54 protein-coding genes (2 of these 54 only partly in view) are annotated in these 55480 nt (G+C 63.0%); 21 read left to right on the top strand and 33 right to left on the bottom strand.

Annotated features, from left to right (window positions below; genetic code table 11):
• Together ftsH and CR103_RS04845 are read right to left on the bottom strand one after the other, a co-directional pair.
• Positions 1-1741, bottom strand: the 5' portion of a protein-coding gene (gene ftsH / locus CR103_RS04850) for an ATP-dependent zinc metalloprotease FtsH (RefSeq protein WP_099914873.1). Its footprint begins 149 nt before the window's first position; only the first 1741 of its 1890 coding nucleotides appear in the window; it begins with the start codon at positions 1739-1741; its stop codon lies beyond the left edge, outside the window.
• Between the two features lie 192 nt (positions 1742-1933).
• Positions 1934-2620, bottom strand: coding sequence for an RlmE family RNA methyltransferase (locus tag CR103_RS04845; RefSeq protein ID WP_099914872.1), 687 nt, complete (start codon positions 2618-2620; stop codon positions 1934-1936).
• A gap of 40 nt (positions 2621-2660) precedes the next feature.
• Here CR103_RS04845 and CR103_RS04840 point away from each other — a divergent pair, with 40 nt between their 5' ends.
• Positions 2661-3134: a YhbY family RNA-binding protein gene (locus tag CR103_RS04840; RefSeq protein WP_099914871.1), complete on the top strand. Its 474-nt coding sequence runs from the start codon at positions 2661-2663 to the stop codon at positions 3132-3134.
• Positions 3135-3226: 92 nt separating this feature from the next.
• Here CR103_RS04840 and CR103_RS04835 read toward each other — a convergent pair whose 3' ends face one another.
• The 4 genes from CR103_RS04835 to carA all read right to left on the bottom strand — a co-directional run bounded on the left by CR103_RS04835 (position 3227) and on the right by carA (position 8693).
• Positions 3227-3670, bottom strand: coding sequence for a DUF4149 domain-containing protein (locus CR103_RS04835; RefSeq protein WP_099914870.1), 444 nt, complete (start codon positions 3668-3670; stop codon positions 3227-3229).
• Positions 3670-4149, bottom strand: coding sequence for a transcription elongation factor GreA (gene greA / locus CR103_RS04830; protein ID WP_099914869.1), 480 nt, complete (start codon positions 4147-4149; stop codon positions 3670-3672). Before greA ends, CR103_RS04835 begins: the two co-directional genes overlap by 1 nt.
• A 132-nt stretch (positions 4150-4281) precedes the next feature.
• The gene (carB, locus tag CR103_RS04825; protein WP_099914868.1) at positions 4282-7512 is read right to left on the bottom strand and encodes a carbamoyl-phosphate synthase large subunit; all 3231 of its coding nucleotides are present in this window, start codon (positions 7510-7512) and stop codon (positions 4282-4284) included.
• Positions 7512-8693 carry a glutamine-hydrolyzing carbamoyl-phosphate synthase small subunit gene (carA, locus tag CR103_RS04820; RefSeq protein WP_099914867.1) on the bottom strand — a complete coding sequence of 394 codons (1182 nt, stop codon included), beginning with the start codon at positions 8691-8693 and terminating at the stop codon, positions 7512-7514. The genes carB and carA overlap by 1 nt, the downstream gene beginning before the upstream one ends.
• Before the next feature lie 287 nt (positions 8694-8980).
• Here carA and CR103_RS04815 point away from each other — a divergent pair, with 287 nt between their 5' ends.
• Entirely contained in the window at positions 8981-9394 is a 414-nt protein-coding gene (locus CR103_RS04815) for a hypothetical protein (RefSeq protein WP_099914866.1), read from the top strand.
• Positions 9395-9475: 81 nt separating this feature from the next.
• Here the strand turns inward: CR103_RS04815 and CR103_RS04810 are convergent, their stop codons facing one another.
• Both CR103_RS04810 and CR103_RS04805 read right to left on the bottom strand, forming a co-directional pair.
• Positions 9476-9883, bottom strand: a complete 408-nt coding sequence (locus CR103_RS04810) for a heme-binding protein (protein ID WP_099914865.1) — start codon at positions 9881-9883, stop codon at positions 9476-9478.
• Between the two features lie 25 nt (positions 9884-9908).
• A complete protein-coding gene (locus tag CR103_RS04805) occupies positions 9909-10823 on the bottom strand; it encodes a patatin-like phospholipase family protein (protein ID WP_099914864.1) in 915 nt (304 codons plus the stop codon).
• Positions 10824-11135: 312 nt separating this feature from the next.
• Here CR103_RS04805 and CR103_RS04800 point away from each other — a divergent pair, with 312 nt between their 5' ends.
• A complete protein-coding gene (locus tag CR103_RS04800; RefSeq protein WP_099914863.1) occupies positions 11136-12647 on the top strand; it encodes a CYTH and CHAD domain-containing protein in 1512 nt (503 codons plus the stop codon).
• 249 nt (positions 12648-12896) lie between these two features.
• On the opposite strand, the gene phoR is transcribed toward CR103_RS04800, so the two are convergent.
• The 7 genes from phoR to pstS form a co-directional block, all read right to left on the bottom strand.
• A complete protein-coding gene (gene phoR / locus CR103_RS04795; RefSeq protein ID WP_099914862.1) occupies positions 12897-14186 on the bottom strand; it encodes a phosphate regulon sensor histidine kinase PhoR in 1290 nt (429 codons plus the stop codon).
• A 33-nt stretch (positions 14187-14219) separates the two neighbouring features.
• Positions 14220-14909 (bottom strand): response regulator, encoded by a 690-nt coding sequence (locus tag CR103_RS04790; RefSeq protein ID WP_099914861.1) that lies wholly within the window; start codon positions 14907-14909, stop codon positions 14220-14222.
• 7 nt (positions 14910-14916) lie between these two features.
• The gene (gene phoU / locus CR103_RS04785) at positions 14917-15612 is read right to left on the bottom strand and encodes a phosphate signaling complex protein PhoU (RefSeq protein WP_099914860.1); all 696 of its coding nucleotides are present in this window, start codon (positions 15610-15612) and stop codon (positions 14917-14919) included.
• Positions 15613-15659: 47 nt separating this feature from the next.
• Positions 15660-16457, bottom strand: coding sequence for a phosphate ABC transporter ATP-binding protein PstB (gene pstB / locus CR103_RS04780; protein ID WP_099914859.1), 798 nt, complete (start codon positions 16455-16457; stop codon positions 15660-15662).
• Between the two features lie 31 nt (positions 16458-16488).
• The gene (gene pstA / locus CR103_RS04775; RefSeq protein WP_099914858.1) at positions 16489-17361 is read right to left on the bottom strand and encodes a phosphate ABC transporter permease PstA; all 873 of its coding nucleotides are present in this window, start codon (positions 17359-17361) and stop codon (positions 16489-16491) included.
• A complete protein-coding gene (gene pstC / locus CR103_RS04770; protein ID WP_370659419.1) occupies positions 17358-18359 on the bottom strand; it encodes a phosphate ABC transporter permease subunit PstC in 1002 nt (333 codons plus the stop codon). Before pstC ends, pstA begins: the two co-directional genes overlap by 4 nt.
• A gap of 75 nt (positions 18360-18434) precedes the next feature.
• Positions 18435-19478 (bottom strand): phosphate ABC transporter substrate-binding protein PstS, encoded by a 1044-nt coding sequence (pstS, locus tag CR103_RS04765; RefSeq protein ID WP_099914856.1) that lies wholly within the window; start codon positions 19476-19478, stop codon positions 18435-18437.
• Positions 19479-19706: 228 nt separating this feature from the next.
• Between pstS and ppk1 the strand changes: the two genes are divergently transcribed.
• The gene (ppk1, locus tag CR103_RS04760; RefSeq protein WP_099914855.1) at positions 19707-21788 is read left to right on the top strand and encodes a polyphosphate kinase 1; all 2082 of its coding nucleotides are present in this window, start codon (positions 19707-19709) and stop codon (positions 21786-21788) included.
• A 20-nt stretch (positions 21789-21808) separates the two neighbouring features.
• A complete protein-coding gene (locus CR103_RS04755; protein ID WP_099914854.1) occupies positions 21809-22267 on the top strand; it encodes a SixA phosphatase family protein in 459 nt (152 codons plus the stop codon).
• A gap of 342 nt (positions 22268-22609) precedes the next feature.
• Here the strand turns inward: CR103_RS04755 and radA are convergent, their stop codons facing one another.
• A complete protein-coding gene (radA, locus tag CR103_RS04750) occupies positions 22610-23986 on the bottom strand; it encodes a DNA repair protein RadA (RefSeq protein ID WP_099914853.1) in 1377 nt (458 codons plus the stop codon).
• 60 nt (positions 23987-24046) lie between these two features.
• Positions 24047-25153: an alanine racemase gene (gene alr, locus CR103_RS04745; protein ID WP_099914852.1), complete on the bottom strand. Its 1107-nt coding sequence runs from the start codon at positions 25151-25153 to the stop codon at positions 24047-24049.
• Positions 25154-25282: 129 nt separating this feature from the next.
• Here alr and lplT point away from each other — a divergent pair, with 129 nt between their 5' ends.
• On the top strand, positions 25283-26545 hold the full coding sequence (lplT, locus tag CR103_RS04740) for a lysophospholipid transporter LplT (RefSeq protein WP_099914851.1): 1263 nt from the start codon (positions 25283-25285) through the stop codon (positions 26543-26545).
• A 71-nt stretch (positions 26546-26616) separates the two neighbouring features.
• Here the strand turns inward: lplT and CR103_RS04735 are convergent, their stop codons facing one another.
• The 4 genes from CR103_RS04735 to tsaB all read right to left on the bottom strand — a co-directional run bounded on the left by CR103_RS04735 (position 26617) and on the right by tsaB (position 29675).
• Positions 26617-27588: a DUF1853 family protein gene (locus CR103_RS04735; protein WP_099914850.1), complete on the bottom strand. Its 972-nt coding sequence runs from the start codon at positions 27586-27588 to the stop codon at positions 26617-26619.
• Entirely contained in the window at positions 27572-28402 is an 831-nt protein-coding gene (locus tag CR103_RS04730; RefSeq protein ID WP_099914849.1) for a uracil-DNA glycosylase, read from the bottom strand. The genes CR103_RS04735 and CR103_RS04730 overlap by 17 nt, the downstream gene beginning before the upstream one ends.
• Positions 28399-28836, bottom strand: coding sequence for a ribosomal protein S18-alanine N-acetyltransferase (rimI, locus tag CR103_RS04725; RefSeq protein WP_099914848.1), 438 nt, complete (start codon positions 28834-28836; stop codon positions 28399-28401). The genes CR103_RS04730 and rimI overlap by 4 nt, the downstream gene beginning before the upstream one ends.
• A gap of 110 nt (positions 28837-28946) precedes the next feature.
• On the bottom strand, positions 28947-29675 hold the full coding sequence (gene tsaB, locus CR103_RS04720) for a tRNA (adenosine(37)-N6)-threonylcarbamoyltransferase complex dimerization subunit type 1 TsaB (RefSeq protein WP_099914847.1): 729 nt from the start codon (positions 29673-29675) through the stop codon (positions 28947-28949).
• Positions 29676-29766: 91 nt separating this feature from the next.
• Between tsaB and CR103_RS04715 the strand changes: the two genes are divergently transcribed.
• The gene (locus CR103_RS04715; protein ID WP_099914894.1) at positions 29767-30195 is read left to right on the top strand and encodes a thioredoxin family protein; all 429 of its coding nucleotides are present in this window, start codon (positions 29767-29769) and stop codon (positions 30193-30195) included.
• 53 nt (positions 30196-30248) lie between these two features.
• Here CR103_RS04715 and CR103_RS04710 read toward each other — a convergent pair whose 3' ends face one another.
• The 5 genes from CR103_RS04710 to CR103_RS04690 all read right to left on the bottom strand — a co-directional run bounded on the left by CR103_RS04710 (position 30249) and on the right by CR103_RS04690 (position 35887).
• Entirely contained in the window at positions 30249-30443 is a 195-nt protein-coding gene (locus CR103_RS04710; protein WP_143752515.1) for a hypothetical protein, read from the bottom strand.
• 67 nt (positions 30444-30510) lie between these two features.
• Positions 30511-31104 carry a hypothetical protein gene (locus tag CR103_RS04705; protein WP_099914845.1) on the bottom strand — a complete coding sequence of 198 codons (594 nt, stop codon included), beginning with the start codon at positions 31102-31104 and terminating at the stop codon, positions 30511-30513.
• The gene (locus CR103_RS04700) at positions 31101-34244 is read right to left on the bottom strand and encodes an EAL domain-containing protein (RefSeq protein WP_099914844.1); all 3144 of its coding nucleotides are present in this window, start codon (positions 34242-34244) and stop codon (positions 31101-31103) included. The genes CR103_RS04705 and CR103_RS04700 overlap by 4 nt, the downstream gene beginning before the upstream one ends.
• Positions 34245-34456: 212 nt before the next feature.
• A complete protein-coding gene (gene map / locus CR103_RS04695) occupies positions 34457-35266 on the bottom strand; it encodes a type I methionyl aminopeptidase (RefSeq protein ID WP_099914843.1) in 810 nt (269 codons plus the stop codon).
• 9 nt (positions 35267-35275) lie between these two features.
• Positions 35276-35887: a TetR/AcrR family transcriptional regulator gene (locus tag CR103_RS04690; RefSeq protein ID WP_099914842.1), complete on the bottom strand. Its 612-nt coding sequence runs from the start codon at positions 35885-35887 to the stop codon at positions 35276-35278.
• Between the two features lie 154 nt (positions 35888-36041).
• On the opposite strand from CR103_RS04690, the gene CR103_RS04685 reads away from it, so the two are divergent.
• Positions 36042-36548: a DUF1993 domain-containing protein gene (locus CR103_RS04685; RefSeq protein WP_099914841.1), complete on the top strand. Its 507-nt coding sequence runs from the start codon at positions 36042-36044 to the stop codon at positions 36546-36548.
• 20 nt (positions 36549-36568) lie between these two features.
• Here the strand turns inward: CR103_RS04685 and CR103_RS04680 are convergent, their stop codons facing one another.
• The gene (locus tag CR103_RS04680) at positions 36569-36769 is read right to left on the bottom strand and encodes a DUF1289 domain-containing protein (protein ID WP_099914840.1); all 201 of its coding nucleotides are present in this window, start codon (positions 36767-36769) and stop codon (positions 36569-36571) included.
• 7 nt (positions 36770-36776) lie between these two features.
• On the bottom strand, positions 36777-37346 hold the full coding sequence (locus CR103_RS04675) for a DUF1415 domain-containing protein (protein ID WP_099914839.1): 570 nt from the start codon (positions 37344-37346) through the stop codon (positions 36777-36779).
• Positions 37347-37882: 536 nt separating this feature from the next.
• On the opposite strand from CR103_RS04675, the gene CR103_RS04670 reads away from it, so the two are divergent.
• The 3 genes from CR103_RS04670 to CR103_RS04660 all read left to right on the top strand — a co-directional run bounded on the left by CR103_RS04670 (position 37883) and on the right by CR103_RS04660 (position 41919).
• Positions 37883-39268 carry a transglycosylase SLT domain-containing protein gene (locus CR103_RS04670; RefSeq protein WP_180279274.1) on the top strand — a complete coding sequence of 462 codons (1386 nt, stop codon included), beginning with the start codon at positions 37883-37885 and terminating at the stop codon, positions 39266-39268.
• A gap of 392 nt (positions 39269-39660) precedes the next feature.
• Complete coding sequence (locus CR103_RS04665) at positions 39661-41061, top strand: DEAD/DEAH box helicase (protein ID WP_099914838.1); 1401 nt, start codon at positions 39661-39663, stop codon at positions 41059-41061.
• A 147-nt stretch (positions 41062-41208) separates the two neighbouring features.
• Positions 41209-41919: a hypothetical protein gene (locus tag CR103_RS04660; RefSeq protein WP_099914837.1), complete on the top strand. Its 711-nt coding sequence runs from the start codon at positions 41209-41211 to the stop codon at positions 41917-41919.
• Between the two features lie 199 nt (positions 41920-42118).
• On the opposite strand, the gene CR103_RS04655 is transcribed toward CR103_RS04660, so the two are convergent.
• On the bottom strand, positions 42119-42349 hold the full coding sequence (locus CR103_RS04655; RefSeq protein WP_099914892.1) for a hypothetical protein: 231 nt from the start codon (positions 42347-42349) through the stop codon (positions 42119-42121).
• Between the two features lie 155 nt (positions 42350-42504).
• Positions 42505-43707 (bottom strand): selenoneine synthase SenA, encoded by a 1203-nt coding sequence (gene senA / locus CR103_RS04650; RefSeq protein ID WP_229442790.1) that lies wholly within the window; start codon positions 43705-43707, stop codon positions 42505-42507.
• A 34-nt stretch (positions 43708-43741) separates the two neighbouring features.
• Here senA and senB point away from each other — a divergent pair, with 34 nt between their 5' ends.
• The 8 genes from senB (at position 43742) to leuA (ending at position 51698) form a co-directional block, all read left to right on the top strand.
• Positions 43742-44767, top strand: coding sequence for a selenoneine biosynthesis selenosugar synthase SenB (gene senB, locus CR103_RS04645; RefSeq protein WP_099914836.1), 1026 nt, complete (start codon positions 43742-43744; stop codon positions 44765-44767).
• On the top strand, positions 44764-45822 hold the full coding sequence (gene selD / locus CR103_RS04640) for a selenide, water dikinase SelD (RefSeq protein WP_099914835.1): 1059 nt from the start codon (positions 44764-44766) through the stop codon (positions 45820-45822). The genes senB and selD overlap by 4 nt, the downstream gene beginning before the upstream one ends.
• Before the next feature lie 163 nt (positions 45823-45985).
• Entirely contained in the window at positions 45986-46306 is a 321-nt protein-coding gene (locus tag CR103_RS04635) for an ArsR/SmtB family transcription factor (protein WP_099914834.1), read from the top strand.
• Positions 46303-46782, top strand: a complete 480-nt coding sequence (locus tag CR103_RS04630; protein WP_099914833.1) for an arsenate reductase ArsC — start codon at positions 46303-46305, stop codon at positions 46780-46782. The genes CR103_RS04635 and CR103_RS04630 overlap by 4 nt, the downstream gene beginning before the upstream one ends.
• A complete protein-coding gene (locus CR103_RS04625; RefSeq protein ID WP_099914832.1) occupies positions 46779-47507 on the top strand; it encodes an aquaporin in 729 nt (242 codons plus the stop codon). Before CR103_RS04630 ends, CR103_RS04625 begins: the two co-directional genes overlap by 4 nt.
• Complete coding sequence (gene arsH / locus CR103_RS04620) at positions 47504-48259, top strand: arsenical resistance protein ArsH (protein ID WP_229442771.1); 756 nt, start codon at positions 47504-47506, stop codon at positions 48257-48259. The genes CR103_RS04625 and arsH overlap by 4 nt, the downstream gene beginning before the upstream one ends.
• A gap of 218 nt (positions 48260-48477) precedes the next feature.
• A complete protein-coding gene (gene trpS, locus CR103_RS04615) occupies positions 48478-49485 on the top strand; it encodes a tryptophan--tRNA ligase (RefSeq protein ID WP_099914889.1) in 1008 nt (335 codons plus the stop codon).
• A 521-nt stretch (positions 49486-50006) separates the two neighbouring features.
• Entirely contained in the window at positions 50007-51698 is a 1692-nt protein-coding gene (gene leuA / locus CR103_RS04610) for a 2-isopropylmalate synthase (protein WP_099914831.1), read from the top strand.
• 58 nt (positions 51699-51756) lie between these two features.
• Here leuA and CR103_RS04605 read toward each other — a convergent pair whose 3' ends face one another.
• Complete coding sequence (locus CR103_RS04605) at positions 51757-52113, bottom strand: sterol desaturase family protein (RefSeq protein WP_099914830.1); 357 nt, start codon at positions 52111-52113, stop codon at positions 51757-51759.
• 169 nt (positions 52114-52282) lie between these two features.
• Here CR103_RS04605 and CR103_RS04600 point away from each other — a divergent pair, with 169 nt between their 5' ends.
• A complete protein-coding gene (locus CR103_RS04600; protein WP_099914888.1) occupies positions 52283-53209 on the top strand; it encodes an ABC transporter ATP-binding protein in 927 nt (308 codons plus the stop codon).
• Positions 53206-53967 (top strand): ABC transporter permease, encoded by a 762-nt coding sequence (locus CR103_RS04595; RefSeq protein WP_099914829.1) that lies wholly within the window; start codon positions 53206-53208, stop codon positions 53965-53967. Before CR103_RS04600 ends, CR103_RS04595 begins: the two co-directional genes overlap by 4 nt.
• Positions 53968-54169: 202 nt before the next feature.
• Here the strand turns inward: CR103_RS04595 and CR103_RS04590 are convergent, their stop codons facing one another.
• Together CR103_RS04590 and CR103_RS04585 are read right to left on the bottom strand one after the other, a co-directional pair.
• Complete coding sequence (locus tag CR103_RS04590; protein WP_099914828.1) at positions 54170-54757, bottom strand: M23 family metallopeptidase; 588 nt, start codon at positions 54755-54757, stop codon at positions 54170-54172.
• Positions 54758-55209: 452 nt separating this feature from the next.
• On the bottom strand, positions 55210-55480 hold the 3' portion of the coding sequence (locus CR103_RS04585; protein WP_099914827.1) for a haloacid dehalogenase type II. The gene runs 404 nt beyond the window's last position; the window shows 271 of its 675 coding nt (coding positions 405-675); the start codon falls outside the window, past its right edge; its stop codon occupies positions 55210-55212.

Here is a 55480-nt window from a genome sequence, read left to right as displayed (position 1 = left end):
AGTCGAGCAGCGCGCGGGTCATGGCTTCGACCTTGTCGCGGTTTTCTTCAAGCAGGCGGCGCGACAGCGCGTACTGGGTGTCGAGGATGTTGCGGATTTCAGCATCGACTTTTTGCTGGGTCGCCTCGGAAATCGTCTTGGTAGCGCCGCCGAAGAAACCGTCATTTTCGCTGTCTTCGTAGACCATCACGCCCATGCTGTCGGACATGCCGAAACGCGTCACCATCGAGCGCGCCAGCTTGGTGGCCCGCGAGAAGTCATTCGACGCGCCGGTCGACATCTGGCCGACGAAGATTTCTTCGGCAATACGGCCGCCAAACAGGATCGAGATTTCTTCCAGCATCTTGTCCTTGTAACCGGACAAGGCGTCGTGTTCCGGCAACTGCCACGTCAGGCCGAGCGCATAGCCGCGCGGCATGATGGTGACCTTGTGAACCGGATCAGCCTTCGGCAACAGCTTGGCGATCACGGCGTGGCCGGACTCGTGGTACGCCGTGTTGCGGCGCTCTTCCTCGCGGATGATCATCGACTTGCGCTCAGGACCCATGTAGATCTTGTCCTTGGCGTCTTCGAAATCGATCATCTCGACCAGGCGCTTGCTGCGACGGGCGGCGAACAGGGCCGCTTCGTTGACCAGGTTGGCCAAGTCCGCGCCGGAAAAGCCCGGGGTGCCGCGGGCCAGGATGTCGGCCTTGACGTCGGTGCCGATCGGCACTTTGCGCATGTGGACGTTGAGGATCTGCTCGCGGCCACGGATGTCCGGCAAGCCGACCGTGACCTGGCGGTCGAAACGGCCCGGACGCAAAAGTGCTTTGTCGAGCACGTCGGCGCGGTTGGTGGCGGCGACAACGATGACGCCGGAGTTGGCTTCAAAACCATCCATTTCAACCAGCAGCTGGTTCAACGTCTGTTCGCGCTCGTCGTTGCCGCCGCCCATGCCGGCGCCGCGATGACGGCCGACCGCGTCGATCTCATCGATGAAGATGATACATGGCGAATGCTTTTTGGCGTTCTCGAACATGTCGCGCACCCGGCTGGCGCCGACGCCGACGAACATTTCGACGAAATCGGAACCGGAAATCGAGAAGAACGGCACTTTGGCTTCGCCGGCGATGGCGCGCGCCAACAGCGTTTTACCGGTACCCGGAGGGCCGACCATCAGCACGCCGCGCGGAATGCGTCCGCCCAGCTTCTGGAACTTGGTCGGGTCCTTGAGGAAGTCGACGACCTCGTTGACTTCTTCCTTCGCTTCGTCGCAACCGGCGACGTCGGCGAAAGTGACGGTGTTGCTGGATTCATCCATCATGCGCGCCTTCGATTTGCCGAAGGAGAAAGCGCCGCCCTTGCCGCCGCCTTGCATCTGGCGCATGAAGAAGACCCATACGCCGATCAGCAGCAACATCGGGAACCACGAAATGAACACTTGTTGCAGGAACGATGGCTCTTCAGGCGGCTTGATGTCGAAGCGCACGCCGTTGTTGACCAGGTCGCTGACCAGGCCTTTGTCGAGCGCGGTCGCGGTGGAGCGCACCTTGGTGTCGTCGGTGCGTACGGCAGTGATATTGATGCCTTCGATGACGACGTCCTTGATGCGATTCGACTTGACGTCGTCGAGCAGCTCGGAATAGGTAATGGTCTTGGCACCCGCAGCGACGCTATGGTTGTCGAACTGTTTGAACAGCATGAACAACAACAGTGCGACGACCACCCAGATGGCGGATTTGGAAAACATATTATTCACGAAAACTCCTCCGATGCTGGCGCATCTTTTACCGAATATAGGACACCGATTTTACTCGCATTAAGCAGGCCTTGCTAAGTACAACCTGCCGGCTTGCCAAAAAACCACTGTAATTCATCTTGCGCGGCCGATTTCGCCGTCAAATTTTGCCGGGACAAAGTCCCATACCCTGTCGATGTGCGGCTGATTGGGTCAAATATCAAGAGACGTTTCATCTTCTTCGACAGCATTTCGCACGCCCGGGTTCTTCAAACCCCGCCCGAGCAGGAATATCTCGGACGATTTGTCGCGACTGGCCTTCGGCTTGACCTGTTTGACGGTCTTGAATTCGGCCCGAAACTTCTCGACCACCTGGCTAAATCCCATGTCTTTGAAGCATTTAACCAATAGCGCACCACTCGGCTTCATGTGAAGTTGAGAGAACTCGATTGCCAAATCGATCAGATGCTCCATGCGCGCGGAGTCCGCCGTCGGGATACCCGACAGGTTTGGCGCCATGTCCGACAACACTACATCGGCCTTGCGCCCCTCGAGGATGACGTCGAGCTGGCGCAGCGCCTTGGCCTCGCGGAAGTCGCCGAGGATGAAATGAACGTCGGCCACCGGGTCCATCGGCAGCATGTCGAGGCCGATGATGGTGCCGGTGATGCCGCCGCCCTCCTTGCCCGACATTTTCTTGCGCACGTACTGACTCCAGCTGCCAGGCGTACTGCCGAGGTCGACAACAACCTGGCCTTGCTTGATCAGCTTTTCGCTTTCGTCGATTTCCTTGAGCTTATAGGCCGCGCGTGCACGATAACCCTCTTTCTGCGCCAGTTTGACGTAGGGGTCGTTGATGTGGTCGTGCAACCAGTTTTTGTTTAATTTGTTCTTTGCCATTCGCGTAGAATACTGCTTTTAAAGGATTATCTAAAATATTATGCAAAAACTTACACCCGTCGAGCGCAGCGCACTGCGCGCTGAAGCCCATGCGCTCAAGCCGGTCGTCATTATCGGCGAAGCGGGGCTGACCGTGTCGGTGATGAAGGAAATTTCCGCCAGCCTGGACTCGCATGGCCTGATCAAGGTGCGCGTGGCCGGCGACGACCGCGATGCCCGCGTCGCCATGTACGCACAGATCTGCGAAGAACTGAAAGCCCACCCGGTGCAACAGATCGGCAAGCTGCTGGTCGTCTACCGCCCGAAAGTCGACGTGATCAAGGAACGCAGCAGCAAGTCCGGCAAGGGCATGCGCGAAGTTACCATCGTCAAGGCCAGCGCCTCCGGCACCAAGCGCCCGAGCGTCACCAAGGTCATGATCAAGGGCAATGAACGCGTGACCGAAGGCGGCACCATCAAGCGCGCCAAGCCGCGTCAGTCGAGCCCGAAGAAAGGCGCTTTGGGTAGCAAGTAAGTTACGTGGCACGTCGTCCCCGCTTTCGCGGGGACGACGTTGGCTTTTTGTGGCGTGGCTCGGAAGATGTGACTCCGGCGACGGGCTCAAGTCTAACGCATCTTCACCAACAACGCCCCACCCAGCACGCTCTCCACCAGATACACCATCTGCGACACCCCATGCAGGATGCCGAACCGGCGCCCTTCCGGCGTGCCGCCAAGTCCCGCCGCGCCGGCCGCTTCCTTCAGGCTCGCCATCGCCGGCTGCAAGCCGACGTAGATCACCAGCGCACACGCCAGCATCGCCACGATCATCAGGCTCAGCGTGCGCTTTTGCGCCGGCTCGATCTTTGACAACTTCACCAGCGCATACAAGATGATGGCGCAGCCAATCGACAGCCAGGCTTGGCTGCGCAGCAGGAAGCCGACCATGGTCCCGGCCTGGACGTTGTCGTTCAGGTTCAGAAACAAGGTTGGCGCCACTACATAGCCGATCGTCCACAGGCTGCCGGCCCATAGCGCGGCAACCAGGAGGCGAAGCCGGGTGGCCAGCATCAGATGTATTTGACTTCGAGGATTTCGTATTCGCGCGGGCCGGACGGCGCCTGCACTTCAACGACGTCGCCGGCGTATTTGCCGATCAGCGCGCGGGCAATCGGCGAGGTCACCGATACCTTGTTGAGTTTCAAATCGGCTTCATCGAGGCCGACAATTTGATACGTCACTTTCTGGCCGTTGTCGAGGTCTTCGAGGTCGACGGTGGCGGCAAACACCACCCGTCCTTCGGCGTCGAGCGTGACCGGGTCGATGACCTGGGCGGCGCCCAGCTTGCCTTCGAGTTCGGCGATGCGTCCTTCGACGAAGGCCTGGCGTTCCTTGGCGGCGTCGTACTCGGCGTTCTCGGACAGGTCGCCGTGCGAGCGCGCTTCGGCGATGGCATCGATGACGATCCGGCGTTCCTTGGTTTTCAGCTGGTGCAGCTCGGCCTTGAGGAGTTCGGCGCCGTATTTGGTCAGTGGAACGGATGAATTCATGGTTTCCTGCTTCTGTGCTGTGTTGAAGGCGATGTGAATAGTTACACCAAAAGTGAAAACCACAGAGGCGCGCAACGTATGGGTTGCGCGAACTCTGTGGTCAAGAGGTACGGCGTAGTGCTAAGTCTAACCCTAGTTTAAGGTTTTATGCAGCCCTTGTAAATCATACACGCGCAGCTCGTCGAGATGGCGCATGCCTTCGACCGCCGCTTCGGCGCCCGCGATCGTGGTATAGGTTACCACGCGCGCGGCCAGCGCCGAAATACGGATCGCGCGCGAATCGGTAATTGCACTGCGCTTTTCCTCGACCGTGTTGACCACCATCGTGATCTCGTGGTTCTTGATCATGTCGACGATGTGCGGCCGGCCCTCGATCACCTTGTTCACCGCCGACACCGGGATGCCGGCAGCGGCAATCACCGCCGCCGTGCCCTTGGTGGCGGCCAGCGAAAAGCCCAGCTGGACCAGGTCGCGGGCAACTGCCACCGTGCGCGGCTTGTCGGACGCCTTCACCGACAGGAACACCTTGCCCGACTTCGGCAGCTTGATGCCGGCACCCAGTTGCGACTTGACGAACGCTTCGCCGAACGTCATGCCGACGCCCATCACTTCGCCGGTCGACTTCATTTCCGGCCCGAGGATGGTGTCGACGCCCGGGAATTTCACGAACGGGAACACCGCTTCCTTGACGGAAAAGAACGGCGGAATCACTTCCTTGGTCACGCCCTGCATCGCCAGCGTCTGGCCGACCATGCAGCGGGCGGCGATCTTTGCCAGTTGCAGCCCGGTCGCTTTCGACACGAACGGCACCGTGCGCGAGGCCCGCGGATTGACTTCGAGGACGAATACGGTGTCGACCATGAGGCCGTCGACTTCCTGCTTCTGGATCGCGAACTGCACGTTCATCAGGCCGATGACGTTCAGGCCCTTGGCCATCAGCGAGGTCTGGCGCTTCATTTCATCGATGGTGTCGGGCGACAGCGAATACGGCGGCAGCGAACAGGCCGAGTCGCCCGAGTGCACCCCGGCCTGCTCGATGTGCTCCATCACGCCGCCAATGAAAGTGGTCTCGCCGTCCGAGATGCAGTCGACGTCGCACTCGATGGCGTCGTTGAGGAAGCGGTCGAGCAGCACCGGCGAATCGTGCGACACCTTCATGGCGTCGCGCATGTAGCGCTCGAGGTCGCGCTGGTCGTGGACGATTTCCATCGCCCGCCCGCCCAATACGTAAGATGGGCGCACTACCAGCGGGTAGCCGATTTCGACCGCCAGGCGCAGCGCGTCCGCTTCGGTGCGCGCGGTGCGGTTCGGCGGCTGGCGCAGGCCCAGTTTGTGCAGCAGCTGCTGGAAACGCTCGCGGTCTTCGGCGGCGTCGATCATGTCGGGCGAAGTGCCGATGATCGGCACGCCGTTTTTTTCGAGGTCGAGGGCGAGCTTCAACGGCGTCTGGCCGCCATACTGCACGATCACGCCGACCGGCTTTTCGATGGCGACGATTTCCAGCACGTCCTCCAAAGTCAGCGATTCGAAGTACAGCCGGTCGGACGTGTCGTAGTCGGTCGAGACGGTCTCGGGATTACAGTTGACCATGATGGTTTCATAGCCGTCCTCGCGCAGCGCCAGCGCCGCGTGCACGCAGCAGTAGTCGAATTCGATGCCCTGGCCGATGCGGTTCGGACCGCCGCCCAGCACCATGATTTTTTTCCTGTCGGTCGGATTGCTCTCGCACTCCTCGTCGTAGGTCGAATACATGTAGGCGGTGTCGGTCGAAAATTCGGCGGCGCAGGTGTCGACCCGCTTGTAGACCGGGCGGATGCCCATCGCATGGCGCCGTTCGCGCACTTCGGTGTCGGTCACGTGCAGCAGGAACGCCAGGCGGCGGTCCGAAAAACCTTTTTGCTTGAGCTTGTAGAGCAGCGGCTTGTCGAGGGCGTCGAGGCTCTGGTGGTCGAGCCACAGTTCGATGTCGACGATTTCCTTGATCTGCACCAGGAACCACGGATCGATATGGGTCAGCGCGTGCACTTCTTCGAGCGTAAAACCCTGGGCAAACGCGTCGCCGACGTACCAGATGCGGTCCGGGCCAGGCTCGCCCAGCTCTTCTTCGATCTTCTCGCGGTCGCGCGTCTTTTCGTTGAGGCCGTCGACGCCTACCTCCAGGCCGCGCAGCGCCTTCTGGAACGACTCCTGGAAGGTGCGCCCGATCGCCATCACCTCGCCCACCGATTTCATTTGCGTGGTGAGGTGGTGGTCGGCGGCGGGAAATTTTTCAAACGTGAAGCGCGGGATCTTGACGACGACGTAATCGATCGACGGCTCGAACGAGGCCGGCGTGGCGCCGCCGGTGATCTCGTTGCGCAATTCGTCGAGCGTGTAGCCGACCGCCAGCTTGGCCGCCACTTTGGCGATCGGAAAGCCGGTCGCTTTCGAGGCCAGGGCCGACGAGCGCGACACGCGCGGATTCATCTCGATGACGATCATGCGGCCGTCCTCGGGATTGATGGCGAACTGCACGTTCGAGCCGCCGGTGTCGACGCCGATCTCGCGCAGCACCGCGATCGAGGCGTTGCGCATGATCTGGTATTCCTTGTCCGTCAAGGTCTGCGCCGGCGCCACCGTGATCGAGTCGCCCGTGTGCACGCCCATCGGGTCGAGGTTCTCGATCGAGCAGATGATGATGCAGTTGTCGGCGCTGTCGCGCACCACTTCCATCTCGTACTCTTTCCAGCCAATCAGGGATTCTTCGATCAGCAGCTCGGTGGTCGGCGACGCTTCCAGGCCGCGCTTGCAGATCGACTCGAATTCTTCTTCGTTGTAGGCGATGCCGCCGCCGGTGCCGCCCATCGTGAACGACGGCCGGATGACGGTCGGAAAACCCATCTCGCGCTGCACCACCCACGATTCTTCCATGTTGTGGGCGACGCCCGAACGCGCCGAACCCAAGCCGATTTTCGTCATCGCCTGCTTGAACTTGGAGCGGTCTTCGGCCTTGTCGATCGCTTCCGGCGAAGCGCCGATCAGTTCGACGTTGTATTTTGCCAACACGCCGTTGTTGTGCAGGTCGAGTGCGCAATTGAGCGCGGTCTGGCCGCCCATCGTCGGCAGGATGGCGTCGGGACGTTCCTTGGCGATGATGCGCTCGACGACCTTCCAGGTGATCGGCTCGATGTAAGTGACGTCGGCCGTTTCCGGGTCGGTCATGATGGTGGCCGGATTGCTGTTGACGAGGATGACCTTGTAGCCTTCTTCGCGCAGCGCCTTGCAAGCCTGGGCGCCGGAGTAATCGAATTCGACCGCCTGGCCGATGATGATCGGGCCTGCGCCGATGATCAGGATGGTTTGGATGTCACTACGCTTTGGCATTAATTCTTCTCCTGCATTTTGGTATTCTCCGCCGCTTGCATCAGATCGATGAAGCGGTCAAACAGGTAAGCGACGTCAGTCGGCCCGGGCGAGGCTTCAGGGTGGCCCTGGAAGCAGAACGCCGGTTTGTCAAGGCGCGCAAAACCCTGCAGCGAACCGTCGAACAGCGAAACGTGGGTCACGCGGCAATTGCCTGGCAAGGTCGCCGCATCGACGGCGAAACCGTGGTTCTGCGAGGTGATCATCACCTTCTTCGAATCGAGGTCCTGCACCGGGTGGTTGGCGCCGTGGTGGCCGAATTTCATTTTCATGGTCTTGGCGCCGGAAGCTAACGCCATGATCTGATGGCCGAGGCAGATGCCGAAGGTCGGGATGCCGCGCTCGATCAGCTCGCGCGTGGCGGCGATGGCGTAGTCACATGGCTCCGGGTCGCCCGGGCCATTGGCTAAAAAGATGCCGTCGGGATTGAGCGCGAGCGCGTCCAGCGCGCTGGCCTGGGCCGGCAGCACGGTGATCCTGCAGCCGCGCTGGGCGAGCATGCGCAAGATGTTGCGCTTGACGCCATAATCAAAAGCGACGACGTGGAACTTCGGCGCCGCCTGCTTGCCGTAGCCCCCGCCCAGCACCCACTCCGATTCGGCCCACTCGTAGGCGGTCTTGGTCGACACCACTTTTGCCAGGTCCATGCCGGCCAGGCCAGGAAACGAGCGCGCCAGTTCGAGCGCCTGGGCGGCGAGCGGCTCGATGCCCTGGGTGCCGGTCAGGATGGCGCCGCTCTGGGCGCCCTTCTCGCGCAGCAAGCGCGTCAGCTTGCGGGTATCGATGCCGGCGATGGCGACGACGTTCTCGGCCTTCAGGTAGTCGGCCAGCGACTGGGTCGAGCGGAAATTCGATGCCATCAAAGGCAGGTCGCGAATGATCAGGCCGGCCGCATGCACCTTCGACGCCTCGACGTCCTCGAGGTTGATGCCGTAGTTGCCGATGTGGGGATACGTCAGCGTAACGATCTGGCGCGCGTAACTGGGGTCGGTGAGGATTTCCTGATAGCCTGTCATGGCGGTGTTGAACACCACCTCGCCGGTCGTATGACCGGCAGCGCCTATCGAAATGCCTTTAAAGATCGTTCCGTCGGCAAGTGCCAGGATGGCTGGAACGGAAGGGCCAGAAAAAAATGGCGGCAAGGGCAACTCCTGATAAAGTTACCGTAGCTGCGCCACGTCAGACTGACGACCACAATTCACCGGGCTGCATATGCCGGGGTGGCCGTCTGGGGAATGATGGGATAGTGGGTAGTCGCTACGGTATATGTGTGAATGGCTAAACCTCCGAATTATAGCGCAAACAGGCTCGCCCGGCAATGCCTGGCCCGGATAATGCTGACGCCATGACCGAAAGCGGTCATTGTTAATACATCGCGGCAAATTGACCATTGCCTGCATTTACCAACCTCAGAAGAAAGTTGATTACCATGGCCATCTTTGGACCAGACACCCCGATGGAGCGGCCCGATGCGGGCGGGCGGGCGGCCCTGTTCGCGCCGAACCCGCAAGCCGACGAAGCGCTAGTGGCCGCCTTCAACAACGGTTCGGGCATCACCGGCTTCGGCAATCACGACGGTACGCTGACCGTTTATTTTGAAAACAACCGGTTCCGCGACGCCGGCCTGACAACATGGGCGAGCAAGGTATTCAAGGCCTATGGCCGAATGGTCGAGCGCATGCCAACCGTCAACAAGCTGGTGTGCGACGCCGCCAACCTCGAACACATCGGTTTTATTCAAGGCACCGAAATCCTGGTGCGCGACATGCAGAATCTGGAGGCGTGGCTCAAGCGCAGCGGTGCCGCCGACTCGATGCCGGAACAGGCGGAGATCCGGGGGTAATCCGTGCTTGATGCGCTGCAAGTATGCCAGCGAATGCGGCGACCGAATTACCAGGCAGCGTCACCGCCCTCCTCCAACGACTTACATCGTCAGCGCCGCAATTCCCGCCCTCGCAACCTGCGCATCTTCGGCCGACTTCACGCCCGACACGCCGACCGCGCCGACCACGTGGCCGTCGACGATGATCGGCACGCCGCCTTCGAGCATGCCGTCGAGGTTCGGCGCGCCCAGGAAGGACATGCGGCCGTTGTTGATCATCTCTTCATAGATGCGCGACTCGCGCCGCCCCAGGGCCGCGGTCCTGGCCTTGGCCGGCGCGATGTACGACGAGATCGGCGCGACGCCGTCGAGGCGCTGCAGCCACATCAGGTGGCCGCCGTCGTCGACGACCGCAATCACCACCGCCCATTGGTTGGCGAGCGCTTCCGCCTCGGCGGCGGCAGCAATTTTTTTGACGTCTTCCAGCGTCAGCATGGGTTTGGTTTGCATGATGTTGTTCCTTGATTGTTAAAAATTAGGGTTGTTGCATGGTTTTGAGCTTGGCCTTGAGCTGCGGCATAAGCTTTGCCGCGGCCTGCTCGCCCGCCAGGATCGCCAGGTTGCGGCCGTTGAAGTCGTTGGAGCCCATTGTCGCCAGACTTGGGGCGATGACCACGTCGGCGTCCTTGAGTTCGTAATGGTTCAGGCGCTGGCCCATGATGCTGAAGGTCTGCATCAGCACTTCGAGCGAGCTGAGCGTGGCCTGCGCATCGGTCTGCGTCGAAATATTTACCGCGATGATGAAATCGGCGCCCATTTCGCGCGCGAAGCGTACCGGCACCGGCGCCACCAAGCCGCCGTCGACGTAGGTATGGGTGCCGATCCTCACCGGCTGAAACACGCCCGGCACCGACGACGACGCCCGTACTGCCTGGCCGGTATTGCCGCGCTGGAAAAGAATCGGCTGGCCGCTGTTGAGATCGGTCGCAACGGCGCCGAACGCAATCTTCAGCTTTTCGATCGGCACGTTGCGCACTGCCTTGTTGACGTAATTCTGCAGCGCCTCGCCCTTGAGCACGCCGGACACCTTGCCAAACAGCGGCAGCGCCCAGTCAGAGATGGTGGCTTCGTCCATGTCCATTGCAACCCGCTGCAGCGCGAAGCCGTTGTTGCCGGCCGCGTACAGCGCGCCGACCACGCTGCCGGCGCTGGTGCCGACCACGATGTCCGGATAAATCCCTTGCGCCTCGAGCGCCTTGATCACGCCGATGTGGGCGAAGCCGCGCGCGGCGCCGCCGCCGAGCGCCAGGCCGATCTTGATTTTGCGCGCCGGCGCGGCGACGGCCGCAGTTGCGGCAAGCGGCCCGTTTGGTAGCACCGGCGCGCTGCCGCGGCAGCCGGCCAGCAGCAAGGCGCCGAATGCGATGAGGGAAATGCGTCGTAAATACATGGGTCGGTGTGAATATCGATGAGGCTGCGATTGTAACTTGTTCGAAGGCAGCGAGCGAAACAATGGAAGCCTTATTACTAAATATGCGCGCAAATACGGTGCTTGGGCGTCCCTGCCTTGCCAGAGATAAGCAGTAAAGGTAGGTCAGCTTAGCGCCGTTTGTCCGCCGGAATCGAACCAGTGCCAACGGCCCAGTGCGATATAGTTAATGCCTCCTTGACGGAAAAACACGCTCGCTGCCATCGACTTTACTGTCGACAACTCCAAGCGCGACAACGCGCGTTCTCATGCATTCAAAACAAAAGGATAAGTATGGAAACTGAACTAAAGCTCAGCATTGCCCAGCCCGACCTGTCGCGCATACGCCAACATCCACTGCTGCTCGACCACGCGCGCGCGGTTCCAACTGAGCACCGCTTGACCGACACCTACTACGACACGCCGAAATTGGAACTGTGGCGCAACGGGGTAAGCCTGCGTGTCCGGGAGGAAGGACACACCTGGATCCAGAAAGTGAAAACCGCTTCCGCCAGCTCTGCAACACTTCACGAGCGCGACGAGTGGGAATCGTCCTTGCCCTCAGGACAGCCTCAGCCGGTAGAAATCGCCCGCCAAATAAAATCGGAAAAGATCGCCAGGCTGCTCCGTGCGGCAAGCGTGTCGAAAGCGCTTCGTCCGGTGTTCAAAAACGCGACGCGGCGCACGATCTGGAACCTGGAGCTGCCTGACGGACAGCTCGTCGAGTGTGCGCTGGATACCGGAAAAATCGATTGCAAGGGCCAGACTGTCGCCATCGGCGAGTTGGAGCTTGAGCTAAAAAAAGGCAACCCGACCCAGTTGTTCGAGCTTGCACTGGCCTTGCACGAGGACATTCCGCTGCAGATTGCCAACGACAGCAAGGCGGCGCGCGGCTATGCCCTGCTCGAAAAGCAAGCGCCGGAGCCTGTCAAGGCGATCCCCGTGCGTTTAATGCGCAAAATGACCCTCGAAGACGCATTTCAGTGCATCGGGCTGAACTGCCTGCAACAAATGGAGGCGAACGTCCCAGGCGTGCTCATGCAAAGCGTGGAAAGCCTGCATCAGATGCGGGTCGGCCTGCGCCGCTTGCGCGCGCTACTCGATATGTTCAGCGAGTTGGCGCCCTTGCCGTCCCAGGTGCGCGAAGGGGTCGATTGGCTGGCCGGAGAACTCGGGGCAACCAGGGACTGGGACGTACTGGCCGATTCAACGCTGGGCAGCATTACCAACTTCGATTCCGGCGAACTGCGGGAACTGGCGGAGGCAAAGGCACGCGATCTCCACCAGGCGCTGCTGGTTTCGCTACGCGATCCACGCTACACCCAGGTAGTGTTGCAACTGAACGGATGGCTGCGCGGGCGCCACTGGCGCAGGGTCACCAACTTCGCCGAAAATTCGCCACTCGCCAGTCGCGCCAGCGACGCCATGACGCCCTTGCTGCACAAGGCACAGCGGCGGCTTCGCAAGCGCATCGACACCCTCGACCAGGCCGATGCGGCCGGGCGGCATCGCATACGCATCGCCGCCAAGAAAGCGCGCTATGCGGTTGAATTTTTCTCAAGCCTGCTGCCGCGCGGGCAAGTGAAGCAGTATGTATCAAGCCTGTCTGGCCTGCAGGACCAGCTCGGCACGCTGAACGATATGGAAGTGGCGAGCCGGCTGCTGTCGGAGCTGGAAGGGAGCGGCGCGTCAAGGGCGGCGCCGTTCGCGCTGGGCTATCTCAACGCGGCTGCCGAGGCGAGCATTCCGCACTTGACAAAATCGTTGCGCGTAGCGCGCCGGTTGAAAACGCCGATTGACAAGTAAAGGGGTGCATATGTATCAGTCGCATCAAGACCGGCGCGCTGTGAGCAGGGAAAACCCCTGCGGTTGCGCACATCGCGACGTCATCAGGCGAGCACTTCGCATTCGGGCGGCCATTGGTACCATCGGCGCGCTGGAATTTTTATCCTCCCGGGGTGTCAGCCATGAAGTCAGCCGGCGGGTGTTGGCCGGGTGACACATCCGCATGAAAGACTCCCGGTTCAATAGGTGCGCTCGCGGCCCTGTCGCCGATCACGGCCCCGGAAAGGTCACGATAAAACTGCTGCCCTTGCCTGCCTCGGACGTGATGGTCAGCGTGGCACGGTGGCGCAGCAGTACGTGCTTGACGATGGCCAGGCCCAGCCCGGTACCCTGGGTCTCGCGCGAGCGGCTCTTGTCGACGCGGTAGAAGCGTTCGGTCAGGCGCGCGATGTGATGCTGGTCGATGCCGATGCCGGTGTCGCTGACGACGAACTGCGGTCCGGTCGATTTACCGTCCCCGCCCTGCCAGCCGATGTGAACCGTGCCGCCGGACGGCGTGTAGCGCACCGCGTTCGACGCCAGGTTGCCGAAGGCGCTGCGCAATTCTTCAAGGCTGCCCACGATATCGGGCCCGTCGACGCTGGCGGTGACGCTGTGCCGTCCGCCCGACAAGGCGCGCGCCTCCTGCAGCACTTCCTCGACCAGCGCGGCGACCCGTACCGGTTCGGGGCGCAGCGGGTAATCGACCGATTCGAGCCGCGACAACGTCAGCATGTCCTCGATCAGGCGCTGCATGCGGCGCCCCTGCTCGGTCATCAAGGACAGGTGGGCCTGGCGGCTGACCGGGTCGAGGTCGGGCGTGCTGGAGGCGATTTCGAGGAAGCCGACAATGACGGTGAGCGGCGTGCGCAGTTCGTGCGAAGCGTTGGCGATGAAGTCGCGCCGCATCTCTTCGATTCGCGCGCTCTCGGTGGCGTCGTGGGTGACCAGGATCTGGCGCCGGTTCTCGAACGGGATGATCTGGCAGATCAGCTTGCGGTCGCGCAGTCGCAACGTCAGCGGTTTTTCGTAACGGCCGAGAATGATGTAGTCGATGAAGTCAGGATGGCGCACCAGGTTGGTGACGCGCATGCCGTGGTCGCGCTCGAGCGTGAGGCCGAGGTGGCGTTCGGCAGCCGGGTTGCACCACTCGAGGAACAAAACGTCGTCCATGATGGCGACGCCGTCCGGCAGCAAGTGCATGGCCTGGCGAAAACGCGCCAGCCACTCGGTCAGCTCGCCCTTGCTGCGTTCGTCGTCGCGGCGCAGCCGGTACAGCCGCGAAAACACGTCAGTCCAGGCGCCCCACCCGTCCGGCAGCTTGGCATTTTGCAAGTCGTCCAGCCAGGTGCTCAACTGGCTCAGGTAAGACAGTTGCAGGTACAGCTGGCCGAGCACCAGCAGCAGGGCGACGGCCAGGCCGGCGATCGGGCCCGAGATCCACCAGCAAACGGCGGCGGTGACGAACAGGAAGGCCAGGCGCAACAGCGCCGGGATCCAGAACAGCAGTTTGGGATTCATTGTCGGAGACGGTTTCGGCGTTGTATTTCTGTTCTATTTTTCCGACAGCATATACCCAACGCTGCGCACGGTCTTGATTAGCCCTTCCGCCTGCTTGAGCGCCTTGCGCAGGCGCAGCACGTGAACGTCGACGGTACGCTCTTCGATGACGGCGTGATTGCCCCATACCTTGTCGAGCAGTTGGCTGCGCGAAAACACCCGCTCCGGATGCGCCATCAGGAACTTGAGCAGCTTGAATTCGGCGTGGCCGATGTCGATGCGCTGGCCGTCGATGGCGACGCTGTTGCTGGCCGGATCGAGCACCACCGCGCCGGCGGTCAGCGCCGCCTCGGCCAGGTCCGGGTTATTGCGCCGTAACAGCGCCCTGGCGCGCGCCAGCAGTTCGCGCGGCGAAAACGGCTTGGTGACGTAGTCGTCGGCGCCGTGGTTCAAGCCGGCGATCTTGTCTTCTTCCATGCTCTTGGCAGTCAGCATGATGACCGGGATCGCCTGGAAATTGCGGTCGGCGCGGATGCGCGCCAGCAGGCGCAGCCCGGTCTGGTCGGGCAGCATCCAGTCGAGCAGGATCAGTTGCGGCGCGCGCCGGCCAAGAAATTCCCAGGCCTCGGCCGCGCTTTGCACCGAGGCCACTTGCCAGGCCGCTTCGCGCAGCGAAAAATTAATCAGCTCGATGATGGCCGGCTCGTCTTCGACGATCAGGACGGTGATTTTCTCGGTCGCCATCGGTGCCCTACTGAACTGCTGGCGCTGACGGACGGGTATGCCGAATGTCCTTGCCTTCGACGACGTAGATGACGTATTCGGCGATGTTCTTGGCATGGTCGCCGATCCGTTCGATCGCTTTTGCCACCCACAAGGTGTCGAGCGCCGCCGAGATGGTGCGCGGGTCTTCCATCATGAAGGTGATCAGGTTGCGCATGATGAAACCAAATTCGCGGTCGATGATGGCGTCGCGCGCAATCAGCGCCAGTGCCTGCTTGCCGTCGAGACGGGCGAACGCATCGAGGGCGTCGTGAAGCATGTCGGACGTCTCGCCGGCGATGGTGCGCACCGTCTCGAAATGGTTGACCGTCACCATGCCGCGCGAGTGCAGGCTCTTCGACATGCGCGCGATCTTGGCGGCCTCGTCGCCGATGCGCTCGAGGTCGGTGATTACCTTGATGGTGGCCATCACGGTACGCAAGTCGTTGGCGGTCGGCTGACGCCGCACGATCAGGTGGCTGCAGGCGTCGTCGAGCGACACTTCGAGCTGGTTGACGGCGTCGTCTTCGGCGATCACGCGCTCGGCGGCCTCGACGTTGCCGACCCGGAAACAGGTCATCGCATCGGTGAACTGGGTCTCGACGATGCCGCCCATCAGCAGCACCTTGGAGCGGATCGCCTCAAGATCGTGGTCGTATTGTTTGGATGAATGCTCGCCTATCATGCTGCTCTCCGTCTTGTTATGTCTGGTACAACCTGGATCAGCCAGGATCAGCCAAAGCGGCCGGTAATATAGTCCTGCGTTTCTTTGCGCGCGGGATTCATGAAAATCTGGTCGGTTTCGCCGAATTCAACCAGTTCGCCCAGGTACATGTACGCAGTGTAATCCGAACAACGCGCTGCCTGCTGCATGTTGTGGGTGACGATGGTGATCGTGTAATCCTGCTTCAGCTCGCTGATCAGCTCTTCCACCTTGGCCGTCGAGATCGGGTCGAGCGCCGAAGTCGGCTCGTCTAACAGCAGCACGTCCGGCTTGACCGCCACGCAGCGCGCGATGCACAGGCGCTGCTGCTGGCCGCCCGACAGCGACAGTCCGCTCTTGCCCAGCTTGTCCTTGACCTCGCCCCACAGCGCCGCCTTCTTCAAGGCCCACTCGACCCGTTCGTCCATCTCCCCTTTCGACAGGTTCTCGTACAGCCTGATGCCAAAGGCGATGTTGTCGTACACCGACATCGGGAACGGGGTCGGTTTCTGGAACACCATGCCGACCTTGGCGCGCAGCATGTTGACGTCCTGGCCGGGATCGAGGATGTTCTGGCCGCGGTACATGATCGAGCCTTCGGCCCGCTGGCCGGGATAGAGATCGTACATCCGGTTCAAGGTGCGCAGCAGGGTCGATTTGCCGCAGCCGGAAGGGCCGATGAAGGCCGTAACCTGCTTTTCGTGGATGTCGAGGTTGACATTCATCAGGCTCTGGGTTTTTCCGTAGAAAAAATCCAGCTTCGTAATTTCAATGGTCTTGGCGCGCGCGCTCACGGTTGGAATCGGGCTTGGCATTGGCAATGGCATAAGATGGCTTTCGAGCTTTCGTGCGGTCGGCTTAATTTGGCGTTTTCTGGCTGAACACGGTGCGCGACAGAATATTGAGCAGCAAGACGCTGAAGGTGACGATCAGGGCGCCGCCCCAGGCCAGGTCGCGCCAGTTGTCGTACGGGCTCATGGCAAAATTGTAGATCACCACCGGCAGGTTGCCCAGCGGCGCATTCATGTTGGTACTAAAGAACGGATTGTTGAGCGCGGTAAACAGCAGTGGCGCGGTCTCGCCCGCAATGCGGGCCAGCGACAGCAGCACGCCGGTGATGACGCCGGCTTTGACCGCGCGCAGGCGCACCAGGGTCGCCACTTTCCAGCGCGGGGCGCCCAGCGCGAACGCCGCTTCGAGCAGGCTGTTGGGCACCAGGCGCAGCATGTTGTCGGTGGTGCGCACCACCACCGGCACGGCGATCAGCGACAATGCGATGGTGCCGGCCCAACCGGAAAAATGGTTGACATTGGCGACGTACAAAGCATAGACGAACAGGCCGATGACGATCGACGGCGCCGATAGCATGATGTCGGTGACGAAGCGGGTGACTTGGGCAAACTTGTTGCTCGCGCCGTATTCGGCCAAGTAGACGCCGGCCAGGATACCGATCGGGGTACTGATGGCAGTCGACAACCCGACCATCATCAGGCTGCCGACGATGGCGTTGCGCAAGCCGCCGCCATCGCTGCCGGGCGCCGGCGTATCCTGGGTGAAAATCGCCGCCGACAGGCCGCCAAAGCCCTTGTCCAGCAAGGTCCACAGGATCCAGGACAGCACGGCCAGGCCGATCGACATCGCCAGCACCGACAGCGCAATGCCGATGCGGTGGCTGCGCAGGCGCTTGAGATAAACCGGATTGCGTGCCGGGTTGCGTGGATGCGCGCTCATTTGACACCCTCCTTGCGGGACATTCCGGCCAGCATTAGCTTGGCGGCGGACAATACAATAAAAGTGATCGCGAACAGGATCAGCGCCAGCGCGAACAGCGCCGACTGGTGCAGCGGGTGGGCGGCTTCGGCGAATTCGTTGGCCAAGGTCGAGGAAATCGAATTTCCCGCCGAGAATAGCGACCACGACAAGGTATTGGCGTTGCCGATGACAAAGGTCACTGCCATGGTTTCGCCGAGTGCGCGTCCAAGGCCCAGCATGACGCCGCCGACCACGCCGGTCTTGGTGTAGGGCAGCACGATCTTGCGCACCACTTCCCACTTGGTGCAGCCGAGGCCGTAAGCCGATTCCTTCAGCACGGGCGGCACGATTTCGAACACGTCGCGCATCACCGAGGAAATGAACGGGATGATCATCACCGCCAGGATCAGGCCGGCGGTGAGGACGCCGATGCCCATCATGGGGCCCGAGAACAGCTTGCCGATGACCGGCAGGTGGCCCAGCGTGGCCTTGAGCACCGGCTGGACGTAATCGGCGAAGATCGGCGCGAACACGAACAGGCCCCACATGCCGTAAATGATCGACGGCACGCCGGCCAACAGTTCGACGGCGGTGCCCATCGGCCGGCGCAGCCAGACCGGGCAGATTTCGGTAAGGAACAAGGCAATGCCGAAGCTGACCGGGAAGGCGATCAGCAAGGCGATGAAAGAAGTGACCAGGGTGCCGGTGATGGCGATCAGCGCGCCATACTCGTTGTTGACCGGATCCCACTCGACGCTGGTGATGAAGCCGGGTCCGAATTCGCGGAAGGCCGGCGTGGCGCCCATGATCAGCGAGACGATAATGCCCACCAACACCAGCAGCACCGATAGTGCGAACCCCATCGTCACCTTGTGAAAAACGAAATCCTGGATGCGCTGCATGCGCATCGTGGAATGCATCGCTGCGTGGCGCTTGACGATTTCCGACGTTAACTCAGGCGACAACTTCGGCGCCATCGCGTCGGCCATCGCCGCTGGTGGGTTTGCACTCATGAACAGTTCTTTACAGTGAAGTAAGGTGAAATACGGTACTTACCAGATCGGCTTGCCGGCGGCGTCTTTCAGGTCTGCCTTCCAGCCGGCCTCGACCAACTTGATGACGTTCGCCGGCATCGGCACGTAGTCCAGTTCGGCCGCGGTGGCGGTGCCGTTCTTGTAAGCCCATTCGAAAAATTTCAGCACTTCCTTGCCCTTGACGCCATCCGCCTGGGTTTTGTGCATCAGGATGTAAGAGGCGCCGGTGATCGGCCAGGCCGCTTTGCCGGCCTGGTCGGTCAGCACCACGCCGAAACCGGGGGTCTTGGCCCAGTCGGCGTTGGCGGCGGCGGCCTTGAAGGTCTCGTCGTCCGGCTGGACGAACACGCCGTCGCGGTTTTTCAGCTGGGCGTGCGCCATCTTGTTCTTCTTGGCGAAGGCCCACTCGACGTAGCCGATCGCGCCCTTGATGCGCTGGACGTTGGCGGCGACGCCCTCGTTGCCCTTGCCGCCAACGCCAAGCACCCACTTGACGGCAGTGCCGGCGCCGATCTTGGCCTTGAAGTCAGCACTCGTCTTCGACAGGTAATCGGTGAACAGGAACGACGTGCCGGAGCCGTCGGCGCGGTGGACAACGGTAATTTCATCGTCGGACAGCTTGACGCCCGGGTTCAGCGCGGCGATCTGGGGATCGTTCCACTTGGTGATCTTGCCGAGGTAGATGTCGGCGACGACAGGACCCGTCAACTTCATCTGACCAGGGGTAAGGCCCGGCATGTTGACCACCAACACCACGCCACCCATGATTGCCGGGAACTGCACCAGGCCGTCGGCGGCCAGCTCTTCGGCTTTCAACGGCATGTCGGAGGCGCCGAAATCGACGGTTTTGGCCTTGATCTGCTTGATGCCGGCGCCCGAACCGACCGACTGGTAATTCAGGCCGTTGCCGGTGGTTTTCTTGTACATCTCGGCCCACTTGGCGTAAATCGGGTAGGGAAACGTTGCGCCCGCGCCGGTCATGTCGGCCGCCATTGCGCCGGTCGTTGTCAGGATGGCGGAGCTACCGATGATCATCGAGGCCAGCAGTTGTTTGATGCGCATATCGAGTCCTTAAAAGTGGTGAGGTGTCAATGCTGCGCAGTCTATCCGCCAAATGTGACACGTTTATGACATCAACGACATTTGAAAAGTGGTTGCAAATTGCGGAGCATAATACTCCAAGCGAACCGGTTGCGTATGGCAGATTGCAAAGTAGTGTCACGCCGATGTCATATTTTCCAAATAGAATGAGCGCGTATTATGATAACAACTTTCAATCTCTGAATGACAATGAAAACTGTTGCGTTGAACGCGGAATCGCCTAAGGCTGCCGTTTTCCTGGACCGTGAACTGTCCCAGCTGATGTTTAACCGGCGCGTGCTGGCGCAGGCCGAGGACAAGCGCATCCCGCTGCTCGAGCGCTTGCGCTACCTGTGCATCGTCAGCAACAACCTCGATGAATTCTTCGAGGTGCGGGTCGCCAGCCTGCTGGCCCAGGGCGCGCTGAACAACGATCCGGCGCTCGACGCCACGCTGGAGCGCATCAGCGGCGAATGCCATGCGCTGGTCATGCAGCAGTACGCCATTCTCAACACCGAAGTGCTGCCGCAGTTGCGCGCCCGCGGCGTGCACCTGGTGCGCCACAACGACCGCAACGAGGCCCAGCGCGCCTGGGTCAAGGCGTATTTCGAAAGCGCGGTGCGCCCGCTGCTCACACCGATCGGACTCGACCCGGCCCACCCGTTCCCGCAGGTGATCAACAAGAGCCTTAATTTCATCGTGTCGCTGTCGGGCAAGGATGCGTTCGGGCGCGGCACCGCGATCGCCATCGTCAAGGCGCCGCGCGTGCTGCCGCGCGTGATCCGTCTTCCCAACGAGCTGAGCAAGGGAGGCGGCACCTCGTTCTGCCTGCTGTCGTCGGTGATCCACGCCCATATCGAAGACATGTTCACCGGGCGCGACGTGATCGCCTATTCACAGTTCCGGGTGACGCGCGACAGCGACCTGTGGGTCGACGAGGATGAAGTGAAGAACCTGCGCCAGGCGCTCAAGGGCGAATTGCAGGGACGCCAGTTCGGCACCTCGGTGCGGCTCGAAGTGGCGAAAAATTGCCCGCCCGAGCTGTCGCAGTTTTTGCTCGACCAGTTCAGCCTGGCCCCAAACCGGCTATACGCGGTCGACGGGCCGGTCAACCTGGTGCGCCTGGCCGAACTGATCGACGAAGTCCAGCAGCCGCCGCTGCGTTTCGAGCCGTTCATCGCCGGCATGCCGGCAAAAACCGCCAACCTGGGCATCTTCGAGCAGATGCACAAGCACGACATCCTGCTGCACCATCCGTTCCAGTCGTTCCAGACCGTGATCGATTTCATCTGCGTGGCCGCGTCCGACCCGCAGGTGGTGGCGATCAAGCAGACCATCTACCGCACCGGCATGAATTCGGGCTTGATGGAAGCGTTGATCACAGCGGCGCGCTCGGGCAAGGAAGTGACGGTGATCGTCGAACTGATGGCGCGCTTCGACGAGGAAGCGAACATCAACTGGGCCGACAAGCTGGAGCAGGCCGGCGCCCAGGTGGTGTATGGCATAGTCGGCCTCAAGACCCACGCCAAGCTGGCGCTGGTGATCCGGCGCGAGGTCGACGGCCTGCATTACTACGCCCACCTCGGCACCGGCAACTACCACCTGACGACGACCCGCCTGTACACCGACTTCGGCCTGCTCACAAGCAACCAGGCCATCGGCAGCGACGTCAATGAAGTCTTCATCCACCTGACCAGCCTGACCAAACCGCACAAGCTGAACCACTTGTGGCTGGCGCCGTTCGCGCTGCAAAACGAGATCATCAAGGCGATCCGCAACGAGGCGCGCATCGCCAGATCCGGCCGGCCGGGACGCATCATCGTCAAGATCAACGCACTGGTGGACGAATCGGTGATCCGCGCGCTGTACGCCGCCTCCAGCGACGGTGTCAAGATCGATTTGATCGTGCGCGGCGCCTGCACCCTGAAACCGGGCGTGCCGGGGCTGTCCGAAAACATCCGGGTGCGCTCGGTGATCGGCCGCTTTCTCGAGCACAGCCGGATCTACTACTTCCGCAACGAGCTGGCCCACGACGTCTACCTCGCCAGCGCCGACTGGATGACGCGCAACCTGTTTCGCCGCGTCGAAGTGGCCTTTCCGGTGCTCGACAAGGTGCTCAAGAAGCGGGTCATTGCCGAAGGATTGAACCCCTACCTCAAAGATAACTCGAACTCCTGGGAACTGAGCGCCGACGGCCAGTATCACAGGCACAAGGCGCGTGGCAAGCAAACTGAATTTTCGGCCCAGCGCCATCTGATGGAACTGCTCGGGTCGACCAACGGCATCAGCTAGGCGACAACGGAGGCAATTGCATGGACCTGATCTTGTGGCGGCACGCCGAAGCGGAGGACAGCGAACCGGACTTGCAACGGGCCTTGACCGCGAAAGGCCACAAGCAGGCGCGCAAGATGGCCGAATGGCTGGGCACCCAGTTGCCCGATGGGTGCAAAATTTTCGTCAGCCCTGCCCGGCGCACGATCCAGACGGTCGAGCCGATCGGGCGCAAGTATTGGGTCGCGCCGCAGCTGGCGCCCGGCGCCGGGCCGCTCGATATCCTGCGCACGGTGAACTGGCCGAACGCGAAGGAGACAGTGCTGGTCGTCGGCCACCAGCCGACCCTTGGCCAGGTCGCCGCGCTGCTGCTGACCGGCAAGGCGCACGACTGGGAGATCAAAAAGGCCGCCGTGTGGTGGTTCGTACAGCGCGAAGCCCAGGACCCGGACAGCCTCTACCTGAAGGCGGTGATCACGCCCGAGCTGATTGTGAAATAAAAAAACCCTGCCTCAGCTTCCTTGCAAAAACCTCGCCGCGTGCTAATTTTCAGGTGATGTTTACTGAGGGAGGAACAATTCAATGTTCGACATTGTGGTGTTAGCCATCCTGATCGGCCTGGTCGGATTGGTGGCAGGTGAGCTCGTTGACGGAGTGCGCGGGGGATCTCGCAAGCTCCACGACCGGTATCACGAGTAACGGCAGCACGCGGCATGCGGCATGACGGCGCCTCGGGCGCCGTTTTTATTGGATGAAGTCCTTTTTTCCCGCTCAGCGCAGAAATTTCGCCAGCACCGTCATGGCGCCACCGTTCATTGAACCTGCCCGGTCCACGCCATTGATCAATCGAGTTCGCGCAGCTTGTTGAAAGCGTCGTCGATGCGCTCGACGGCGATGATCGTCATGCCTTCGATTTTCTGCTTGGGCGCGTTCGCCTTCGGGATCATGGCGATCGAAAAGCCCAGCTTGGCCGCCTCGCGCAGCCGTTCCTGGCCGCGCGGCGCCGGGCGGATCTCACCGGCCAGGCCAACTTCGCCGAACACCACCAGCCCGCGCGGCAGCGCCTTGTTGCGCATCGACGAATTGATCGCCAGCAGCACCGCCAGGTCGGCCGCCGGCTCGGTGATCTTGACCCCGCCGACCGCGTTGATGAAGACGTCCTGGTCGAAGGCGGCAATGCCGGCATGGCGGTGCAGCACTGCCAGCAGCATCGCCAGCCGGTTCTGCTCCAGGCCGACCGACAGCCGGCGCGCGTTCGGCAGGTGGCTGGTGTCGACCAGCGCCTGGATCTCGACCAGCAGCGGCCGGGTGCCCTCCTGCGTCACCATCACGCATGAGCCGGGCACCTGGTTGTCATGGCTCGACAGGAACAGGGCCGACGGGTTCGACACGCCCTTGAGCCCTTTTTCGGTCATCGCGAACACGCCCAGTTCGTTGACGGCGCCGAAGCGGTTCTTGATCGCCCGCACCAGCCGGAAGCTCGACTGGGTGTCGCCCTCGAAGTACAGCACGGTGTCGACGATGTGCTCGAGCACGCGGGGGCCTGCCAGCGCGCCTTCTTTCGTCACGTGGCCGACCAGGATGATGGTGATGCCGGTCTGCTTGGCCACGCGCGTCAGCTGGGCGGCGCACTCGCGCACCTGCGCCACCGAGCCCGGCGCCGAAGTGAGCGCGTCCGAATAGACGGTCTGGATCGAATCGATCACCGCCACTTCCGGGCGCAGGTCGGCCAGGGTGGTGAGGATTTTTTCGAGCTGGATTTCAGCCTGCAGCTTCAGCTCGACGGCGTCGATGTCGAGGCGCCGCGCCCGCATGGCGATCTGGGCGCCCGATTCCTCGCCGCTGACGTACAGGGTTTTCTTGCGGTGGGAGATGTTGGCCAGCGCCTGCAGCAGCAGGGTCGACTTGCCGATGCCCGGGTCGCCGCCGATCAGGACCACGCCGCCGGCCACCAGGCCGCCGCCCAGCACGCGGTCGAATTCCTCGATGCCGGTGCCGAAGCGCGGCACGTCGACCGCCTCGATGTCGGCCAGCGACAGCACCGGCGCGGTCTGCGCCAGGCTGCGGTGGACCGGGTTCGACAAGCGGTTGACGCCGGGCGCCTCGAACACCGTCTCGACCAGCGTGTTCCATGCGTGGCAGGCCGGGCACTGGCCGGTCCACTTGTTGCTGATGCCGCCACATTCGCTGCAGGTGTAGTTGGTTTTTGCTTTTGCCATGGTATTACTCAGATTACTTCGTTAATCTCGGAGGTAGTCCTCGCGAACGCGAGGACGATTTTATGCCGGCTGCCCCAGCGCCCCCTCCAGCACCTGCACCCGCGGCGCCAGCGCGCACATCAATTCATAGCCGATCGTGCCGGCCGCATGCGCCACTTCGTCGATCGGCAGGCCGTCGCCCCACAGCACCACTTTGCTGCCGACGCGGGCGTTGGCGATCGGCGTCAGGTCGACCGTCATCATGTCCATCGACACCCGTCCGATCAGCGCGGTGCGCACACCGTCGACCAGCACCGGAGTGCCGTGCGGCGCATGGCGCGGGTAGCCGTCGGCATAGCCGCAGGCGACGACACCGACCGTCATCGGCCCGGAGGCTTCGAAGCGGCTGCCATAGCCCACCGTGTCGCCGGCGGCCAGTTGCTGGATGCCGATGATGGCGGAGGCCAGGGTCATGGTCGGGCGCAGCTTGTACTGCTCGGCGGTTTTGTCGCCCGGAGTGGCGCCGTACAGCATGATGCCGGGACGTACCCAGTCATTCGACAGCTGTTCGGCCAGCTCGGCCTGGCGCAGCACGCCGCCCGAATTGGACAGGCTGCGTTCGCCTGCGAGCCCTTGCGCGCCCAGCTGGAAGCGGCGTACCTGCTCGCGGATGCCAAGGCGTGGATGCTCGAGCTCGTCGGCATTGGCGAAATGCGTCATCAGGGTGATGTGGCGGATGCCGGGAATGGCGCGCAGGCGCGCATGCGCCGCTGCGTACTCGGACGGCACGAAGCCGAGCCGGTTCATGCCGGTGTTCATTTTCAGATGGACGTCGACCGGGCCGGCCAGCTTGGTATACTCGAGCATCTTGACCTGCTCGATACAGTGTACGGCGCTGTTGATGCCGTACTCGTGCAGCAGCGCGATGTCGGCGACGTCGAAAATGCCTTCGAGTAGCAGCAGCGGACGCGTCCAGCCCAGTTCGCGCAGCCGCACCGCGTTTTCCGTTTCGATCAGCGCCAGGCCGTCGGCGTCGGCGAAGCCGCGCGCGCCGCGCTCGAGGCCGTGACCATAAGCATTCGCCTTGACCACGCCCCATATCTTGGCCGTCGGCGCGCACGAACGCGCGCGCGCCAGGTTGTGCCGCATCGAATCAAGGTGGATGGTGGCGCTGAGCGGCCTTGGCATGGTCAGATATCCGGTAAATGCGAAGACGCCATTTTACCGGACGCTGTCCCATGCGCACGGGTGATTTGTTTTGGCTTGCCGGCCATTCATGGTATAAAGCAACCCAGACCAGACTATAGAAATTCCAGAATGAATCGTGGTTTTTACACCATCATGGCGGCGCAGTTTTTCTCGTCACTGGCTGACAACGCCTTGTTTTTCGTGGCGATCGCCCTGCTCACCTCGATGAATGCGCCGCCCTCGGTTACCCCATTGCTGAAGCTGTCGTTCGTGCTGTTCTACGTGCTGCTGGCCGCTTTCGTCGGCGCTTTTGCCGATGCGCTGCCGAAAGGCCGCGTGATGTTCATTGCCAACCTGATCAAGATCTTCGGCTGCGTGCTGATTTTTTTCCACGTCCACCCGCTCGCCGCGTACGCCGTGGTCGGCTTCGGCGCGGCGGTCTATTCGCCGGCCAAATACGGCATCCTGACCGAGCTGCTGCCGCCCGAAAAACTGGTCGCGGCGAACGGCTGGATCGAAGGGCTGACGGTCACCTCGATCATTTTCGGCACCGTGATGGGCGGCGCGCTGGTGGCCTCGCGCACCTCGAGTTACCTGCTCGGCTTCGACATGCCGTTCATCGACACCGGCATCAACACGCCCACTGAAGCGGCGCTGTGCGTGGTGATGGCGATCTACGCGCTGGCGACGGCGTTCAACTGGCGCATCCCCGATACGGGCGTGCGCTACGCCCACCAGGAGCGCAATCCGATCAAGCTGGTGGCCGACTTCGCCAACTGCTCGTCGATGCTGTGGAAGGACAAGCTGGGCCAGATCTCGCTGGCGGTCACCACGCTGTTCTGGGGCGCCGGCGCCACCTTGCAGCTGATCGTGCTGAAATGGGCCGAGAAGTCGCTGCACATGCCGTACGAGAAAGCCACCAGCCTGGTTGGGGTGGTCGCGGTCGGCATCGCTTTCGGCGCCGCGGCGTCGGCACGCCTCATCCCTTTGAAAAAATCGCTGTCGGTGATCCCGCTCGGCATCGCCATGGGCGTGATCGTGATGTGCATGCCGCTGGTGCATTCGGTGACCCTGGCCTACCCGCTGCTGATCCTGGTCGGCGTGCTGTCGGGCTTTTTCGTGGTGCCGATGAACGCACTGCTGCAGCACCGCGGCCACGTCCTGATGAGCGCCGGGCATTCGATCGCGGTGCAGAATTTTAACGAAAACCTGTCGATCCTGACCATGCTGGCGGTGTACGCGATCATGATTTCGCTGAACCTGGACCTGAACATCATCATCGTGCTGTTCGGCTTGTCGGTGGCCGGGACCATGTGGATGATCATGAAGCGGCACGCGGCCAATCAGGCCGAGCACGACTCGCTGGCGCTGATCGGCGAGCACAAGCATTAAGTTTCCTTTTGCGCCCACAGACGCGAACGCCGTTGAACTTTGCGCCGGAACAGTTTTATTGCGCCAGTTTGTCAGGCCCTTGACGCCTGAGTGGCCCGGCGCTGGGCGGCCCGCGCGCGCCAGTCGTCCGGCACGATGAAGCCGCGCGCGGTTTCGACCAGCATGCCGTCGCACTGGCGCACGACGGCGACCAGCACCGGCGCCGGGGCAGTCTCGAACTGGTGCGCCAGCGCCGCCTGCAGGCCATCCCTGTTCAGCAGATTTATCGTCGATGCGCTCTGCGCAGGGCCCATGTACGGCGCCAGCCATTGCAGCCGCGGCAGCACCACCCAGGCGTCAAACTCGAGTGCTTCGATCTCGGCCAGCGCACACCAGAAACCGCGGCAGTGCAGCGGCGCGATGCCGTCGATCGGCGCCACCCTCCCCGCCGGATAGAACAGCCAGCCCATCACCAGCGCGCGCGCGCCCAGCACCGGCCGCGGCAACAGCGCCTGTGCCGCCGGATGCACCCCCAGCAGCAATTGCTTGTCGACGATTTTGCGCATCTTGGCGCCCAGGCTGTCGGCCAGGTTGGGCCCGACCAGGCTGTCAAAGCGTACGCCGGCCGTTTCTTCAAGCAGATAAAACTTGGTGGCGAACTCGATATGCTCGACCCCGCCCGGCCCCGCGTCGAGCAAAAAGTCGAACTCGCCGACGGTGTCGTTGCGGCTGGCGCGCACCTGCAGGCCGTGGGCCACCAGCCGGCCGTGCTGCTGGTAGTAGAACGCCATCAGCTTTTCGGCGTACAGCCCGAGCCGGGTCCAGGCGCGCGCACCGAGCGCGGCATCGAGTGCGGCACTATCTTGGTCGAGCCGCGCCAGCCAGTCGGCCACCTCGGACGTCACGACGCTTGGGGCGGCGATCTTGCCGGCCCAGCCAGGGTGGAGCGGATCGAGCAGGCCGGGGGCGTCGAGCAGCCAGGCCAGCGCGCGCACGTGCGGCCGGTCCAGGTGGCCCCAGCGCCGCGCGAACTGCGCCTGATAGCTGTCAGCTTTGTCCGGCATCGGCGCTCTTGGCCAGGCACAGGTCGGCCCAGGCCAGCGCCTTGTCGGCGCCGCGCCGCAGCAGTTCGCCCGGGTGCAGCGTGGCCACCAGCGCCACGCCATTGACTTGGTGCACGCTGCCGCGCGCGCCGGCCAGCGGCTCCTGCAGCGGTTTGCCGAGCAAACCGTTGGCGGCGATCTGGCCGAGCGTGAGCACGGTGCCGGCGCCGCACAGCGCCAGCTCGCGCAGGGCGAAAGGGCGGCAAGCGCTGGCTTCGTCGGGACCCGGGGCGCGCTCGCCGCCGCTGGCGCTGACAAGCCGGCACTTGACCAGGTTGGTGACGTACACGTTGTCGTCGCGCGAAAGCTGGACCGCCGCCAGCATGTTGTCCAGCAGCTTGCCAGGGTCGCCCGCCAGCGGCTGGCGCTCCTTCTCGTCGGCCACGGTGGTGGCGCCCGCCGCCACCATCCACACCGCCGCGCGCGCGCCGTTCCCCGACACCGGTTTGCGCTCGCCCTTGCAGGCGCAGCGGCTACAGGCGGCGATCGCCGCGTTCAAAGCGCGCCAGTCCATTTGGGCGATTTCCTGGTCGGTCGGCGCCGGCGCCGACGCCGACTCGCCCCAGGCCGAGTCGATCATGCTGCCGGGCGCGGGCGCCGGCGACGGCATGCTCTGGTACGGTGCCGCCACCAGGGCCGGGGCCGGGACCGCGCTGACAGCGACGTCAGGTTCAGCTTCGAGCGGGGCCGATTGGACGTTCGCGCGGGCGCTCCACAGCGGCGTGATGCCCATTTCGGCCAGGAAGGCGCAATCGCGGTTCGACATGCCGTTCATAACACATACCTCATCACGATGGCGTCCTCGCGCTGGCCGTTATGGGCCGGATAATAGGCCTTGCGCCGGCCGATGTCGACGAAGCCGTAGCGTTGATACACGTGCAGCGCGCGCAGGTTCGACGGGCGCACTTCGAGCAGCACCGATTCGGCGTCCAGCCCGCGCGCGCAGGCGGCGACCTTGTCGAGCAAATAATGGCCCAGGCCCTGGCGCTGGCACCTTGCGGCCACCGACACGTTGAGCAAATGGACTTCGTCGACGGCCGCCATCAGCAGGAAATATCCAGCCAACTGCCGGCCCGATTCGCCGGCGTCGCGCAATACCCAGGCATGGTAGCCGGCGTCGAGCGAGTCGGAGAAATTGCCACGGGTCCAGGGATGCGGGTAGACGCTTTGCTCGAGCGCGACCACCTCGTCCAGGTCCGCCACCGTCATCGGCGCGTAGTCGAAATGATCGAAACGATCGAAGCGATGCGAGGAGGTCGACAGCGTTGATGGATGCGGTGGATGCGATAGGTGTGGTGCTGGCATATCCCGGGCCCGTGTCATGCGCCGGCTTTGGCGGCGTTGATCGCCAGGCGCTCGGCGCTGGTGAAGGCGATCTTGTTGCGCAAATAAAGCGGCTGCGCCTCGGCTGCCTTGACGCCGCGGCCAAAGGCCAGTTCGATGCGCGCCAGTTGCGCCACCTGGCCTGCGTGCGGCATCACGTCGGCCAGCGCGCCGTCGGCGAAATCGCGCCCGGCAAAGGCTTCGGCATAGGCCGTAAAGCCGTTGCCGCAGGCCGCCAGTGGCGTTGCAGCAGGTAGCGGCGCGACGTCGCCCGGGGCGCACAGCGACGGCGCCACCACTTCGTGGCAAGCATCGGCGTCGGCGCCGGTGTTGTCGAAGCGATACTGCGCCCAATACACTTCGCCCATGCGGGCGTCGAGCACCGCCAGCACGTCGGCAGCGCCGCTGTGCTGGCGGCAGGCCAGCGCCATCGCCGCCAAGGTCACCACCGGCACCGCCGGCAAGCCGGCGCCGAAAGCGAGGCCCTGGGCGATGCCGCAGGCGGTGCGCACGCCGGTGAACGAGCCGGGGCCGGCGCCGAACGCGATCGCATCGCAGTCGCTTAACGCAAGACCGGCTTCGGCCAGCAATTCCTGCACCATCGGCAGGATCGACTGGGAATGGGTGCGCACGCCGGACGAGGAGCGCGCCAGCAGCGTGTTTGCGCAAAGCAAAGCGCAAGACGCCAGTTCGGACGAGGTTTCAATGGCGAGAATGATAGGCATGCCCGTATTTTACCCCGGCGTTTAATCAGGCGGCGGTCGAATGCAGCCGGGGCCCGCGCCGAAATCCGGTGGGCGATGTAGAATGCCGCTCATGCATAGCCTGACTCTCCAGAATGACAACCGCGCTGACGTGGCGCAGGCGCTGTCGGGCGACCGATGGATCGTCGCCTGCCTGTGTGCCGCCTGGTGCGGCACCTGCACAGGTTACCGCGCGACGTTCGAGCAGATCGCCGCACGCCAGCCAGACCATATTTTTGTGTGGATCGACATCGAGGACCAGTCCGACGTCGTGGGCGACCTCGACGTCGACAACTTCCCTACCCTGCTGATCCAGCGCGGCGAGACGGTCGCCTTCTTCGGCACCGTGCAGCCGGACCGGGCGCTGGCCGAGCGGCTGGTGGCGTCGCAGCTGGCGCACGGCGACGAGGAACTGGCGCGCATCGCCGCCTCCACCGAGGAGCGGCGCAATTGGCAGCGGCAGGCCAACCTGCGCGCACTGCTGCGCACGGCACTGTCGTAGTGGCGTAACGTGGTAGCGTTGCGCGGTCAGCGCGACGACAACGTTACAGCTGCCTAACCCGGCCGCAGCGGCAGGCTGCGCAGGCGTTGCCCGGTCAGCACGAACAGCGCGTTGTCGTCAAGCTCCAGATGGGCGGCGAAATCGGTGAAGATGGCCTCGTTTGAGAGCTTCGCGCCGGCGCCCTCGGCCCATGTCACCGGCAACGCGGCCGCGGCCTGCTTCGCCGCCCACCAGTTCGTTGCGATCACGGCCACGCCGATGATGCCGGGCCGCGCCTTGAGCGCCGCCGCGTCGAACCACGCCAGGCGTGCTCCATCACGGGCGTCCTCCCGTCACGGGCGACATCCGCACCGCCGCATACAGCAGGCCGGGCGGACGGGCGTCGATGCCGAAGGCGGCGCTGCCGTCGACCTTGGACCTTGAATCGCGCTGCGCTTGCGCGGTGCCGATCAGCTTGAACTCCTTCGGCTGCTTGAGTTTGACATCGCCAGGGCCGATGGCAACGTGCGCCGCTCTCGCCGCCAGGCTGGCGTACGAGGCGCGCCGGCCGCAACCGTGGGTGACGAAGCCGGCATCGGTGCCGCACTCGGCGGCCGCGACGCGCCATTTCGCTGCTGCGGCAGCCACCAGCATCGCGCGCGCCACCGCGCCCGCTTCACGCATCGGTTGCCACGCGTCCTTGACGCTGGTCGAGCCGCCGGTAATCATGAGGCCCGGTTCGCGCGAGACCTTCGCCAGCACCCATTGGGCGCCGTCGCCGGTGTTGCCGCGTTCGTCCGGATGGAAGGGCAGCATGTCGCGCATCAGCGCCACGTTGGCAAATATCTTGTCGACCGGCAGCGGCTGCGCCGTGTGCAGGCGCTGGCGCATCGGCGTCAATCCCCAGCCGACCACCGAGACACCGCTCATCGAGCATGCCGGGGGCGGCAGGGCTCTGTCCCCTCGCCGGCCCCCAACCACCGTTCAAGCACCGCCTGCGCCAACTCCGGCCGGCTGTAAAAATAGCCCTGCGCCTGGTTGCAGCCGTGGCGCAGCAGGAAGGCTGCCTGGTCCGCGGTTTCGACGCCCTCGGCGATCACCGACATGTTCAGGCTCTTGCCGAGCTGGATGATGGCAATCGCGATGGCTTCGTCGTCGCTGTCGGCCGGGATGTCCTTGATGAAACTGCGGTCGATCTTCAAGGTCTGTACCGGCAGCTGCTTCAAATACGCCAGCGACGAATAGCCGGTACCGAAATCGTCGATCGCCAGCCCGACCCCGATTGCGTGCAGGTCGTTGATGAACACCAGCGCGTCGCCCGTGTTCATGATGACCGATTCGGTCAATTCGAGCTGCAGGCGGTGCGGCGCCAGGCCGGTTTCCTCGAGAATGTCGGCGACCATGCAAACGATGCTGCCGCGCTCGAACTGCTTGACCGACAGGTTGACGGCGATCTTCGGCACGTACAGGCCATCTTCCTGCCAGCGGATCATCTGGCGGCACGACTCGTACAGCACCCACTTGCCGAGCTGGTTGATGAAGCCGGTGTCTTCGGCCAGCGGAATAAAGCGCACCGGCGCCACCAGTCCGAGCTCCGGGTTATTCCAGCGCACCAATGCTTCGACGCCGATCAGGCGGCCGCTGTCGATTTCCACTTGCGGCTGGTAATTCAGGAAGATCTCGTTCTTCTCGATCGAGCGGCGCAGCATGGTCTCCAGGCGCAGCCGTTCGGCTCCTTCGCCCGTCATCGACGGCGCATAGAAGCGGTAGCCGTTGCGACCGCGCGCCTTGGCCTGGTACATCGCCACGTCGGCGTTTCGGATCAGCATGTTCAGGTCAAGGGCGTCGTCCGGATATATGCTGATGCCGACGCTGCCGGTGACGAACAGCTCGTGGCCGGAGACCATGAACGGCTGCTCGAACATGCCCACCAGCTTGGCGGCGACCTGGCCAGCGCCGGCGCCGCCGTGGATGTCCTCGAGCAGGACGATGAATTCGTCGCCGCCCAGGCGCGCCAGCGTGTCGCCTTCGCGCAGATGACAGGTCAGGGCGGCGGCAACCTGCTTGAGCAGCTCGTCGCCGACATGGTGGCCGAGCGTGTCGTTGACGTTCTTGAAGCGGTCGAGGTCGATGAACAGGATCGCCAGTTGCTCGCCGGCGCGCGCGGCGCGCAGCAACGCGTGCTGCAGCCGGTCGTGGAACAGCAGCCGGTTCGGCAGCGCGGTGAGCGAATCGTGGTGGGCCATGTGATCGAGCTTGTCCTGCGACTCCTTGAGCTTGGTGATGTCGCTGAACACGGCGGCGTGGTGGGTGATGTCGCCGGCGTTGTCGCGTACCGCCGACACGGTCAGCCATTCGAGGTACAGCTCGCCGTTCTTGCGCGTCTTCCAGATCTCGCCGCGCCAGAAGCCGCTTTCGACCAGGTCGGACCACATCCGCTGGTAGAACGTCGCGTCGTGGCGCAACGAACGGTTCAAGGTCCAGTCCTGGCCGACCACCTCGCTCTCGGTGTAACCGGTGATCTTGGTATACGCCGGGTTGATCGCCACCATGCGGCCGTCGACGCCGATGACCATCACGCCATCGGCGATGTGTTCGAGCACGGTGGCCGACAGGCGCAGCTTTTCCTCGGCCAGCTTGCGCCCGGTGACGTCGGCGAACACCCAGATCGAGCCTTCCTGCGGGCGCAGCGGATCGATCGCGGAGCCGCTGACCTGGCACCAGAACATGCTGCCGTCGGCGCGCCGGCACTGGCGCTCGAAAGTGACGCACTGGTTGTCGGCCAGGCTGGCGTCGCCGGCGCCGAACTCTTCGCCGGCAGGCAACACCGTCGCCGCCAGGCCGCCGGCCAGCTGGCCGCTGGTATAGCCGAACAGCTGCTCGCAGCGGCGGTTGGCCGATACCACGCGGCGGTGGCGCACGAACAGCACGCCGAACATGACGTTGTCGAGAATCGCGCTTTGCTCGGCCAGCAAACCTTCGATGCGCACCTCGTTGTGTTTGCGTTCGCTGATATCGAACAGGATGCCATCGACCCACAGCGCGTCGCCCGTCTCGCTAACCTGCGGCTGGCCGTTTTCGCATACCCAGCGCTCGGTGCCGGAAGCGTCGATGATGCGGTATTCGACCTGGTACGGGCGAGCGGCAAGGATGGCGTCGCGTACCAGGCGGCGCTGCATGCGGCGGTCTTCCGGGCAGATCAGGTCGGCCCAGGCGTCGGTGGTGCTGCGCATCAGCGTCGCCGCGGAGTAGCCGCTGATCTCTTCGATGGCGGCGCTGACGAAATCGACCCGCCCGCCCGGGCGCACCCGGAACACCGCGCCGGGTACCTGGGTGACGATGGTCCGAAAACGCTCTTCGCGCTGGCCGATGTCTTCGAACAGGTGGCGGATCGCGATGCGCATCTGTTCCATCTGGCTGCCGAGCCGGCCCAGCTCGTCCCTGCCGCCCAGGGCCAAAGGGGTATCGAAGTCGCCATGCGAGAGACGGTCGGAAAAATGCATCAGCGATCGCAGCGGTTTGAGCAGCCGCGCATTGAGGAACACCACGATCAGCAACAAGGAAATGCCGAGCTGGCCGGCCAGCACCAGCGTATAGTTTGACTGCTTGCCGCGCAGCTCCTGCTGGCTGCGTTCGTCGTCCATCTCGACCAGCGCGCGGCCGATGCGCTCGCCCGCCACCACGATGTCGCGCTCGGCGCGGTAGAGTGCCCCGCCCGCAAGCCGCGCCGAGCGCAGGTTCAGAAAATCGACGTCGGCGTGGCCGCTGACCCGGATGTGCAGCACCGCCGGGTCGCGCATCAGCGACGTGCCAAGCGAGCGGGCCGATTCGGCGTTCAGGTTCCACAACGACTCTTGCATGCCGAGGGCAAGGATGTCGGCGTTGCGCTGCAGCGCCAGGTCGAGCGCGGCGCGGGCCGACTTTTGTTCCTGAACGCCAACCAGCAGATAGCTGCCGACGATGGCGGGAACGACCAGGCCGCCGAACACCACCAGCAGCAAGGCACCGTAAATCGACACTCCGACCAGCGTCATAAGCCTGGCGTGAAGCCGGCTGGCGGCGCTAAGCATTTTTCAGTTGCATCACAAACATGTTGAACATCATCCCGGCGCGTTGGCCGAGGCCTTTTATCTGCTAATTACTCTGTCAGCAATAGAATTACTGGATTGTAATTATCAGATAAAAGTGCGCGCAAGTCATCAACTAGTGTCCGGTGCGGGCAAATACGAGACAAACGGGGCCGCTGTACCGGGAGGTACCTCCGCCTTGGAAGCGCTGCCTTTTATTGTGCCGCCAAATTTTTTTCAAGCGCCGACAACGTAAAAATCTCGAAACCGGTTGCCGTCACCGCCAGCGAATGCTCGAACTGGGCTGACAGCGAGCGGTCCTTGGTGACCGTGGTCCACTTGTCGGGCAGGGTTTTCAGTTGATAGCTGCCGGCGTTGATCATCGGCTCGATGGTAAAGATCATGCCCGGCTCGAGGACGATGCCAGTGCCGGCGCGGCCGTAATGGGCCACCTGCGGCGCGTCGTGAAACACCTGGCCGACGCCGTGGCCGCAATAGTCGCGTACCGACGAAAACCCCTGGGCCCGCGCCACCGCCTCGATCGCCGCGCCGACGTCGCCTAACGTGGCGCCGGGACGCACCTTGTTGATTCCCGCCATCATCGCCTCAAAAGCCGTGCGCACCAGGCGCGCCGCCAGGATCGACACGGCGCCGACCTGGTAGGTGCGGCTGGTGTCGCCGTGCCAGCCATTGAACTTGGGCGTGACATCGATATTGACGATGTCGCCGGCGCGCAAAACCTTGGTGGCCGACGGCACGCCGTGCGTGACAACGTGGTTGACCGAAATGCAGCTGGCGTGCTTGTAACCGTGGTAATCGATGGTGGCCGGAATGCTGCCGGCGGCGCGCATGAACTCCTCGCACAACCGGTCCAGTTCGGCCGTGGAGACGCCGGGCACGACGTACGGCGCGATGAAGTCGAGCGTGTCGGCGGCGATGCGGCCGGCCGCGCGCATGCCGTCAAAGCCGTCCTCGTCGTGCAGGGGAATCGGTTCGTCATGGTCGAGCTGGGTGGAGTAGCGCATGTCAGTCAGTCATTCATTCAAGATGGTTGAGCCGTCCAGCCCAGCCCAGCTAACTACCGCGTCATGACTGGCGCGCAGGATCGCGTCGACGCAGGCGGGGATGGGCTGGTGGTTGGTGAGATAGGGTTTGACGATGGCCACCGGGCCGTCGATCAGGATAAAACGCAGCATCGGCGCGACGGCGTCGGCACCGACCTTGCCTTGAATGCCGAGTACACAATGGTCGAAACAGGCGTCCAGCGCAGCCTGCTCCGCTTCCAGCGCGGCCAGCGTCGCGGGCGACAGGCCGGCATCGAAAATGGACGCGTCGTCGCCCAGCAGCAGCAAGCGCGCGTAGACGGGCTTGCGCCGGCACCAGTCGAGCAGGCCGGCAACACCGTCCCAGCTGTCGCCGCGCCGCCAGCGGCTCGCCACTTCCTGTCGAAAATCAGCTTTTACGCGCAGCCAGGCGAGCGCCAGGATGGTGCCGCGCGAATCGAAGCGGTGGTAGACCGAGCCGATCGGCGCGCCCGCCTTCTGCGCGATCGCCGCCATCGACACCGCCTGGACGCCGCACTGCGCCGCCACGTCGATGGCGCAGTCGATGAATTGGGCTTCGGTAAATTTTGCGAGTCGGACCATACAAATAGAATAGCCATTCTATTTGAAACTGTCAAGGCGGACCCTGCTCCGCCCAGCGTCGGCCAGGTATCTGCGGGCTGGCCGCACAACTGTCCGGCAAGCACGAATCGGCGCCGCTTGTTATGATCGCAGCACTTAATTAAAGGGACTAATCATGACGTTTTCCATGTACTCGGCATCCGCACCGGTTTTCAAACAAATTTTGAACAGCTTGTCGGCGATTATCGGCAAGGCCGAAGCGCATGTCACCGAAAAGAAGATCGAGCCGGCCGCGTTGCTGCAGGCGCGGCTGTTCCCCGACATGTTCACTTTCATCCGCCAGGTCCAGGTAGCGGCCGACTTCGCCAAGGGCGCGGCGGCGCGGCTGGCCGGCGTCGACGTGCCGAAATATGAAGACAACGAGCAGACGTTTGCCGACCTGAAGGCGCGCATCGCCAAGACCGTCGCCTTCATCGACAGCTTGCCGCAGGACGGCATCGAAGCGAGCGCCCAGCGCGACATCACCACCGGCAGCGGCGAAAAGGCCAAGCAATGGAAGGGCCAGGTTTATTTGATGCATTACGCGCTGCCGCATTTCTATTTCCATGCGACCACGGCCTACGACATCTTGCGCCACAACGGCGTGGAAGTGGGCAAGAAGGATTTTATCGGCAGTTTTTAACTGCTGACGAGCCCGTCAGGTCATCTGTTGCGGCGCGGGTAACCCTGCGCCAGGATGCGCTGCCAGACCAGCTCCTTTTGCGGCTCGCTCATCGACACCCAGTGCGCCACCTCGGCTACCGTGCGACCGCAGCCGCGGCAGACGTCGTCGAAGGTGGTGGAGCAGACCGCGACACAAGGGGTGTCGGGCCGCGCTGGCGCCGATTTTGGCTTGGCGTCCATTAGCGCCTCACCTGGCTGGACCGACGTCGAGCGCGTCCCAGCCATCGTGGCCCAGGTTTTCCATCGTTTCCATATTTTTCTCGAAGATTTGCTCCGCTTCGGGAAAGGCCTCGACCGCGCGGTCGATGCTTGCCTCCCTCAGCAGGTGCAAGATCGGATACGGCGCGCGGTTGGTGTAATTGGCGATGTCGTTGATGTCGGTATCGGCGAACTGGTATTGCGGATGGAAGCTGGCGACCTGGAGCTCGCCGTCCAGTTGCATGTCTTCCACCGCGGCGTCGGCGACGTCGAGGAACTCGTTATAGTCGAGGAAGTCGGTCAACACAAACGGGTGGATCAACAGCGTGGTGTCGATTTCCTCGGGGTCGGTGTCGGACAGGCGCTGTAATTCCTCCATCAATTGCTCGAGCAAGGCTTCCGGTGTGGTGGCGCTGGATACAACGTAGCGCACCTGCTTTTTCACGTGCACGGCTTTGGCGAACGGACACAGGTTCAGGCCGATGACAGCCTTCTCCAGCCAGTTTTCGATGGCGGCGATGATCTGGTCATCGTCGGCGTTCAGGTAAGCGGTACTCATGGTGGTGCTTTCAAAAGAGGGGCGCAGGCTGCGACAGGCAAATTGTACGGCACTGGCGGCGCCGGTGCCGGTAGCAGAAATATCAAGAACTGTCGGGAACCATTGAGATGCTACTGCGATCTATCGTTGGAAGACGGCAGTGCGCGATCGCGCCCTCCTTTACGCCAATTTTCCCCACCCCGAAAATTGAACCGCTGCCGGTAAAAATCAGTCAATGCTTCGTATTGCCTGATTATCTATATAATACAAAAGAGGCAACATTCCGGTTCGGCGGGCGTTCTTTTTCATGGCTGTCAAATTACCTATACCCCCGGGGGTATTGGGTAAAACCCTGATGAAACAGCACGCACTATTGATCCAATCCAAGCATACCCCCATCATTTTCTGTTTTCATCGGTTAATTGGGGGGGCAAAAAAGTTGTTAATAAATTGTGTAACCGAGCAAGATTAATGCTTGACTAGCTTGATAACTGGTCCGTACACTCGCAACTCATTCATCGTCAGTCCAAGTTACCCGGACGCATCAATGGAAGCCTATGCCACACATGACCCGCAAGACCGTATCCCTGGCAGCGCTGATGTTCCTGGCCGCTCCCGTCGTCAGCTACGCCAACGATGTTTCCGTACCGCCGCAGGCGGGCACGTCCGGCGCCGTCGCCAAGATCACGCCGATGTCGCCGCCGCAATCGGTGCTGAAGGCCGACGACTTCAAGGAAGCGGACTTGTGGGGCCGGATCCGCACCGGCTACGCCATCCCTGACATCAATAACGTGCTGGTCGACAAACACGTGACCTGGTACCGCACCCGTCCCGACCATATCGCCCGCACATCGGCGCGCGCGTCGCGCTACCTGTACCACGTTGTCCAGGAACTTGAAAAACGCGGCATGCCAACCGAACTGGCGCTGCTGCCGATCATCGAGTCCGCCTTCAATCCGCAAGCCTATTCGAGCGCCAACGCCGCTGGCATGTGGCAGTTCGTGCCCGGCACCGGCAAGGACTTTAACCTCAAGCAGAACATGTTCAAGGACGAGCGCCGCGGCGTGCTGACCTCGACCGATGCCGCCCTGTCCTATTTGCAAAAGTTATACGGCATGTTCGGCGACTGGCCACTGGCCCTGGCCGCTTACAACTGGGGCGAAGGCAACGTCCAGAAAGCGATCAAGAAAAACCAGTCGCTCGGCAAGCCGACCGATTTCGAGAGCCTCGCCGACCTGATGCCGGCCGAAACGCGCAACTACGTGCCCAAGCTGCAGGCGGTCAAGAACATCATCGCCAACCCGGGGCAGTTCGGCGTGTCCCTGCCGCCGATCGGCAACGAAGCGTATTTCACCGCGATCGACAAAACCAGCGATATCGACCTTACCATCGCGGCCCAGTTGGCCGAGTTGTCGGTCGATGAATTCAAGGCGCTCAACCCGCAATTCAACCGCCCGGTCATCATCGGCGACGAGCAGACCAAGATCCTGCTGCCGAAAGAGAACGCGGAGAAGTTCACCACCAACCTGGCAAAATGGGGCCAATCGCTGTCGACCTGGACCACGCACAAGATCACCGGCGCCCGGGAAAGCATCGCCAGCCTGGCGTCGCGTTTCGGCACGACCCCGGAAGTGATCCGCCAGGCCAACAACATCCCTGCCAAGAGCAGCGTGCGGGCCGGCTCGACGATCCTGGTGCCGAAGATCTCGACGTCGGCCAATATCGACATTGCCGAGCAGATCGTCGACAACGCCGTCCTCGCTTTCGAAGCGGAACGCAGCACCGCGCGCGGCGCGCGGCGCGCCCAGCCAGAGAGCCGCGCGCAAAAGCTCAAGGCGCGCGCGGCCAACGCCGTGGCCGAAATCAAGAGCCGGGTCACCGGCAAGCGCGCCAAGGCGATGGTGGCAGAGCCACAGTCACGCCACCGCAAGCGCGCCAGCTGATCGACGTCATCGTCACCGGGACGGACGGCATGCCGTCCGCTTTTTTTGCTGCGCTGCGGCCCATACACCACAGTTCGCTGTACACGCACAGTGAAACTACTGTATAGTGTCGTTTGTGCGCTGCAATATATCTGCCGGCAGTTTCCGACAGTGGCAGTTAAAGCAGTTACATAAAAGCAAAACAAGCAGCTTCGCAAGCCCTGGGGCGTATCGTCAGATACCCCTCTATAAAGCCCTCCCGCCTTGTGTGTCGAACCTGACACCGTCCCGGCGCAAAGCTTTTGTGCCGAAATTTCTTTCAATTCTGAGTCATTTCGTTATGTTGGTTGGCGTTGCTATTTTGCGCTCCGGGCATGCGCTCGGGCGCTGATCTATACCGAAAGAAATAAACAATGAGTTTTGAAGCATTAGGTTTACACGAGTCCATCGTCAAGGCCGTCATCGAAGCCGGTTACACCGTTCCAACGCCAGTGCAGGCGCAAGCCGTACCTGCCGCCATCGAAGGGCGCGACCTGCTCGTGTCGTCGCAGACCGGTTCCGGCAAGACAGCCGCGTTCATGCTGCCTGCCCTGCACAAATTCGCAGTTGCCGAGCAATCGCCAGCCGCCAAAACAGCCGCACAAGAAGCGCAGTCGGCGCGCGCCCGTGGCGAGCGTCCACGTTTCAAAGCGGCCCAGCCGAAAATGCTGGTGTTGACCCCGACCCGCGAACTGGCACTGCAAGTGACGGCAGCGACTGAAAAATACGGCACAGGAATCCGCCGCATCAAGGCCGTTTCCATCCTCGGCGGCATGCCTTACCCGAAACAGATGCAACTGCTGGCACGCAACCCGGAAATCCTGGTCGCCACGCCTGGCCGTTTGATCGACCACATGGAGTCGGGCAAGATCGATTTCTCGGAACTCGAAATCTTGGTGCTCGACGAAGCTGACCGCATGCTCGACATGGGCTTCATCGACGACATCGAGAAGATCATTGCAGCGACGCCGGCCAACCGCCAGACGATGCTGTTCTCGGCCACGCTCGACGGCATGGTCGGCAACATGGCACGCCGTATCACGACCGATCCGATGGTGATCCAGATTGCCAGCTCGTCGAGCCGCCACGACAACATCTCGCAACGCGTTCACTTCGTCGACGACCTGTCGCACAAGAACCGCCTGCTCGACCACTTGCTGCGCGACGAAACGCTCGACCAGGCCGTGGTGTTCACCGCCACCAAGCGTGACGCCGACACCATCGCCGACCGCTTGAACATCGCCGGCTTCTCGGCTGCCGCACTGCACGGCGACATGCACCAGGGCGCCCGTAACCGTACCCTCGACAGCCTGCGCCGCGGCCAGGTCAAGGTGCTGGTCGCCACCGACGTTGCCGCCCGCGGTATCGACGTGCCGAACATTACCCACGTGTTCAACTACGACTTGCCAAAGTTCCCGGAAGACTATGTCCACCGCATTGGCCGTACCGGTCGCGCCGGCCGCAACGGCCTGGCAATTTCGCTGGTGAACCACGCCGAAGGCATGAACGTCAAGCGCATCGAGCGTTTCACCAAGCAGCTGATTCCGGTGAACGTGGTTGAAGGCTTCGAGCCAAAGCGCACCGCTTCGGCGCCGCGTTCGGCAGCACGTCCAGGCAGCTGGAAGCCGGGCGACAACCGCTCCGCTCCGTCCAAGCCAGGCCAGCGCACCTTCAGCAAGCCGAACGCACCGCGCAGCGGCGAAGGCGGCGGCGGCTACAAGGGTTCGAATCCACGTCCGGCTGACGGCACCCGCCGTTCGTTCACCGAGCGTTAATCGAGCGTTAGTCGATCTATTGTTCGAATCGACAAATGAAAAACGGCTACTTCGGTAGCCGTTTTTTTTGCCTGCCGACGCCGACGTACGCGCGTCGGCGCGGCGTGGCATTATCGTCAATCGCGCCATTTCGGCACGCAAGGAACCATGACCACCACCGAACTGCCCTTCCGGGCCACCACCGAACAATCTTGCGACTGGCTCGCCGGGCAAACCGCCACGCCGTGGACTTTGGCCCGCCTGATCGGCTCCGGCTTGACGCCGTGGGTCTGGCTTGATTACGACGCCGCCTATCCCGACCTGTTCGGCGACGCCAACGGCGGTTACGCGGCGCCGATCTTTTTCGAAGGCGATACCGAACGGCTCGCCGCCGGCAGCGACGACGTCCTCATCACCATTACCAAGGACGCCTACAAGATCGTCACCCGGCTGCCACCGCCGGGGTTTCGCCGCGAGTTGCACGAACTGCGTTTCCTGAAAAAGGAGGTGGAAAAGCTGGCGGGGAAACTCAGGCACGAGGCCGAACCCGAGCCGGTCAAGGTGGTGGCGGCAAAGGAATCGCAGGCCGGAATCGGCAGGGAGCAGGTGCTGGCGGGGTTTGCCGGCCTGGTCAGGTTCGACCTCGCACAGGCGCTGGCCGACGGCGGCGGAATTTTCGGCGACGACGGCGCGCGCGTAAAAGGCAGCGCCCGCAAGGCCAAGAACAAGGCGCTGTGGAATCCGGTCACCCTGGCGCTTGGCCTGAACGAAGTGCACCGAGTGCCAATGCCGCAGCTGAAGCGTGCCTTCGGCACCCACGCGTTTTTGTTTGAATGGGCCGATCATTGGAACCAGTCGCTGACGCTGCTGGGCAAATAAAGCCAAGCCAGGGCGCAGCCTGCGCCGCCTGCTTTACCGAAGCAATCGAAGCAAGGCAAAGCAGGCGCAGCTGGTCGGATAACGGCATCGCCTGGCGCGGCAGGCGGTGATGCATCATTTTCCACCAGTTAGTTATTTTGGCAAAAATTTACTGAACTAAATCATTTCACCGTTAAACTTTTTATGCCGAAGCTGGCAATCAGGTATTAAAACGCTTCAGTCGCTGGCCGTGGATGCCCCACCGGCAGTCGATGCCGTCGACCCGGCCGCACAGGGCCCAGCCGGTGCCGACTTTTTCGACCGTCACCGCGCTCTTGATCTCGACCGCCAGTTTTTCGGCCCACAGCGACGCCCCGCCCTTCCCCTTGAACAGCTCTTTGTCTTCAAAAATTACGGTGGCGTCGAACACGGGTGCGGCAAATAAAGTCATGGTTTTCAATCGATTAGTCTGAAGGAAGGCTGAAACGGGTCGGCATACAATCCGAGGGGCGCATGGCGCGCGCTTCCCGCGGTCGACATGGTACCGGAAAAACGCCGGCGCGAGCGCGGCAACTGCCGTTGCATCCGCCGTTGCCGCGAGCGCCATCAATACGCGCAGGTCCGAAAGCCGGCGAACATGTCGTCGCGTTGCGGCAGATAAAAATTGCGAAACCGCGCCGAAAGCGCGCGCGCCGGCGTGGCGAACGAGGCGCCGCGCAGCACTTGGTGGGTCATGAACGACGACGCCGAATATTCGCCGTAGCGGTCGGCCACGAAGCCGGGGTAGGGTTCGAACGGCGACGCGGTCCATTCCCACAACTGGCCCCATTCAAAGCCAGCCAGACTCGACAGGGCGGCGTATTCCCATTCCGCCTCGGTCGGCAAGCGCCGCCCGGCCCACGCACAGTAGGCCTGGGCTTCGAACAGGCAGACATGGCGCACCGGTTCGGAGGCGGCGAGCGTTGTGGCCCGGCCGAAGCGCACCGTGCGCCACTGGTCGTGGTCGGCCTGACGTTGCCAGTAGCGCGGCGACGAGCGCTCCTGTCCCATCAGCCAGGCGCTGCCGGCCGCGCTCCAGAACCGGCCGTCCTGGTAGCCGCCGTCGGCAACAAAATCGGCAAACTGGGCATTCGTCACCAGCGCGCAATCGATGCGAAACGGCGCGACGTAGCACTGGAACGGCGGCTTCTCGTTGTCGAACACAAAGCCGTCCTCTTGCGCGCCGCCCAGCACAATGGTGCCGCCCGGGTAGCCGATCTCGGGCCTGGGCACGACGGCCGGTTCGCCATGCAGCAGCTGCGCCGGCACCGCCACGCCCAGCGTCTGCAACGTGTACAGCATCGCCTCGCCATGCATGTCCTCGTGCGCCAGCGCCAGCCGGTACGGGTACAGCGCCTCGTCGGTGCCGGCCTCGCGCGAAAGCTTGTCGAGCGTGCGGTCGAGTACTTCGTGGCAGTAAGTCCTCAGCGCGCCGGCTGACGGCAAATCGAGCGTCCAGCGCGAACGGTGGGCCACCAGGTTCGAATCGAACCAGTCGTCGCCTTGGCTGAGCAGGGAATGGCGCTGCGCCGCCGCCGGATGGGTCGACATCGCCTGGCGCAATACGAACCACTCGGCGAACCACGCCGTATGGCCCAGTTCCCACAGCGGCGGGTTGACGGTGGCCAGCTGCGGCACGTGCGCCGCCACGTCGAGCCCTTCGGCGGCGAAGCAATCGAACAGGGCCAGCGTATAATTTCGCGCAGCGCGCAAGGAATCGGCCAGCGGCTGCGACTTGGCGCGACGGAAGGATGGATTGATTGAACTCATGGCCAGATTGTAACGATTTTCCCGAGGGGCGCCAGTGGCATTGAAAAACGTCGTCATCGTCAGCCCCGCGCTGGCGCTGGAAAACAATGGCAACTGGCAAACCGCCAGCCGCTGGGCCCATTTTCTTGGCGAGCGCTACGACGTGTCGATCGTGCGCGAATGGACGCGCTATTGCCCAAGCCTGCCGGCCCCCGACCTCCTCATCGCGCTCCACGCCCGCCGCGCCGGCGCCTCGCTGGCCGCCTACACCGAAGCCCTGCCCGGCCGGCCGTCGGTGCTGGTGTTGACCGGCACCGACTTGTATCGCGACATCGCCATCGATGCCGAAGCGCAAGCGTCGCTGCGCTGCGCCAACGCGCTGGTGGTGCTGCAGGACGCCGGCCTGGCGCTGCTGCCGGCCGACGTCCGCGCCAAGGCGCGCGTGATCTACCAGTCGGCCGAAGCACTGCCGCCTCGCGCGCACCTGCAGCGCCATGCTGCGCACAGACGCGTGCTGCCGATCACGATGGTCGGCCATTTGCGCGCCGAAAAAGATCCGCTCACCTTCATCGCCGCGGCGGCCCTGGTGACCAGTCCGAAAGCGCGCATGGTTCACATCGGCGGCGCCCTCGATCCAAAGCTCGGCGCTGCAGCAGCGCAGGCACAGGCGACCAACCCGCGCTACCGCTGGCTCGGCAACCTGGCCCACGCAATTACCCGCCTGCGCCTGCGGCGCAGCCACGCGATGGTGATTGCCTCGCGCATGGAAGGCGGCGCCAACGTCATCATCGAAGCGGTCACCAGCGGCGTGCCGGTGCTGGCGAGCGACATCAGCGGCAACCGCGGCATGCTGGGCGACGATTATTGCGGCTATTTCGCGCCAGGCGACAGCGACGCCCTGGCGCGGCTGGTCGAGCGCAGCATCGACGATGTCGCGTTTTACCGGCACTTAGGCGTCCAGTGCGCCGCGCGCGCGGCCCTGTTCGCACCAGACGCCGAGCAAGCGGCCGTGCTGCGATTAGTGGATAATCTGCTCGTATCGTACCCCCCGGCACCAATTCTAAGACAGGAAAAATCATGAGCACAGCAAGCGACCAGCCGATCAAACTTACCTCGTTTTCGCACGGCGGCGGCTGCGGCTGCAAGATTGCGCCCGGCGTGCTGGCCGAGATCCTGAAAAATTCGAGTGGCTTCCCGGTGCCGAAAGAGCTGATGGTCGGCATCGAAACGGCCGACGACGCCGCCGTCTACAAGCTCAACGACGAGCAGGCGCTGATCGCCACCACCGATTTTTTCATGCCGATCGTCGACGATCCGTTCGACTTCGGCCGCATTGCCGCCACCAACGCCATCTCCGACGTCTACGCCATGGGCGGCACGCCAATCATGGCGCTGGCGCTGGTCGGCATGCCAATCGACAAGCTGCCGCTCGAGACCATCGGCCAGATCATCCGCGGCGGCGAATCGATCTGCGCCGAAGCGGGCATTCCGATCGCGGGTGGCCACACCATCGATTCGGTCGAGCCGATCTACGGCCTGGTGGTGCTGGGGCTGGTGCATCCGTCGAAGGTCAAGCGCAATGCCGATGCAAAGGAAGGCGACGTGCTGATCCTGAGTAAGCCGCTCGGCGTCGGCGTGCTGTCGGCCGCGCTCAAGAAGGACGCACTGGGCGCTGACGGCTATGCGGCCATGATCGAGAATACGACCAAGCTCAACAAGCCGGGCATGGCGCTTGCCAAACTCGACGGTGTGCACGCGCTGACCGACGTTACCGGCTTTGGCCTCCTCGGCCACCTGCTCGAACTGGCGCGCGGTGCGGGCCTGACGGCCGCGCTCGACATGGCCGCCATTCCGCTGCTGCCGGGTGTGCTGCAACTGGCGCATGACGGTTACTTCACCGGCGCCTCCGGGCGCAACTGGGAAGCGTATGGCAAGGATGTCGAACTGGGCGCTGGCGTGACGCCGGCGCAGCAGGCCTTGCTGACCGATCCGCAAACCTCCGGCGGCCTGCTGGTAGCGTGCGACGCGGCCAGCGTCGATGACGTGCTGGCGCTGTTCGCCCAGGGCGGCTTCGGCCACGCCGCGGTGATCGGCACGATGCAGGCGGGCGCGGCGAAGGTCACCGTCAGCGCCTGAGATTTACTAGCGGCTTCACTAACACTTGACCCGTCGTTCCTGCCGCCGCAGATACGGCGGTGTACGCCAGCCTACCTTTTTTTACTTTACTTTACTTTACTTCCACGCTTCCAATAATGTAGAATTGTCGAATTGTCGAATTGACTGATTCCTGGAGCCGCACATGGAAACTAACACAGCGATTGGCGCCCTCGCCGCGCTGGCGCAAGAATCACGGCTGGCGGTGTTCCGCCTGCTCGTGCAGGCAGGACCGGAAGGCCTTGCCGCCAGCAAGATCGCCGACCATCTCGGTCTGCCCTCTTCGTCGCTGTCGTTTCACCTCAAGGAGCTGACGCACGCCGGCCTGATTGCACCGCGCCAGGCCGGCCGCTTCATCATTTATTCGGCCGACTTCACGACCATGCACGCGCTGCTCGGCTTCCTCACCGAGAACTGCTGCGGCGGCGCTCCCTGTTCACCTGTTGCCAAGGCCTGCACACCATGAACGTCCTGTTTCTCTGCACCGGCAACTCGTGCCGCTCGATCCTTGGCGAAGCCGTCTTCAACCATCTCGCCCCCGCTGGATGGCGCGCCATGAGCGCCGGCAGCGAGCCTGCCGGTTACGTTCATCCGCGCTCGCTGGCGCTGCTGGCACGCGTTGGCATCGCCAACCACGGCTACGCCAGCAAATCCTGGGACCAGCTGCCGGCCACGCCGGACATCGTCGTCACCGTCTGCGCCAGCGCGGCCGGCGAGACCTGCCCGGCCTACCTGGGGAAGGTGTTGCGGACGCATTGGGGCGTCGACGACCCGGCGCACGTCACCGGCAGCGACGACGAAATCGACGCCGCCTTCGTGCGGGCCTACACCATTCTTCGCGCGCGCATCGAAGCGTTTTTCGCGCTGCCCCTGGATCTACTCCAGCACGACCGCGCGCGCCTCAAGGCCGAGCTCGATCGGATCGGCGCGGTCATGGCATGACGCTGTCGCGCTGCATCGTCGCCGAAGGCCTGGGCACCGGCTTCCTGCTGGCCATCGTGGTCGGCTCGGGCATCATGGCCGAGCGCCTGGCGGGCGCCAACCTCGCGCTTGCCCTGCTGGCCAACGCGATCGCCACCGGCGCCGGCCTGGCCGCGTTGATCCTGATGTTCGGCGCCATTTCCGGCGCCCATTTCAATCCAGTGGTCACCTTGTCGGAGGCGTGGCAAAAGAACATGCCGGCGTCAAGAGTGCTGCCCTACATTGCCGCCCAGCTGGCCGGCGCCTTCGCCGGCGTCGCCGCGGCCCACCTGATGTTCGGCGACCCGGTTTTCTTCGCCTCCACCCACATCCGCACCGGCGCGGCGCAATGGTGGAGCGAATTCGTCGCCACCTTTGGCCTGCTCGCCGTCATCATCGGCTGTTCGCGCAGCCGCCCGGGCATGACGCCGTTCGCGGTCGGCGCCTACATCACGGCGGCGTACTGGTTCACCGCGTCGACCTCGTTCGCCAACCCGGCAGTAACCCTGGCCCGCAGCGCCAGCAACACCTTCGCCGGCATCCGGCCGATCGACGCGCCCGGCTTCATCGTGGCGCAACTGCTGGGCGCCGGCGCGGCGACGCTGGTGTTCTGCTGGCTCTATCCGGCGCCACCGGCCGACGCCACGGTGGCGGCCACCGTCGCGCCGGGCGACTTCGACGACAACCAACCAGGAGAAGGCATATGACCGATCTTTTCAACATGAGCGACGTTTCAAGCGACAACAAATTCGCAAAGACGCTACCGAACATCAAGCGCGACCAGCTCGACACGCCGGCGCTGGCGAAGCTGGCGCCGAGCGGCGATCTATCCCATCCGCCGCGCATCCTGATGCTGTACGGCTCGCTGCGCGAGCGCTCGTTCAGCCGCTTGCTGACCGAAGAAGCGGCGCGCATTCTCGCGCACTTCGGCGCAGAGGTAAAAATTTTCGACCCGACGCAACTGCCGATGGCCGGCAGCGTGCCCGAGACCCATCCGAAGGTGCTCGAACTGCGCGCCTTGTCGCTATGGTCCGAAGCCCATGTATGGTGCAGCCCCGAGCGCCACGGCGCCATCACCGCGGTCATGAAAAACCAGATCGACTGGATCCCGCTCGAAGACGCCGGGGTGCGCCCGAGCCAGGGGCGCACGCTGGCGGTAATGCAGGTGTGCGGCGGTTCGCAGTCGTTCAACGTCGTCAACACGCTGCGCCTGCTGGGGCGCTGGATGCGCATGTTCACGATCCCGAACCAGTCGTCGGTGCCGATGGCCTACAAGGAGTTCGACGACGACGGCCGCATGAAGCCGTCCGCCTATTACGACCGCATGGTCGACGTGATGGAAGAACTGTTCAAGTTCACGCTGCTGATGCGCGGGCGCAGCGATTACCTGCTCGACCGCTACAGCGAACGCAATGAGCGCCAGGCGAAGGCGCTTGAAAAGCTGGTGCAAAAAATTTAGGCTGGCGCCGTTACCGCGTTTCCGCGCGTTTTCGGCGTGATATACTGATTTAATGAATACCCCACCAACAAACGCCCCAGGTTGGATGCGCGCCTGAATCCCGGCGGCCCGTTTTCATTGGTACCATTGTTAACGTAATGCCGCCCGCAGGCGGCATTACCGTTTTTACGGCATGCGCGCAGGCCCGGCGCCCTCCCCGCACCCACACGAAAGCCACGATGTCCCAAACACCGATCATCCTCACCGGCGACCGCACCACCGGCCCGCTGCACCTCGGCCATTATCTCGGCTCCCTGCGCGCGCGCGTGCAGCTGCAAAACGAAGCGAAGCAATTCCTGCTGCTGGCCGATGCCCAGGCCATGACGGACAACGTCGGCAAGCACCAGAAAGTGACCGACAACGTCATCGAGGTCGCGCTCGACTACCTGGCCGCTGGCATCGATCCGGAAAAGTCCACCATCTTCATCCAGTCGCAGGTGATCGAACTGGCCGAGCTGACCCAGTACCTGATGAACCTGGTCACGGTGGCGCGCCTGGAGCGCAATCCGACCATCAAGCAGGAAATCGTGCTGCGCGGGTTTGAGCGCGACATTCCGGCCGGTTTCCTGGTCTACCCGGTCAGCCAGGCGGCCGACATCACCGCCTTCAAGGCGACGCTGGTGCCGGTCGGCGACGACCAGTTGCCGATGATCGAGCAGACCAACGAGCTGGTACGCAAGTTCAACAACACGGTCGACAAGCAGGTGCTGGTCGAATGCAAGGCGGTGCTGTCGGCCGTCACCCGCCTGCCCGGCGTCGACGGCAAGGCGAAGATGAGCAAGTCGCTCGGCAACGCGATCGCACTGGGCGCCTCGCCCGACGAGATCAACAAGGCGATCAAGATGATGTACACCGACCCGAACCACCTGCGGGTGGACGATCCGGGCCAGGTCGAAGGCAACGTCGTGTTTGCGTTTCTCGACGTGTTCGAGCCGGACACCGCCAAGCTCGACGAGCTCAAAGCGCACTACCGCCGCGGCGGCCTCGGCGACAGCGTCCTCAAGCGCCTGCTCAACGAGCACCTGCAGGACGTCATCGCACCGATCCGCGCCGAACGTGAGCGGCTGGCGAAAGACCGCGGCGAAATGCTCAACATGCTGCGCCGCGGCACCGACAAAGCGCGCGAAGCGGCAGCCCGGACGCTGTCGGAAGTTAAGGGCGCGCTGGGGCTGAACTATTTTGGCTAAATGAGTGGATAACCCGCATCAGTGAGGCGCAACAGCAGTTCGGCCCCGCCATCGCTGTGGCTGCGCAGCACAATCCATCGGTTGTCAAGCCGGCGGCCCGGGACTGCACGTGCATCGAGATCGCGCCGCTTGACAAGCCGGCGCGCCCTCACGTACAGTTAGAGCATGTCTGCTACCTTGCATCTGTCCACTTCCCTACAGCTCGCCAGCGCCCTATCGCTAGCGATGCTACCAGCTGCACGCGCGTAATCCACCCGCAGTGCGCCGCCCGGCTCCCCGCCAGGCGCTGTTTTAAAGCTCCACGATTAAAATCCCAGGAAAGTTCGACCAGATGTTTGCTACTACCCCATCCGACCCATCCGCGATCCGCACTCCGCCATCCCTGGCGTGCGGCCCACTCGCGCTCGCCTGCCTGCTACTGCTACCGACCGGTTGCCTGGCCTAGCGTAACGTGGCCGCCCGGCAGCCTTCCGCCACAGCGCGCCGACCCGGCCTTTCCCTTTCGACTCCAGGAGTACAGCATGATGATCCAGAACCCGGCAACCAAATACCGTGCCTTCCCACCAGTAAAGTTGCTTGACCGCACCTGGCCGGATAAGGCCATCACCCATCCGCCGATCTGGATGAGCACTGATTTGCGTGACGGCAACCAGGCTTTGATCGAGCCGATGAGCCCTGAGAAAAAGCTGCGTTTCTTCGAGATGCTGGTGAAAATCGGCTTGAAGGAAATCGAAGTCGGCTTTCCGTCCGCCTCGCAGACCGACTTCGATTTCGTGCGCAAGCTGGTCGATGAAAAGCGCATCCCGGACGACGTCACCATCATCGTGCTGACCCAGTGCCGCGACGAACTGATCCGCCGCACGGTGGAGTCGGCAGCCGGCGCCAAGAACGCCATCATCCACATCTACAATTCGGTGGCGCCGGTGTTCCGCCGCGTCGTGTTCAACATGTCGCGCGAGGAAATCATCCAGATCGCCGTTGGCGGCACCACGCTGGTCAAGGAACTCGTCAAAACGTATCCGCAGACCAAGTGGGGCTTCGAGTATTCGCCCGAATCGTTTTCCACCACCGAACTCGATTTTTCGCGCGACATCTGCGACGCCGTCAGCGCCGCCTGGCAGCCGACGCCGCACAACAAGATGATTTTTAATTTGCCGTCGACGGTCGAATGCAGCACGCCGAACGTGTATGCCGACCAGATCGAATGGATGTCGCGCAACCTGGCGCGGCGCGACAGTCTCGTCATCAGCGTCCACCCGCACAACGACCGCGGCACCGCGGTGGCGTCGGCGGAACTTGCCGTGATGGCCGGCGCCGACCGCGTCGAAGGCTGCCTGTTCGGCAATGGCGAGCGCACCGGCAACGTCGACCTGGTCACTTTGGCGATGAATTTGTACACCCAGGGCGTGCACCCGGGCCTGGATTTCTCCGACATCGACGCCGTGCGCCACGTGGTCGAGGAGTGCAACCAGCTGCCGGTGCATCCGCGCCATCCATACGCGGGCGACCTGGTGTTTACCGCCTTCTCCGGTTCGCACCAGGATGCGATCAAGAAAGGCTTCGCCAAGCAGCAGCCGGACGCGATCTGGGAAGTGCCCTACCTGCCGATTGACCCGGCCGACCTTGGCCGCAGCTACGACGCGGTGATCCGCGTCAACAGCCAGTCCGGCAAGGGCGGCATGGCGTATCTGCTCGAACAGGAATTCGGCCTGCAGCTGCCGCGCCGCCTCCAGATCGAGTTTTCGCGCGCGGTGCAAGCCGTGGCCGAGGCCAGCGGCCGCGAAATCGCCGCCAGCGACATCCACGACATTTTCTGCCGCGAGTATTTCGACCAGGTGGCGCCCTACTCCTACGGCTCCCACAAGATGGTTGAGGACACCACCAGCGACGAGCCGGTGCAGATCGATATCGCGCTGACGCACCGCCAAACGACGCTGCAACTGCAAGGCGGCGGCAACGGCCCGATCGACGCCTTTGTCAACGCGCTCGGCCTCGACATCAAGCTGATGGACTACCACGAGCACTCGATCGGCTCGGGCGCCAACGCGCGCGCCGCCTGCTACGTCGAGCTGCGCCTGGCGAACGGCCCGACCATGTTCGGCGCCGGCATCGACAGCAATATCGTCACCGCCTCGTTCAAGGCCGTGCTCAGCGCCGTCAACCGTCAGCTGGCGATGACGGCCAACGCGCCGGTCGCCGCGACGGTGAAGTAACGAGGGCAAGGGGTCAGACCCTGGTTCTTCTTTCAGGGGTCTGACCCCGGTTCCAGAACTAGTACAGCAGGTTCAACGTCAACACCGCAAACACGGTACGCGGCGCTACCCCGAGCCAGATCAGCGGCAGGAAGAAAAAAGCGGTGCCGGTCAGTTTGCTGAGCACGCCGATGCGAAACGCCGCCGACAGGTTCGGCGTGTTCGGCGTGTGATGCGCGGTGTGGTGGAACCAGTAATAGCAGAACTCCTGGCCGACGAACAGCAGCAGCACGGCGCTCCAATTGTCGATGGCGACGCGGTGCTCGAAGGCCAGGCGCGCCAGTCGTACTTGTAGTAACAGTGCCTGGTAATAGACCGGCCGGATCGTCAGATCGTCATAAAGGGCGCCGAGCGCCAGTTTCAATTGCGCTTTCATCGGCTCGGCGGGTGATCAAGGCAACCTTAGACAAAACGATAATTTAATGATATCAAGAAAGACGATGCGCGCAGGCTATGGCGTGGCAGGCAACGGCTTTTTCGATGTCCAACGCGACGCGGCCAATCCGACTACAATCGAGCCCATCGATTTATTGGCAAGGAAATGCATGCAAGCGATCATCTCAGTCAAGCAGCTCTCGAAAGAGTATGCGGGCGGCTACCAGGCCCTGAAAATGATCGACCTGGAGATCCGCCGCGGCGAGATCTTTGCGCTGCTGGGGCCCAACGGCGCCGGCAAGACCACGCTGATCAACGCCATCTGCGGCATCGTCAACCCGAGCAGCGGCACCATTCTCGCCGACGGCCACGACGTCGTCACCGACTACCGCGCCGCGCGTTCGCTGATCGGCCTGGTGCCGCAGGAGCTGGCCACCGACGCGTTCGAGAGCGTGTGGGACACGGTGACGCTCAGCCGCGGCATTTTCGGTAAACCTGCCAATCCCGCCCACATCGAGAAACTGCTGCGCCAGCTGTCGCTGTGGGAGAAAAAAAACTCGCGCATCATGACGCTGTCGGGCGGCATGAAGCGGCGCGTGATGATTGCCAAGGCGCTGTCGCACGAGCCGCAGATCCTGTTCCTCGACGAACCGACCGCCGGCGTCGACGTCGTGCTGCGGCGCGACATGTGGGACATGGTGCGCGGCTTGCGCGACCAGGGCGTGACGATCATATTGACCACCCATTACATCGAGGAGGCCGAGGAAATGGCCGACCGCATCGGTGTCATCCGCAACGGCGAAATCATCCTGGTCGAGGACAAGGCGGCGCTGATGGAAAAACTCGGCAAGAAGCAGCTGACCTTGCACCTGCAACGCCCGCTGGCGCAGATTCCCGCCGCGCTGGCCGGCCAGGCGCTGGTGCTGTCAGGCGACGGCACCGAGCTGGTCTACACCTTCGACGCCCAGGCGCGGCAGACCGGCATCGCCGACCTGTTCCGCCAGCTCGGCGAGCACGGTATCGACTTCAAGGACCTGCAGTCGAGCCAAAGCTCGCTCGAGGAGATTTTTGTGAACCTGATGGAGACGCACCGATGAATTTCCATGCGATCCGCGCGCTGTACAAATTCGAGATGGCCCGCACCTGGCGCACGCTCACGCAAAGCATCGCCTCGCCCGTCATTTCGACGTCGCTCTATTTCGTCGTGTTCGGCGCCGCCATCGGCGCGCGCATGGTGGAGGTCGACGGCGTGCGCTACGGCGCCTTCATCGTGCCCGGCCTGATCATGATGTCCCTGATGACCCAGAGCGTGGCCAACGCCTCGTTCGGCATCTACATGCCGAAATTTTCCGGCACCGTCTACGAAATCCTGTCGGCGCCGGTGTCGGCCGTCGAGATCGTGCTCGGCTACGTCGGCGCCGCCGCCAGCAAGTCGGTGATCCTTGGCCTCTTGATCCTGGCCACTGCGCGCCTGTTCGTCGACTTCGAGATCGTTCATCCGGTCTGGATGATCGTCTTCATGGTCATGACGTCGGTCGCTTTCAGCCTGCTCGGCTTTATCATCGGCATCTGGGCCGACGGCTTCGAAAAAGTACAGATCGTGCCGATGCTGGTAATTACGCCCTTGTCGTTTTTGGGCGGCAGTTTCTACTCGCTCAGCATGCTGCCGCCGTTCTGGCAGAAGGTGGCCCTGTTTAATCCCGTGGTCTACCTGATCAGCGGCTTTCGCTGGAGTTTTTTTGGCGTCTCCGACGTCAGCATCGCGCTCAGCGCCGGCATGGCGTTCGCGCTGCTGGCGGTGTGCATGGGCGCGATCTGGTGGATTTTCAAGACGGGGTATCGGCTGCGGGCCTGAGGCGCCCGGTGCCCGCTAATGCTGTCCGCTTAGCCGCCCGCAAGTCACAAAGCGCCGAACGAGGCGATGTGAGTTCCGCCTATGTTTTCAATCACTGCCAGGCGATTCATGCACCCGGTAAACATTCCAAGATAGCGTCGAACTCGTGCCCGAATGTCAGACCAGACCCTCATGCGTCATGGCGGGCAGCTGCGCGGCGAGCCTACTTCGCCGGGCGATCAGCCGCTTCAGCAGACGCTTCCACCGCCGCCTTCCCTGCCGTGACGGCAGCCGGCTTGGCGCGCAGCAGCGGATACGGATTGATCGCGCCGCCAACGTCGTACACGCCGTAGTGCAGGTGCGGCGGCGTGCCCCGCGCATTGCCAGTGTTGCCGACGTAGCCCAGCAGCCGGCCAGCCTCGATGCGCGTGCCGGCTTCCACGTCCGCATAGCGCTCGAGGTGGGCGTAGTAATGACGCTGGCCGCCTGGACCCGTCACCCACACCACCAGGCCACCGAGCCGGTTGGTGCCGACCTGCATGACGATGCCTTCGGTACTTGATCGGACGGGAGTGCCGCGCTTGGCGAAGATGTCGATGCCTTCGTGCTTGCGGCCTTCACTGCGCGCGCCATCCCAGGTGTCGCGCAGCGCGCTCACGCGCACGCCCTCGACCGGCATCGGCAGCATCCCGGGCTTGGGCATCGCCGTCAGGCGCATCATGTACAGCGCCCGTTCGATGGTCGGCCCCAGCAAGCCGTAGCCGAGGATGAGGAGGACGGCAACCACGAGGGCGCGTAGAAAAAATCGCATGTCGGTTCTGTTGTGGCCAGCGGATATCAAACAGATGGGGGCGGATTGGCGCATTCCCAGACTTGACTCAAGCGCTTGGCGGAGCGCCGACCGAAGAGCTGGCACGCGATGCCCGGTGAGCACGACCGAATACTCTCCAGCGGTTTGAACTGTATGTGAAGATGTGAAAATCGCCTTGTAAAAGCTGAAAAGGATTCCGACCTCGTACGGTCGCCGCCGCTCCGCGCGCGGTAGCATCAAAGGCAAAGCAGCGGCACTACAACTGCCAAGTCAAACAGCACTGCCGCTTCGCGCAAGCGCGCATGACTCCAGTTCTAAAAGTAGAGCGTGCTTACGTCGCCAAGGACAATGCAGATCGCCGGCGGGTAGAACCAACCGCTGCGCAACCGACAACTGACGCTCGCCAAGTCTGAGGGCATTCATGACATTGCAAATAAGGTAATCCGAGCACCCTACTCCAGTACCCAATCCGCCATCGCCCCAAGATCCTCGGTCGCCACCATCGGCGTCGCTCCCAGCACGTCGAACGGTCCCAGGTTGCGGTTGATCCAGCACACCGGATAGCCGGCCAGGCTGGCTGCGCTGGCGTCCCAACCGTTGGCCGAGACGTACAAAATGTGTTCGCGCGCGTGGCCCATGCGCCGCTCGGCCAGCTCATACATCTTCGGATGCGGCTTGAATACCTGCACGTCCTCGGCGCTGATCAACTCGTCGAAGGCCCAG

The organism is Massilia psychrophila, from assembly GCF_002760665.1.
In the GTDB taxonomy this organism is placed as follows: domain Bacteria; phylum Pseudomonadota; class Gammaproteobacteria; order Burkholderiales; family Burkholderiaceae_D; genus JAFCUW01.
The sequence above is the reverse complement of the archived record's forward strand: the minus strand, read 5'-3'. Positions and strand labels throughout refer to the sequence as shown.

What these genes read in the sequence shown, in the direction of transcription:
- CR103_RS04735 (WP_099914850.1), bottom strand. Translation starts at nt 27,588, where the DNA reads ATGCCGGACAAAGCTGACAGCTATCAGGCGCAGTTCGCGCGGCGCTGG.
- pstB (WP_099914859.1), bottom strand. Translation starts at nt 16,457, where the DNA reads ATGCCATTGCCAATGCCAAGCCCGATTCCAACCGTGAGCGCGCGCGCC.
- CR103_RS04715 (WP_099914894.1), top strand. Translation starts at nt 29,767, where the DNA reads ATGCATAGCCTGACTCTCCAGAATGACAACCGCGCTGACGTGGCGCAG.
- pstS (WP_099914856.1), bottom strand. Translation starts at nt 19,478, where the DNA reads ATGCGCATCAAACAACTGCTGGCCTCGATGATCATCGGTAGCTCCGCC.
- CR103_RS04680 (WP_099914840.1), bottom strand. Translation starts at nt 36,769, where the DNA reads ATGGACGCCAAGCCAAAATCGGCGCCAGCGCGGCCCGACACCCCTTGT.
- CR103_RS04690 (WP_099914842.1), bottom strand. Translation starts at nt 35,887, where the DNA reads ATGGTCCGACTCGCAAAATTTACCGAAGCCCAATTCATCGACTGCGCC.
- pstC (WP_370659419.1), bottom strand. Translation starts at nt 18,359, where the DNA reads ATGGCGCCGAAGTTGTCGCCTGAGTTAACGTCGGAAATCGTCAAGCGC.
- CR103_RS04705 (WP_099914845.1), bottom strand. Translation starts at nt 31,104, where the DNA reads ATGAGCGGTGTCTCGGTGGTCGGCTGGGGATTGACGCCGATGCGCCAG.
- pstA (WP_099914858.1), bottom strand. Translation starts at nt 17,361, where the DNA reads ATGAGCGCGCATCCACGCAACCCGGCACGCAATCCGGTTTATCTCAAG.
- tsaB (WP_099914847.1), bottom strand. Translation starts at nt 29,675, where the DNA reads ATGCCTATCATTCTCGCCATTGAAACCTCGTCCGAACTGGCGTCTTGC.
- CR103_RS04815 (WP_099914866.1), top strand. Translation starts at nt 8,981, where the DNA reads ATGGCCATCTTTGGACCAGACACCCCGATGGAGCGGCCCGATGCGGGC.
- CR103_RS04605 (WP_099914830.1), bottom strand. Translation starts at nt 52,113, where the DNA reads ATGAAAGCGCAATTGAAACTGGCGCTCGGCGCCCTTTATGACGATCTG.
- CR103_RS04755 (WP_099914854.1), top strand. Translation starts at nt 21,809, where the DNA reads ATGGACCTGATCTTGTGGCGGCACGCCGAAGCGGAGGACAGCGAACCG.
- CR103_RS04590 (WP_099914828.1), bottom strand. Translation starts at nt 54,757, where the DNA reads ATGCGATTTTTTCTACGCGCCCTCGTGGTTGCCGTCCTCCTCATCCTC.
- phoR (WP_099914862.1), bottom strand. Translation starts at nt 14,186, where the DNA reads ATGAATCCCAAACTGCTGTTCTGGATCCCGGCGCTGTTGCGCCTGGCC.
- CR103_RS04670 (WP_180279274.1), top strand. Translation starts at nt 37,883, where the DNA reads ATGCCACACATGACCCGCAAGACCGTATCCCTGGCAGCGCTGATGTTC.
- CR103_RS04635 (WP_099914834.1), top strand. Translation starts at nt 45,986, where the DNA reads ATGGAAACTAACACAGCGATTGGCGCCCTCGCCGCGCTGGCGCAAGAA.
- trpS (WP_099914889.1), top strand. Translation starts at nt 48,478, where the DNA reads ATGTCCCAAACACCGATCATCCTCACCGGCGACCGCACCACCGGCCCG.
- rimI (WP_099914848.1), bottom strand. Translation starts at nt 28,836, where the DNA reads ATGACGGTGGCGGACCTGGACGAGGTGGTCGCGCTCGAGCAAAGCGTC.
- arsH (WP_229442771.1), top strand. Translation starts at nt 47,504, where the DNA reads ATGACCGATCTTTTCAACATGAGCGACGTTTCAAGCGACAACAAATTC.
- CR103_RS04810 (WP_099914865.1), bottom strand. Translation starts at nt 9,883, where the DNA reads ATGCAAACCAAACCCATGCTGACGCTGGAAGACGTCAAAAAAATTGCT.
- CR103_RS04625 (WP_099914832.1), top strand. Translation starts at nt 46,779, where the DNA reads ATGACGCTGTCGCGCTGCATCGTCGCCGAAGGCCTGGGCACCGGCTTC.
- CR103_RS04700 (WP_099914844.1), bottom strand. Translation starts at nt 34,244, where the DNA reads ATGCTTAGCGCCGCCAGCCGGCTTCACGCCAGGCTTATGACGCTGGTC.
- CR103_RS04685 (WP_099914841.1), top strand. Translation starts at nt 36,042, where the DNA reads ATGACGTTTTCCATGTACTCGGCATCCGCACCGGTTTTCAAACAAATT.
- greA (WP_099914869.1), bottom strand. Translation starts at nt 4,149, where the DNA reads ATGAATTCATCCGTTCCACTGACCAAATACGGCGCCGAACTCCTCAAG.
- leuA (WP_099914831.1), top strand. Translation starts at nt 50,007, where the DNA reads ATGATGATCCAGAACCCGGCAACCAAATACCGTGCCTTCCCACCAGTA.
- carB (WP_099914868.1), bottom strand. Translation starts at nt 7,512, where the DNA reads ATGCCAAAGCGTAGTGACATCCAAACCATCCTGATCATCGGCGCAGGC.
- ppk1 (WP_099914855.1), top strand. Translation starts at nt 19,707, where the DNA reads ATGAAAACTGTTGCGTTGAACGCGGAATCGCCTAAGGCTGCCGTTTTC.
- CR103_RS04660 (WP_099914837.1), top strand. Translation starts at nt 41,209, where the DNA reads ATGACCACCACCGAACTGCCCTTCCGGGCCACCACCGAACAATCTTGC.
- phoU (WP_099914860.1), bottom strand. Translation starts at nt 15,612, where the DNA reads ATGATAGGCGAGCATTCATCCAAACAATACGACCACGATCTTGAGGCG.
- CR103_RS04800 (WP_099914863.1), top strand. Translation starts at nt 11,136, where the DNA reads ATGGAAACTGAACTAAAGCTCAGCATTGCCCAGCCCGACCTGTCGCGC.
- CR103_RS04600 (WP_099914888.1), top strand. Translation starts at nt 52,283, where the DNA reads ATGCAAGCGATCATCTCAGTCAAGCAGCTCTCGAAAGAGTATGCGGGC.
- radA (WP_099914853.1), bottom strand. Translation starts at nt 23,986, where the DNA reads ATGGCAAAAGCAAAAACCAACTACACCTGCAGCGAATGTGGCGGCATC.
- alr (WP_099914852.1), bottom strand. Translation starts at nt 25,153, where the DNA reads ATGCCAAGGCCGCTCAGCGCCACCATCCACCTTGATTCGATGCGGCAC.
- map (WP_099914843.1), bottom strand. Translation starts at nt 35,266, where the DNA reads ATGCGCTACTCCACCCAGCTCGACCATGACGAACCGATTCCCCTGCAC.
- CR103_RS04630 (WP_099914833.1), top strand. Translation starts at nt 46,303, where the DNA reads ATGAACGTCCTGTTTCTCTGCACCGGCAACTCGTGCCGCTCGATCCTT.
- CR103_RS04845 (WP_099914872.1), bottom strand. Translation starts at nt 2,620, where the DNA reads ATGGCAAAGAACAAATTAAACAAAAACTGGTTGCACGACCACATCAAC.
- CR103_RS04790 (WP_099914861.1), bottom strand. Translation starts at nt 14,909, where the DNA reads ATGGCGACCGAGAAAATCACCGTCCTGATCGTCGAAGACGAGCCGGCC.
- CR103_RS04595 (WP_099914829.1), top strand. Translation starts at nt 53,206, where the DNA reads ATGAATTTCCATGCGATCCGCGCGCTGTACAAATTCGAGATGGCCCGC.
- CR103_RS04730 (WP_099914849.1), bottom strand. Translation starts at nt 28,402, where the DNA reads ATGAACGGCATGTCGAACCGCGATTGCGCCTTCCTGGCCGAAATGGGC.
- CR103_RS04835 (WP_099914870.1), bottom strand. Translation starts at nt 3,670, where the DNA reads ATGCTGGCCACCCGGCTTCGCCTCCTGGTTGCCGCGCTATGGGCCGGC.
- senA (WP_229442790.1), bottom strand. Translation starts at nt 43,707, where the DNA reads ATGAGTTCAATCAATCCATCCTTCCGTCGCGCCAAGTCGCAGCCGCTG.
- lplT (WP_099914851.1), top strand. Translation starts at nt 25,283, where the DNA reads ATGAATCGTGGTTTTTACACCATCATGGCGGCGCAGTTTTTCTCGTCA.
- CR103_RS04840 (WP_099914871.1), top strand. Translation starts at nt 2,661, where the DNA reads ATGCAAAAACTTACACCCGTCGAGCGCAGCGCACTGCGCGCTGAAGCC.
- selD (WP_099914835.1), top strand. Translation starts at nt 44,764, where the DNA reads ATGAGCACAGCAAGCGACCAGCCGATCAAACTTACCTCGTTTTCGCAC.
- CR103_RS04805 (WP_099914864.1), bottom strand. Translation starts at nt 10,823, where the DNA reads ATGTATTTACGACGCATTTCCCTCATCGCATTCGGCGCCTTGCTGCTG.
- CR103_RS04665 (WP_099914838.1), top strand. Translation starts at nt 39,661, where the DNA reads ATGAGTTTTGAAGCATTAGGTTTACACGAGTCCATCGTCAAGGCCGTC.
- CR103_RS04675 (WP_099914839.1), bottom strand. Translation starts at nt 37,346, where the DNA reads ATGAGTACCGCTTACCTGAACGCCGACGATGACCAGATCATCGCCGCC.
- CR103_RS04655 (WP_099914892.1), bottom strand. Translation starts at nt 42,349, where the DNA reads ATGACTTTATTTGCCGCACCCGTGTTCGACGCCACCGTAATTTTTGAA.